Here is a 55,690-nt window from a genome sequence, read left to right as displayed (position 1 = left end):
AGTTCTGATTTTCAGGGCAGTTCGCCTGCTGGCATACAGGACTCTCGAACTGCAACGCTCACCTACTGGGGCGAAGCCGATCCGGCACGGCGAGAAAAGCCGTTCATCGAGGTATACCCAATCTACGACTCCACCGCTGGTCATGGGATGCCCACACCCAATGAAGGCGCGCGCGCCAACGGCACCGACAAGGATCTCCGGAATATTGATAACGCGCTGCGCGCGCTCAACGCGCATGTCGGAGAACTTCGCAGGTAACTGCGACCGGCGCGGGCAATTCCGCCCGCTAGGCAGAACGTCTCAGGTCACGGGACTGCTGCACGGGTAGGTGTCGGGGTCGCTGTCGGAGCGCGTGACCCCTCAGCGGTGGCTGACGGCCGAGGGTCTGTCCTGGGGCTGATCCGTCCGCGCTCGGGCGGCGTGGGCGCGGTCCGGCGGATGCCGGCCAGACGCTGAGGATGACTTCGTGCGAGCCTGGTCAGCCCCGAGGACCACAGCGGGACGCGCGGGAACGCGAAGGGCCACGTCGGTCGGCGAGCACTTCGGGGTGCCAGCGTGTCAGTGGGCCCGCGTAGCGTCGGTGTCCATTCCCCTGTCCTGATCGCCACAGCCAGGCCCTGGATCTCAACGAGCAGACGGCGACAGCCGTGTGTTCCGTCCCTAAGTCACGTTCTTGAGATCGGGACAGTAACGCTGTCGCGGGCGACAACTACTCCGTTCTTGATGATGTAGCACTCCACGAGATGTTCGCCACGAAACTGCGTACGCTCGCGCCGCTCACTCCCGACGCTCGGGTCGATGATCTGGCCGCGGATGTCGTCTCGACGCTCGGCTTCAGGTCCTCGGTTGAGGACCTTCCACTTCACGACATACGAGCCGGGCACGTCGGACTGGATGATCTGGAACCGCAGATCCTTCTGAGGTCGGAGGAGTCCATGCGAATCGAGAATCTTTCGGAGCCACTGGGGTCGGAACCCGTCCTGTACCACTGAACAGTCGATCGAGAGACTGAAGCGGATGTCGACGGGATACCGATCCTCGACGAACTGTTCGGTGTCACTGAAGGATCGCTGGGCCGAAGCGAGAACGGACTCGGTTGCGGCAGCGACGACCGGAACGGCCTTCCCGAAGACAGCGCGCCACTTCTTGTAGGCGTTCGCGTTACCGTCTGCGCTGATCGCGACGACGGCCAGGTCGTACGCTGCCTTCGCGCGACGCTGGAACTTCTTCTTCACGCGGACCCGCTGGCGGCTGCCGAGTGCGGCGTAGAACTCGTGATCGTCCTCCTGCGAGAGGTACCAGAAGAAGTCGCGCGCCATCTCGCCGTACTGATCCGACCTGGCCGTGCGGTAGGCGGTGTTCGACCGGAGGAAGTTGTAGGCGAGCGTGTCGATGAGCAATCCGCCCATGGCGACGCCATGCTTGTTCTTCCAAGCGCGGGCGAGCCTGGACAGCCGACGAAGGTTCCCCCGGGATCGTTCGTCTTCGGCGATCGTCTCTTTGATCTCAGCCCGTGGTTTGGTGATCTTCCACGAGTCCGAGTAGGTGTCAGGGTAGGAGAAGCTCTCGTCGGTGTTCGCGAAGACCGGCTGAACCTCAAACATGAAGTTGGCGAACTGGACGACGACAACGAGTCTGTCGACAGCGATCGACGTGCCGGGGTAGCGGTCCTGGATCGCGTTCCGGGTCCGCGAGAGCACCTTTGAGGGGCCTCCGTCCTGTTCGTAGGTCCCTCGGAGGGAACCAGGCAGGATGTAGAGAAGGTCCAGGTCAGAGATGCCGCGGATCGCGGTAGTCCGGCCGAACGAACCGACCATGAGCCGGTTTGCGGTTGATCCCTCGAGGTTGCGGAACTCGCGGTTGAGGGTCTTGGTGATCTCGTCACGTCTCGCTGTGATGGTGTCCGCGTTGTCGATACTCAGGTTTGCGAGCAAGCCCTCGAAGATCTCACTCGCCTGCGACATCGGTGCCCGCCTGTCCAGTGCGGATTGCCGGCGGCAGCAGTTGGTCGATCTCCGCGGAAGAGAACGTCAGGTCGCCATGCATCTGTAGAGCCTTCTGCGCGCGCTTGTACGCGGCGGCGGACGTCCGAGGTGCGTCTGCATAGATCGCGCCAGCGGTAACCTGCAGTTTGTCGCGCTCATCTCTCCCTACGTCCAGGGTGATGCTCTCGGAGGTGAGGTCGACCAGGAGAGACAGGTACGACTCCCGCACGTTCCAGAGCTTCGCCGCCGTCTCGCGATGCTGCTGCACCTCCTCGCCATGCTGGAACGTCTTGTCAGACAGGGCGCTGGCGGAGAGAAGCACGGCGATGAACGACGTGACGACGGCAGCCCACTGCTGGTCGAGCAGGAGACCCGCGAGCGAGGCGAGGAACGCGCCCGAGCTCACTGCGGTCAACGCGACTCGGACCCTGCGCTGCTTGCGGTGCTTCTCGTGGCAGATGTCGGCCTGCTTCTCCTGGGTCTTGTGCGTGTAGCAGATCCGGCCGTACGCCTCGCGAACCTGCGCGAGGAGAAGTGCTCGCGGCTCACCGCGAGACGAGGTCGTGCCAAGATCAGCCTCCACGCAGACTCCCTCGTGCTGTCAGGTGCGGATCGACCGCCGATCCGTAGGTCCGAGCAGAGCGCTGCGGTCCAAACCCGAGGCTAGACGGGCCCCCCGACAAGCATGTGTTGCACGAACGCCGGACGGGTGGGCGCCGCTGGCCGCATGGCTCGCGCTCATCGTCGCGCCAACTCCGCGCGCTTCGTCTGGCTCAGATTGGGTAGCCGGCGCGCCGCAGGGCCCCCACCCATCGACCGTGCTGGAGCCGGGCCCAGGCGGGGTCGATGCCAGTCGCGTAAGCGATGCATCCATCGACATGGGCGACCAGGCCGAAGACGGAACGAAATCCCCGAATCTCGGCGTGTGCTGCCAGACCGCGTGTTTCGACGCCGTGGATGTGGACCTCGACTTTGCGCCGGAACTCCGGAGGGAGTTGAACACGGTCGTCGCCGACGACAAGTCCCAGGACATCGTGTCGCGTCCTTGGCCCGAGAACGCGAGTCTTCTTTGAGTTAACTTGAAACCCCCGGGAGGCCGCAGTCCGGGAGACAGTGCGCACGACTTCCTGCGCGCGAGCGGGGCCTACGCGCTTAGCCGTCGAGAAGGTCAGGTCGTCTGAGTACCGGGTGTAGACGAATCCTGCCTTGGACGCGACCCTGTGCAGGTCGTGGTCTAGGGGCGTAGCGACAGCATTTGCCAGCGCCCCACTGGTGGGAGCCCCCTGGGGAAGCGTGCCCATCCAGTTCGAGGTGTAGGGGGTCACCCGGTAGCGGGTGGCGCTCTCCGGCACCGGCACGCGGCGACTCCCCGGCGCGGAAGATGCGCGGGTGCTGAGCCGGGTGAGTTCGAACGCGACGAGGCTGGAGTACCCCTGGCTCTTGAAGACGCGGTACACGTCCTTCTCGGTAATGGAGCCGAAGAAGTTCCGGAGATCCATCTTGATGACCCAGCGTGCCCCGACATGTGGTTCGGCGCATGTGATCGTCGATCGCCCGACACGGTAGGCGTGGCTGCGTGGATGCAAGTCGAGGCTGCAGAGTGCGCGCCTGAGGAGGAAGCGCTGTACTGCCATGATCGTGGGCTCCGGCATTGAGATCGGCCGCACGCCGCTCCTTTTTGGCAGGGTGAGGTCGAAGTAGGGATCAGCAGCCCGTGCTACTACTCGACGGAGCTCCCCGTAACTTGCACCAGTCAGGTGCGACAGGTGACGCAGACTAAGGATTGGCGCGACGCCGGCGAACTCTGAAGTCTCGATCTGCGTTGCAGCTCGCTCAAGAACCTCTGGGGGCACACCGCGCTTGAGCCCGTGAGCGAGATAGCGATGAGGCGGCAGGTCGGTCATCTACCTTTGATCCGTTCTGAGAACACGGACGGACAGCGCACAAGACGTCGCCAGTGAAGCGTCCGTCCGTGCTAGCAGAGAAGCGTGCGCTACTCCCATAAGGCCGCGGACGTGGCCGGGCCGGGGGTCGCCGAAGGCGACCCTCGCGTCAGCGCGAACGCGCTGACGACACTAGGTGACCGAACGCACCGCCGCCTCATCGCAGTTGCTGAGGGTAGTACGTGCCAGTGGGTTCCTCGAGTGGACGCGCCGGAGCCCATCTTCGAATCTGTTTGGCCGACCGGAGTTGACCGGATCCCGCGGGTGTGATGCGGAGACGCTCGTCGATGAACCCACTTGCCCGGAGGAACTTGAGGATCGCTTCGACTCGTGGCACCTCCATGTGTGTGCGATGCGCGACCTCTTGCGCGTTTTGAGGGGGCGCGCTGTAACAGTGCGCCAGGACGACCAGAGGCTCGCGACTGGATGCACGGTGCCTGAGGTCAAGGGCTCGCGCGAGGCGAGCTTGACCAGTGGTGCGGACAAGGGTCGCGAGATCGTCGGGTGGCTGGTAGCCGCCGAGCTCGTTCGTGAGTTCGGCAGGGATTCGCCGTCCCTCGATGAACGAATGCCAGTTCTTGCCGGTCCGCCGCAATACCCACGGCAGGTTGTTTGGTGCCGAGGACACCGTGGAAAGGAACAACCCTCCCGACCCGCCATAGCCGAGTGCCTGGCTCGTCCGGTCCTTCGCGTACTTGAGGCAGAGAGCCTTCACGGCCTCGACATCGCTCTCGTCCCAGCCGCGCGTGTAGATCGATGCCGCTGGCTCGACGAAGTGGCACTCGTCCGAGACCGATTCCAGCGTCGTTGATGCGATGTTGGCCTGTGCGAACGAGACGATCACGATTTCGATTAGGTGGTAGGAGCGCCAACTACGAATGGTGCGGTTACGGAGGTAGGCACTGATGTAGTCGTACACCTGCGTCCCGGACCCGATGTAGTCGGTCACGAATACCAGCGACCGACACCGACGGGATCGCAGGCCCTCGAGTGAGGCATGCTCCGGCGCGATCCAGTCGCCATCGTCTTTGGGGCGCATCCCAACGAGATCTCGAACCTGCGTGCCGACGAAACCCTCGCTTCCGGGAGTGGCGGAGATAGGAAGGTCTGGTGTGAAGCCGTCTTCGAAGGCGACGAGGTGCTCAGGCAACGGCCCCAACGTGCTCGTCGAACCTGCCGCCGCGCTCGCTCGTCGGTGTTCTAGCGCTTGGCGAACGTCATCGACTCCACGGATCGGGATCAGCGCGGCAGGACGTTGTACATCCTTCCGCCGAAGGAGGTCCGCGAGTCCGAACCGCACTTCGTCGCTTGAAGCGACGCGGAGGCTGTCGAGCAGCAACCGTGCGGTGTCCTGGTCTTCAGTGTCGAAGTTGGAGAGCCATGTGGCACCACGCTCCGTCTGGCTCGGGATGCTCATTCGCTGACTGTTTCATGTGCTCGCGACGGCGTCGACGAGACGCGCTGACTGCCTCTCGGGCTCGCGCGCATACTTTTCGTAACCCTCCCGACACGCCCGGGATCACGCAAGGTACAGCGGCGTGTCTGCGAAATCTGCGCCGCACGTCGACATGTCGGTCTGCGGGTAGGCAAGGCGTGGCGCGAGCGAGGACGGCCATGCCCGTGGTTCCGGGGAGCGTGATGCGGCTCGGGCCGCAGGCTCGACAGGTCGCGGGCGAAACCGATCACGACGGACTTTCGACGCTCCTCCTCCCGGCGCCCGGGGCATGATGCCCCCGTGGACTTCTCGCAGCCGCCGGTGGTCCGGGTCGTGCCGGACGCCGAGCACCCGCTGCCCGCGGGCGTGTGGCCGCGGACCGTCCCCGCCGTCGAGCAGTTGCTGCGCGACGGGCTGGAGCTCGCGCCGGGCGTGACGTTCCTGGTGGGGGAGAACGGCAGCGGCAAGTCCACGCTCGTGGAGGCGGTGGCGGTGGCCTACGGGCTGTCCCCCGAGGGCGGGACGGCGCACGGTCGGCACTCGACCCGCGAGACGGAGTCGCCGCTGCACCGCGCCGTCCGGCTGCAGCGGGGCGTCGGGTCGGGGCGGTGGGGCTTCTTCCTGCGCGCGGAGACGATGCACGGCTGGTACACGTTCCTCGAGGAGCACCCGGGGCCGAGGGACCCGGTGTTCCACGAGATGAGCCACGGCGAGTCGTTCCTCGCGGTCCTCGAGTCCCGCTTCGACGGGCCGGGCCTGTACTGCCTCGACGAGCCGGAGGCGGCGCTGAGCTTCTCCTCCACTCTCAGCCTCATGAGCGTGCTCGAGGACCTTGCCGGACGCGGCGGCCAGATCCTCTGCGCCACGCACTCGCCCGTGCTGGCGGCGCTGCCTGGCGCGACGATCCTGGAGGTCGGGCCGTGGGGCCTGCGCCCGACGACGTGGGACGACCTCGAGCTGGTGCAGCACTGGCGTGCCTTCCTCGACGCGCCGGGCCGCTACCTGCGCCACCTGCTCGGCTGAGCGTGGGGACGCCGCCCGGGGCCCCGGGCGGCGTCCGGGCGGGCGTCCGTCAGACGCGCGGGGCGTCGGACAGCGGCACGGGCGCGGGTCGCTCGCAGGTGCTGGCGACGGAGACGGACGTCCCCTTCTCGGCGGCGGTAAGCAGCGACGTCATGACGTCGAGCACGTGGTACGCCAGGTCGCCGTTCGCCCGGGCGGTGGCGCCGGGCGGGGTGGCGGCCAGGTCCGCGAGGCCGTAGCCGCGGCCGGCGTCGCGGTACCCGGCGCTCACGGGGAGCTCCTCCCACCCGCCGCCGAGCCGGTGCAGCTCGACGGTGCCGTCGAAGCCGTTGGGGTCCGGCACGACGAGCGATCCCCGGTCCCCGTGCACCTCGATGCACGACGCGTGCGTCGCGACGGCGTCGAAGCTCATGACGAGCGTCGACAGGGCGCCGGACTCGTGCCGCAGCACGCCCGTGACGTGGGTGTCGACGTCGACCGGCACCTGCTCGCCCGCGCGGGGCCCGGAGCCGATGGTGCGGGTGGCGCGCGCACGGCTGGCGCTGCCGACCACGGACTCCACCGGGCCGAGCAGCGTGACCAGCGCGGTCACGTAGTACGGGCCCATGTCCAGCAGCGGTCCGCCGCCGGGCTGGTAGTAGAAGTCCGGGTTCGGGTGCCAGCGCTCGTGGCCGGGGGTCACCATCGTCGCCGTCGCGGCGACGGGCGTGCCGACCAGGCCGTCGTCGACCGCCTTCCGCGCCGTCTGCACCCCCGTGCCCAACACGGTGTCCGGCGCACAGCCCACGCGCACGCCCGCGGCGCGGCCGGCCTCGACGATCGCGCGCGCGTCGTCGGTCGTGGCGGCGAGCGGCTTCTCGCCGTACACGTCCTTGCCCGCCGCGATCGCCTTGAGGGCGACGTCGGCGTGCGCGGCGGGGATCGTCAGGTTGAGCACGGCGTCGACCTCGGCGTCGGTGACGAGCTCGTCGACGGTGAGGGCGCGGACGCCCTGCTCGGCGGCGACGGCGGCCGCGCGCTCGGCGTCGAGGTCCGCGACGGCGACGAGCCGCACCGCACCGCTCTCCAGTGTCCCGAGCCGCTCGAACGTGCTCAGGTACTGGCCGGAGATCGCCCCGACCCCGACGATGCCGATCCTCAGCGGCTGGCCCACAGGATGCCCCTCTCGATGATGGTGCGGACGTTCGGGTCGTTCACGACGTCCAGGTTGTGCCCGGGCGTCGAGACGAAGACGCGGCCGTCGCCCCACTGGCGGGTCCACACGGCCGGGCAGGTCACGGGCCGGTGCCACGGGTGGTAGTCGGGCGCGGCGATCGTGGTGGTCGCCAGGACGTCGTTGTACTCGTCGGTGAGCACCCAGTACTGCTCGGTGGTGAGCTCGAAGTCGGAGATCCCCGCGACGATCGGGTGGTCGGCCTTCTCGGGCACGATGTCCACCGTGTAGCGCACGAAGCAGTCGGTGCCGTCGCCCGGCAGCTCCTCGCGCGGCGCCTTGGCCGGGTGGGTGGCGAACTGCCCGCCGATCAGGTGCAGGTAGTCCGAGTTGCTGCGGTACGAGTCGGCGATCCCGCCGTGCCAGCCCGCGAGGCCGGTGCCCGCCCGGACGGCGGTGGTGAGGCCGCGCAGCTCGTCGTCGGCGATGGTGCTCATCGTGACGGTCTGCACGACGACGTCCACACCGGCCATGTAGTCGGCGTCGGCGTACACGGTGGTCTCGTCCTCGACGTGCACCTCGTACCCGTGCTCGGTGAGGAACGGGACGAACGAGTCGGTGGTCTCCACCGGCTGGTGCCCGTCCCACCCGCCCCTCACGACCAACGCCCGTCGCTGTCTGCGGTCTGTCATCTGCAACTCCCATTGTTGCGCAACTGCATGATGCTTCTCGGATGTGCCCGACAAGTCTTCCACGGGCCAACTTCGGCCTTCAAGGGGCGAGGGGCGATCCGAGGCGGCCAAATAGTTGCGCAACTTTGAGGGGCGTCGCTAGGGTCCGGGTGTGCCCGCCGACCGTCCCACCACGCTCGCCGACGTCGCCGCCGCCGCCGGGACCACCGTCCCCACGGTCTCCAAGGTGCTGCGCGGCCGCTCCGACGTCTCCGCCGCGACGCGCGCCCGCGTGATGGCCGCGGTCGACGACCTCGGCTACCGGGGCCGGGCGGGCCGCGGCGTCGCCCCGCGGGGGGAGCGGCCGCCGCTGGTGGACCTCGTGCTCAGCGGCGTCGACGGCACGTGGGCCAACCGCGCCCTGAGCGGCGTGGAGCAGGCGGCCACCGCGGCCGGCCTCGACATCGTCGTCACGGTGGCCCGGCAGCCCGACGACGCGTGGCTCACGCGCCTGCTCGCGCGGCACTCCCGCGGGGCCGTCGTCGCGCTCGTCGACACGACCCGCGAGCAGCTCGCCACGCTCACTGCGGCGCGCGTCCCCGTCGTCCTGCTCGACCCGGTGACCCAGCCGCCGCGGACCGTCGCGAGCGTCGGCGCCACCAACTGGGCCGGGGGCCGGACGGCCGCCGAGCACCTGCTGGGCCTCGGCCACCGGCGGCTCGCGGTCCTGGCGGGCCGGCGCCGGCACCTGTACAGCCAGGCCCGCGTGGACGGCTTCCGCTCCGCGGCCGCCGAGGCGGGAGCCGACCTGCCCGACGACCGCGTCGCGCACGGCGACTGGACGCGGGCCGGCGGCGCCGCGCTCGCCGCCCGGCTGCTCGCCGGCCCGGACCGCCCGAGCGCCGTCTTCGCCTGCTCGGACACGATGGCGCTCGGGGTGTACGACGCCGCGGCTGCCGCCGGGCTCCGGGTGCCGGACGACCTCGCCGTCGTCGGCTTCGACGACCTGCCCGAGGGGGAGTGGGTCCACCCCGGCCTGACGACCGTGCGCCAGCCCATCGCCCAGATGGGCGCCGCCGCGCTCAGGATGCTGCTGCGTCTCGGCGACGATGCCGGGCCGGGGACGCGAGCCGATCCCCGTGCCGAGCTGCGCGCGGAGGCGCCCCGCGAGGAGCTCGCCACCACGCTCGTCGTGCGCGGCTCGACGGCGCCGTCGGGCCCCGCGGCCTAGAACAGGTCGCCGAACCCCATCGCCACGAGGTTGTCGTGGGAGGTGCGCAGGCACTCCAACGCGGTGCGGCCGTAGAACTCGTCCTGCTCCACGAGCAGGTACTCGGCCCCGACGTCCAGGCTGGTCTCGACGATCGACGGAAGTCGAGGTTCCCCTCGCCCACCTCGGCGAACTGCACGATCTGCTTCAGCGCGTCCTGCCACGGCGCCTGGTCGCCGGCGTCGAGCGCCTCGTACACGGCGGGGGAGAGGTGACCGATCCGGTAGTCCTTGAGGTGCACCATCGCGACGCGGCCCGCGTACCGGCGCAGCGTGCGCACGGGGTCCAGGCCGCCGCGCTGCACCCAGTGCACGTCGATCTCGAAGCCGACGAGCGGCGAGCGCTCGGCGACGACGTCGAGCAGGTGGCGCCCGTCGTACCTCGCGAAGTCGACGTGGCCGTGGGCGGATGTCGAGAACCCGCCCGCGGCTCCGTCCCCGGGGTGAGTGCCGACGGACGGCACCCGACGAGACCGACGGAGACACCATGACGCAGCAGACCAGGCGTACCGTGGCCGCGAACCTCAGCCTCAGCCTCGACGGCCGGTACCACGGCCCCGGCGGGCCGGCCGACTTCGGCGCGTTCCTGCCGTACGTCGCCACCGACACGGCTCGCGACCACCTGGTCCGCCTGTGCGCCGGCGCGACGACGGCCGTGCTCGGCCGGGGCAACGCCGAGGGCTTCCTGGGCTACTGGTCGCCCGTGGCGGGCGACGAGGCTGCCGACCCGCGCGACCGCGCGTACGCGCGGTGGCTGGTCGACACCCCGAAGGTGGTCCTCTCGCGCACGCTGGGGACGGCGCCGTGGCCCCGAGCCCGCGTGGTGGACGCGCCCGCGGCCGACGTCGTGCGGGGCCTGCGGGACGCCGGCCAGGGCGACGTCCTGGTCAACAGCAGCCCGAGCGTCATCAAGCCGGTGCTCGCCGCGGACCTGATCGACCGGCTGTACCTCCTGATCGCCCCGGTGATCGTGGGCGGCGGGGAGCGCCTGTTCGACGACGGGCTGCCCGGCACCACCTGGACCCTGTCGTCACAGGTCGTGGGAGCGCAGGGCGAAGTTGCCGCGGTCTACGACCGGGTCCGGTGACCGGCACGGCGCCCCGCGCCTCGAGCTGACGCGCGGACCCGCGCCCGCCGACGGTCCGTCCGCCACTACGCTGCCCCGGTGCTCGAACCCGCCCCGCTGATCGCCGGCCTGCCGTGGACCGGGTGGGCCGTCGTCGTCCTCGTCGCGCTGCTCGTCGGCTTCTCGAAGACGGCGCTGGGCGGCCTCGGCATGATCGCGGCGGCGCTGATGGCGCTCGTCGTCCCGGCCAAGGAGTCCACCGGCGCGGTGCTGCTCCTCCTGATCACGGGCGACCTGGTCGCGATCTGGGCGTACCGCAAGCACGCCGACTTCCGGGTGATCGGACGCCTGCTCGCGCCGGTGCTGGCGGGCGTGGCGCTCGGCGCGGCGTTCCTCACGTGGGTCAGCGACGACGTCATGCGCCGCACGATCGGCGGCATCCTGCTGGCGCTGCTGGTGCTCAACCTGTGGCGCGACCGGCTGCGCGTGGACACGCGCGCCGCGACTCTCGGGTACGGCGGCCTCGCCGGCTTCACGACGATGGTCGCGAACGCCGGCGGCCCGCCGATGAGCCTCTACCTGCTGGCCGCGCGCTACGAGAAGTGGCGCTTCCTCGGCACGACGGCGTGGTTCTTCTTCACGGTGAACATCATCAAGCTGCCGGTGGCCGTCGGCGTCGGGATCGTGGGTGCCGACACGGTGGGGCTGTGGGCCGTCCTGGCGCCCGTCGTGCTGGTCGGGACCTGGATCGGCCGGCGCGTCATCGGGCACGTGGACCAGCAGCTCTTCGAGCGGCTCGTCACCGTGCTCGTGGCGCTCGCGGCCCTCAACCTGCTGCTGCTCTGAGGCTGCACCGCGGCTGCGTCACGTGGCGCGCAGGCCCCACCGTGCGGGCGCCATCGTGTAGATCTGCCGGTACAGCGCCGTGCCGACGAGCACGCCGAGCGCGATGGCGACGATGGACCCCGCGATGGTCGGCAGGCTCGTGGAGCTGACGGCGTCGCCGCTAGCCGTCTGGGTGAGCCCGATCAGCCCGGTGGCGCCGGGCACGAGCAGCCAGAACGCGGGGAGGAAGCAGACGACGGCGGGCGGCGCGCCCCTGACGGTCTGCACGAGGTAGGCGCACAGCGTCAGCGCCGCCGCGCCGAGGAAGCCGCTGTAGACGCCGTTCGTGACGGTCGCGCCGACGACCTGCCCGCCGTACGCCACCAGCAGGACGACGGTGAGGAAGAAGAGCGACCGGGGCGGCCCGCAGTGGTACAGGAAGATGCCGAGCGAGAAGAGCAGCACCCCGATCCACGGCTGGAAGGCACCGAGCGTGGTGGCGGAGGAGGCGAGCGCGTCCGCGCTGGGCACGTCGGTGATCGCCAGGGCCGCGAGGATCCCGAACGCGAGGAACAGCAGCTGCGCCAGGCCCGAGACCAGCCGGCTGGACCCGGCGACCATGTCGCCGGCGGCGAGCTCCTGAACGCCGGTGGTGAGCGCGGCGCCGGGCAGCAGCGTGACCAGGGGAGGCACCAGCACCTGCAGCGGCTCGCTCACGACCGTGGTGTCCGCGAGCCCGAACACGAGCAGCGCCAGCGCGAACGCGGTGACGACGGGCAGCAGGGTCGCGGCGTACGTCCCGGGCCGCACGGTGAGCTTGACGGCCCCGACGAGCACGCCGAGCACCAGCGCGTACAGCAGGCTGACGGGGTTGCCGCCGAGCAGCACCAGCCCGAGACCCGCCGCGGCCAGCCCATGCCCGGCCGTGCGCACCCAGGCCGGGAACCGGGGGTGCGCATCCCGGACCTCTTGCAGCCGCTCGGCCCCCTCCGACGCGTCGATCCGGCCCGCGACCGCGTCGTCCACCACGGCGTAGACCTGCGCGGCACGGTCGAAGCGGACCTCGCCGCCGGCCGACTCCGCGACGTCGAACCGCGTCTCGGTGTCGCCGGGCATCTTGATGAGGATCAGCGTCGGGAAGACGAAGAGGGTGGTCTGCGGCGACCCGAGCGCGACGGCGACGCGCTTGAGCGTGTGCTGGATGTCCGTGGCGGCCGTCCCGACGGTGAGGAGCGCGCCGCCGAGCAGCACCAGGAACTCCTGCAGCCGCTCCGACGCGGCGTCGACCACCGGCTCGGCGTCCAGCGACCGGCGGTGCAGCGTGAACCGCGGCACCCTCAGGCGCAGCAGCCGATGCCGGGCGCTGGTGCTGTCGCTCTCGGTCACCGTCCACCGCCCTCCGCCGCGTGCACGCCGTGGATCGCTCGCCAGGCTAGGGCCGCCTCCCGGCGTCGGCGACCGCTGCGGGCGCCTTGACCCGAAATTTACAGCGCTGTATGTTCGCTGCGGCCCGTCGCGGAGACGGCGCCGATCGTGGTCGAAGGAGACGTCGCGTGAGATCGAAGTCGATGGCCGGCCCGCCGAGCGCGGTGAGCCGACGCTCGTTCCTGGCGGGAGCCGCCGGGATGCTGGCGGCCGTCCCGCTGGCGGCGTGCGCCGCACCCGGAGGCGGCGGGGGGCGTACCCAGATCACCTTCTACGAGCAGAAGCAGGAGGTCATCGCCTACTTCGACGAGCTCCTGCGGCAGTTCGAGGGCGAGCACCCCGGGATCCGCGTGGTGCACGACTCGACGACGGCCATCGCGCCGCAGTTCGTCCGGGGCGAGCCGGGCGACGTCGGGTGCTTCAACGACAACCTCGAGCTCGCCCGCTATGTCTCCCGCGGGCAGATGAGCGACCTGTCGGGGCTCCCGTCGGCGTCGACCGTCCGCACCGACATCAGCGAACTCACCGACCAGTACGCCACCTTCGCGGGGCGCACCAGCGTGCTGCCGTACTCGCTGGCCGCCGCGGGGGTGATCTACAACAAGGGGATCTTCGCCGAGCACGACCTGCCGGTGCCGACCACGTGGACCGAGTTCGTCGACGTCTGCACGGAGCTGCAGAAGGCCGGCGTCACGCCGATCTACGCCACCGACCGGGACACCTGGACCCTGTGGCAGGGGCTGTTCGACTACTCCGTCGGCAGCCTGGTGGACCCGGGCGAGTTCTTCGGCCGCATGAAGGAGCTCGGGACCGAGGTCGGGCCCGACTCGGACGTCTCCTTCGCGAAGACCCTCGCCGTCCCGATGGAACGCGCCAAGACCATCTCGTCTTTCTTCAACCCCGACCACGCCGTGCGCGGATACGCCGACGGGAACCTGGCGTTCGGCCAGGGCAGGGCGGCGATGTACCTCCAAGGCCCCTGGGCGCTGAGCCAGATCGCCCTCGTGGACCCGGACCTGGAGGTCGGCACGTTCGCGCTGCCGGTGAGCGACGACCCCGACGAGCGCCAGGCCCGGGTCAACATCGACCTCTGCCTGTACATCCCCGCCGCCACCGCGCACCGCGAGGAGGCCGTGGAGCTCGTCGAGTTCCTCATGCGCCCCGAGATCCTCAACGCGTACAACGCCGACAACCTGGCGTACTCGACGCTCAAGGACGGCCCGCCGCAGCAGGACGAGCGGCTTGCCGGCCTGCAGCGGTACGTCGACTCGGCGGCCTTCTACCAGGGCGCCGGCACCTTCGTCCCGACCTCGATCCCGCTGGGCAACTACCTCCAGGAAGCGATCCGGTCGGGCAACTTCGACGCGATGCTCGACCAGCTCGACGCCGACTGGCGTCGCCTGGCCGGCCGGGAGGCGACGGTATGACCGCCACGACGACCCCCTCGACGGCGACGCGCGTCCCGGCGCCGGCGCCGGACGGCACGACCGCACGTCGGCGCCGTCACGGCCGCCCGGAGCCGATCGCGTACGTGTTCCTGGTCCCGGCCCTGCTGGTGTTCACCGTGTTCGTGGTGATCCCGGCGCTGGTCGGGATCTTCTACAGCTTCACCGACTACGTCGGGTTCGGCGGCTGGAGCTTCCTGGGCCTGCGCAACTACGTCGCGCTCCTCGGCGACCCCGGCATCCGCGAGGCCTACGGGTTCACCCTCGGCTTCGCTGTCGTGACGGTGGTCGTGGCGCAGGTGATCGCGCTGACCCTCGCGATCGGCCTGTCGAAGCGGATCCGCTTCGCGGCGGGGCTGCGGGCGATCTTCGTGATCCCGATGGTGGTCTCCGGGATCGTCGTCGCCTACGTCTTCAACTTCCTCTTCTCCAACACGCTGCCGGCGTTCGCCTCGGCGGTGGGTCTCGACCCGTTGTCCCAGAGCATCCTCGGCAACCCGGACCTGGCATGGCTCGCCATCGTCGTCGTGTCCGCCTGGCAGACCATCCCGGGCGCCCTGCTCGTCTACACGGCCGGGCTCACGTCGATCCCGGGCGACCTGTACGAGGCGAGCTCGCTGGACGGTGCCGGGCCGTGGCGGCAGTTCCGCTCCATCACCCTGCCGCTCATCGCCGGCTTCGTGCTCATCAACACGATCCTGGGGATCAAGGGGTACCTCGGCGTCTACGACGTCATCGTCGGTCTGACCGGCGGAGGGCCGGGCAACGCGACCAGCAGCGTCGCGATGACGATCTTCGGCGGCTTCACGGGTGGCGACTACGCCTACCAGATGGCCAACGCGACGGTCTTCTTCGTGATCACGGTGCTCATCTCGGTGCTCCAGCTCGTCGTCTCCCGTGGAAGGAACATCCGCCTGTGACCGCCACCGCCCCCGCCCTCGCCGGGCGTGCTCCGGGCCGCGAACTCCGCCGGCCGTCCCGCGGCGGCCGCACGAGCTGGCCGCTCACCGTCGCGCTCGCGCTGTGCTCCCTCACGGTGCTCGCCCCCCTGTACGTCACCGTCACGATGGCGTTCAAGACCAGCGAGCAGTCCGTGGACGGCAACGCCTTCGCGCTGCCGGCGCCGTTCAACCCCGCGAGCTTCGCCGAGGCGTGGCAGCTGACCCGCTTCCCGGTGTCGTTCGGCATCTCGGTGGGCGTCGCGGCACTCACCGTGGCCCTGACGCTGCTGCTGAGCTCGCTCGCGTCGTACGCCATCGTGCGCTACTGGTCGCACCGGTTCTTCCGCTGGTCGTTCGTGTACCTGCTCGCGTCGATGTTCCTGCCGTTCCCGGTGATCGCGCTGACGGAGATCAAGCTCACCGCGCTCACGGGCCTCGACAACCCGCTGGGCGTCGCCATCCTGCACGCCATGTTCCAGCTCGCGTTCAGCGTGCTGCTGTTCTCGGCGTACCTGCGCTCGATCCCCGTCGAGCTCGAGGAGAGTGCCCGCATCGACGGCGCGACGACGTGGCAGGTGTTCTGGCGCATCATCCTGCCGCTGCTGGGCCCGATGATCGCCACGGTCGGCATCTTCGCCTTCCTCGCGTCGTGGAACGACTTCATGCTGCCGTCGATGATCGTGTCCGACCCGACGCTCCAGGTGCTGCCCGTCGTGCAGAACATCTTCCAGAGCCAGTTCGGCACCAACTACAACGTGGCGTTCGCGTCGTACCTCATGGCGATGGCGCCCACCATCGTCGTGTACCTCATCGCTCAGCGGTGGGTCATCAGCGGCATCACCCAGGGCGCCGTCAAGAGCTGAGCCGTCCCGCCCCGGCACCACGCACCACACGCACCACGCACCGCACGCACCACCCGAGGAGTCCCCGTGACCGACACCGTCGACACGACGCTGCCCGTCGTCCGCCCGCTGCCCGGCGCGGCGCCGCAGGCCCGCCCCGAGCAGGCGGTGCAGGGCGACGGCTGGCGCGTCACCGTGCTGACCGACTGCCTGTTCCGCGTCGAGTGGTCGCCGGACGGTGGGTTCGAGGATCGGGCGTCCACGTTCGCGGTGCGTCGCGACCTCGGCACGACCGAGTTCGCCGCCCGGTCGGTCGGCGGCGGGATCGAGATCGCGACGTCCCGGGCGCGGCTGCGGTACGACGGGCAGGAGCCGTCCGCGCACGGCCTGGTCGTCGAGCTGATCGGCGCCGACCCGGGACGCTGGCGCTACGGGGAGCCCACGCACGACCTCGGCGGCACCGCGCGCACGCTGGACGAGGTCGACGGCCGCGTGGAACTCGAGCCGGGCGTGGTGTCGCCCGACGGGATCGGCGTGGTCGACGACACCGACTCGTTCCTGTTCGCCGACGACGGCTGGATCGGCACGCGCGAGCAGGGCCGGCGCGACCTGTACGTCTTCGCCCACGGGCGGGACTACGCCCGGGCGATCCGGGAGCTGTACGCCGTGTCCGGGGCGCCCACGCGCCTGCCGCGCTGGGCGCTGGGCAACTGGTGGAGCCGGTACCACCCGTACTCCGCCGAGTCGTACCTGGAGCTCATGGACCGGTTCGACGAGGAGGGGCTGCCGTTCTCGGTGGCCGTCATCGACATGGACTGGCACCGCGTCGAGACCGTGCCGGCGCAGTACGGCAACGGCTGGACCGGGTACTCGTGGGAGCGGTCGCTGTTCCCCGACCCCGAGGCGTTCCTCGCCGCGCTGCACGAGCGCGGCATGCGCACCACCCTCAACCTGCACCCGGCCGACGGCGTGCGCGCGTTCGAGGACGCATACCCGCGGGTGGCTGCGGCGATGGGCGTCGACCCGGCATCCGAGACCCCGGTGTCGTTCGACCTCACCGACCCGGAGTTCGTGCGCGCCTACTTCGAGCTGCTGCACCACCCGCTCGAGGAGCAGGGCGTGGACTTCTGGTGGATCGACTGGCAGCAGGGCGGCACCTCCAACCTGCGCGGCGTCGACCCGCTGTGGCTGCTCAACCACTTCCACCATCTCGACGCCGCCCGCGACGGCGGCCCGGGGATGACGTTCTCGCGGTACGCGGGCCCCGGCAGCCACCGGTACGCCGTCGGCTTCTCCGGCGACTCCGTCGTCTCGTGGGACTCGTTGGCCTTCCAGCCCGAGTTCACCGCCACGGCGTCGAACATCGGCTACTGCTGGTGGAGCCACGATGTCGGCGGGCACACCACCGGCGTGCGCGACGACGAGCTCGCCACCCGGTGGGTCCAGCTCGGCGTCCTGTCCCCGATCAACCGCCTGCACTCGGCGGCGAACCCGTTCATCCGCAAGGAGCCGTGGCTGTTCCCGGCGGAGCACCGGCAGGCGATGGGCGACGCGCTGCGGTTCCGGCACCGCCTGGTGCCGTACCTGCACACGATGAACCACCTCGCCGCCGCCGGCACGCCGCTCGTGCGCCCGATGTACCACCTCGAGCCACGTCGCCGCGAGGCGTACGGCGTGCCGAACCAGTTCGCCTTCGGCACGGAGCTGCTGGTGGCGCCCGTCGTCACCCCCCGCAGCACCACGTCGCTGCACAGCCGCACCCGCGCCTGGCTCCCCGCCGGGCGGTGGACGGACGTGTTCACCGGCGCCGTGTACCGCGGCGACCGGCACGTCGAGCTGCACCGGCCGCTCGAGTTCGTGCCCGTGCTGCTGCGCGACGGCGGGATTCTGCCGCTCGCCGCGGAGTCCGAGCGCGACGCCACGCGCAACCCGGCGGCGTTCGACGTGCTGGTGGCACCGGGGGCGTCGGGCCGGTTCGACCTCGCGGAGGACGCCGAGGACGACCACGAGGCCGAGGCCGGACCCGCCGCGACGACCTCGCTGTGCTGGGACCGCGAGGACCGCGAGCTGCGCGTCGGCGCCGTCACCGGCCGGGCCGACGTCGTGCCCGCACGGCGCGAGTGGACGGTCACGTTCCTCGCCCAGCTGCCGGGCGGGGAGGTCACCGTGGACGGCGTCCCCACGGCCGTGACCGGCCGCGACGGCCGGTGGAGCGTCACGTTCACGGCCGCGTCCGACGTCGGCGCGACGGTGCGGGTCGAGGGGGCGCCGCTGCGCCTCGGCGGCGACCCGCGGCCGGCCGTGCTGCATCTGCTCGAGCGCGCGCAGATGCGCAACCCCCAGAAGCTCGCCGCCTGGGAGGTCCTGGACAGTGCGCGCGACGCGGTCGAGCGCCTCGCCGGCCTGGACAGCGTCGACCTGCCCGAGGACGTGCGCGGCGCGGTGGTCGAGCTCCTCGCGACCGTCGTCGACGAGCCGGCCTGACGGCCCGGACGCCTCGGCCGCTGGGGCGGTGCGTCTACCCCGCGGCCGAGGGCCGTGCTCACGGCTCGGGGGCGCTCTCGCGGACGAGCACGTCGTGCCCGACCGTCACGTGACGGCCGGGAGCGTCGAGACCGTCGATGCGCTCGAGGAGCAGGTCGAGCGCGCGGGAGGCGAGCTCGACCGTGTCCGGGGCGACGCTGGTGATGCTCGGGACGGTGCTCGCCGTGAGCACCGTGGCGTCCCACCCGACGACGGCGACGTCGCCGGGCACGTGCAGCCCGCGCACGAGCAGCGCGCGCAGCGCCCCGATCGCCGCGAGGTCGTCGCGACACAGCAGGCCGTCGATCTCGAGCCCGTCGTCGAGCGCGGCGCCCAGCGCGGCCTCCGCCCCGAGCGCGTCGCCCTCGGCCCGCGCGACGAGGAGCGACTCGTCGAACCGGTGCCCGGCGCGCTCGAGTCCCGCCCGGTAGCCGTCCAGCCGCAGCGTCGACGTGAACGACCAGGGCCCGGTCTCGTGGCCGAGGAACCCGATGCGACGCCGGCCGAGGCGCACCAGGTGGGTCACGGCCTGCTCCGCTGCGGCGACGTTGTCGATGGCGACCTGGTCGGCACCGGACGGTTGGGGGTCCTCGCCGAGGAAGACGAGCGGGGTGTCCTCGCGGTACGCCTCCAGGTCGGTCGCCCGCAGCGCCTGCGGGTGCAGGACGACGCCGTCGACGATCCCGGCCTCGCGGTCGCGCAGCACGGCACGCTCGCCGTCGGGCGTCCCACCGGTCTCCTCCAGCAGCAGGCGGTAGCCGCGCGCCGCGGAGACCCGGGCGAAGACGTGCGCCAGCTCGGCGAAGTACGGCCGGCGCAGGTCGGGGAACGCCAGGGCCAGCATGTTCGACCGGCCCGTCGCGAGGCTGCGGCCGCGCAGGTTGGGCCGGTAGCCGAGCTCCGTGACGGCGGCCTGCACGCGTTCGCGCATCGCCGGGCTGACGTGCGGGTAGTCCCGGACCACGTTGGACACCGTCTTCATCGACACGCCCGCGTGCGTCGCCACGTCCTGGAGCGTCACTCTCTTCACGGGGATCACCGTAGCGCCCGTAGATCTCAGATTTACAGCGCTGTATAGTCGCGCCGTGACCACGACGACCCGCGCCGCCGCCGAAGCCGGCCCCGCGCTCGACCGCCTCCCGCTCGCCTCCCGCCAGGACGGCACGTACCCACGGCCGCAGCGGCTGCGCGAGCGGTGGGCCTCCCTCGACGGGACGTGGGAGTTCCGGCACGACGACACCGACGCCGGGCTCGCCGCCGGCTGGACGACCGGGCTCGGGGAGAGTCGCCCGATCACCGTGCCGTTCCCTCCGGAGTCCCTGGCGTCCGGGATCGAAGAGCCCGGGTTCCACCCCGTCGTCTGGTACGCGCGCACGATCGGTCCGGCCGACCTCGCGGCCGCCGGCGTGTCCGAGGCCGCGCCCCGGGTGCTGCTGCACTTCGGCGCCGTCGACTACCGCGCCACCGTCTGGGTCGACGGCGTCCTCGCCGGCGAGCACGAGGGCGGCCACACCCCCTTCTCGGTCGACGTGACCGCGCACCTGGCCGCGGGCACCACCGGCGAGGACGCCGAGCACCTGCTGGTCGTCCGCGCCGAGGACGACCCCCACGACCTCACCCAGCCGCGCGGCAAGCAGGACTGGCACGAGGACGCGCACGCGATCTGGTACCGCCGGACCACCGGGATCTGGCAGACCGTGTGGCTCGAGGCCGTCCCCGTCACCAGCGTCGACCACCTGCGCTGGCTCCCCGCCGGACCGTCGGCCGTCGAGCTCACCGTGCGGTTCCGCGGCCCGTTGGCGCCCGGGTCCCGGGTGCGGGTCGCCCTGCGCTTCGACGAGCGCGACGAGGACCTCGGCACCGTCGAGGTCACGACCGTCCGCAGCACGCCGGCGGTTGATCTCACCGTGCCGATCGCCCGGCAGCGCAACGGGCAGGCCGAGGACGAGCTCACGTGGTCGCCCGAGAGGCCGCGCCTCGTGGACGCCGTCGTCTCGCTGCACGACGCCGACGGCGCGCTCGTCGACGCCGTCTCCTCCTACCTCGGTGTGCGCAGCCTCGGCGTGGGCGACGGCGCGTTCCTGCTCAACGGGTATCCCTACGACGTGCGGTCCGTGCTCAACCAGGGCTACTGGCCCGACAGCCACCTCACGGCCCCGACGGCCGACGCGCTGCGCCGCGAGGCCGAGCTCGTCAAGGAGCTCGGCTTCAACGCGTGCCGCATCCACCAGAAGATCGAGGACCCGCGCTTCCTGTACTGGGCCGACCGCCTCGGCATCCTCGTGTGGGGCGAGGCCCCGGGCGCCTACGAGTTCTCACCGGTGGCGGTGCAGCGCCTGACGCGCGAGTGGATCGACGCGGTCGACCGCGACGTCTCGCACCCGTCGATCGTCACGTGGGTGCCGTTCAACGAGTCGTGGGGGATCCAGCACGTCGTCGACGACCCGACCCATCAGGCGTACTCGCGCGCGCTCACCGACCTCACGCGCGCGCTCGACCCGTCGCGTCCCGTGATCTCCAACGACGGCTGGGAGCAGCAGAACACCGACATCATCACCGTGCACGACTACGAGGGTGACGGCGCAGTGCTCGCCCGGCGCTACGCCGACGACGCCGCGCGCGAGCGGGTGGTCGGCGGCATCGCGCCGTCCGGGCGCCGGCAGATGGTCGGCGGCTGGGCCGACTCCGGACAACCGGTGATGCTCACGGAGTTCGGCGGGGTGAACTATCAGCCGGGCGACGAGCGCGCCGACGGCTGGGGCTACACCGCCGCGCAGGACGGCGACGACTGGGTCGCGCGGATCACCGCGCTCTACGACGCCGTCCGCGCGAGCCGCTTCCTCGCCGGATCGTGCTGGACGCAGCTCACCGACACGATGCAGGAGACCAACGGTCTGCTCACCGCCGGCCGTGAGCCGAAGGTCCCGATCGAGCGCATCCGCCGTGCCGTGACGGGGCAGCGTTGACCGTCACCGACCTCGACCGCGAGATCTGCGCCGCGGCGTGGTCCGGGCCGGGGAACGAGACGGGGGCGGTCGCGCCGCCCGTGTTCCAGACGAGCCTTTTCACCAAGCCCACGTTCGCGGAGTTCGCCCGGCAGCAGGCGGCCGAGCACGAGAACTTCGTCTACAGCCGCGGCACGAACCCGACGGTCGCGTTCCTCGAGCGGCAGCTCGCGCTCCTGGAACGCGGCGAGGCGGCCAAGTGCTTCGCCTCAGGGATGGGCGCGATCGCGGCCGTGCTCGGTGGCCTCCTGCGCCGCGGCGACCACGTGCTCTTCGTGAACAACGTGTACGGCCCGACCCTGGAGCTGGCGCGTCACCTGGAGCGCTTCGGCGTGGAGCACACGGTCGTGACCGACCCGGGTGCGGACGTCGAGAGCCACCTGCGGGAGAACACGGCGCTCGTGTACGTGGAGAGCCCCGGCACGATGCTCATGCGCCTCGTGGACCTGCGGGCGCTGACGGCGGCCGCGCGGAGCCGGGGCGTGCTCACCGCGATCGACAACACGTGGGCCACGCCGCTGTTCCAGAAGCCGCTCGAGCTGGGCGTGGACCTCGTGATCCACTCGCTCACCAAGTACGTGGGCGGGCACAGCGACGTGATCGGCGGCGCGGTGATCGGCTCGGCCGAGCTGCTCCGCGAGGTCTTCTACCGCGGGCACCAGCTCTTCGGCGCGGTGATGTCCGCGATGGAGGCGTCGCTGGTCCTGCGCGGGCTGCGCACGCTGCCGGTGCGGATGGAGCAGCACCAGGCGAACGCGCTGCGGGTCGTCGACCATCTGCTGGCCCATCCCGCGGTCGCGGCGGTTCACCACCCGTACGCCGCCTCCGACCGGGACGCGGACCTCGTCCGGTCTCAGCTCAGCGGCTTCTCCGGGCTGCTGAGCCTCGAGCTGCGCGACGGATCCTTCGAGGCCGTGTCCCGGTTCGTCGACGCCCTGCGCGTGTTCCGGATCGGGGTGAGCTGGGGCGGCTACGAGAGCCTCGTGAGCTCCCCGGTCCGGGCGGACAACGCCGACACGCTGAGGGCGGACGGCATCCCGCCGGGCCTCGTCAGGCTGTCCGTCGGCCTCGAGGGTTCCCGTCTCCAGATCGACGACCTCGACCGCGCGCTCACCGGTGTCGGAGGCCGGTCGGCCGGGTGACCCTCACGGGCCGCTGACGGCGGCGCGTCAGTGCCCGAGGAGCGTCAGTGCCCGAGGAAGACGGCGACGACGGCCGACGCCGCCGTCAGCAGGGCCAGGCCGGTCCAGCCGACGACGTGTCGTGCGCGCCCGGTGTGCGGTGCCGGCTCGGTCATCCGGTCCGGTCCTCCAGGAAGTCGATCGTGGCGTCGAAGGACCGGGCGGCCTGCGGGCGGTCGAAGTGGAACTGGTACTCGTGGGGGAGGCCTTCGCCGTCGTCCCAGAACAGGGTCTCGGTCGGGACGCCTTGGTCCTGGAGCGCGGCCGCGAGCTCGCGCCCCTGGCTCTCGAACGGGTCCGCGTCGCCGACCGTGAGGTACGTGGGCGGGTAGTCCGCCGTCGCCTGCTTCGTGGTGGAGAGCTGGTCGGCGAACGGGGCGTCCGCCCAGTCGCGGTGCCCCGTGTACGCCCGGAGGAACGTGCGCAACCCCGGGAAGCCCGTGGCGCCCAGGGTGTCCAGGTCGTACGCGCCGCAGTACAGGACGACGGCGCGGAGGCGGTCGCGCGGCGCGCCCGGGGTGAGGTCGAGGTCGGCCGCGAGCCCGGGGTTGGTCTGGACGGCGGCCAGCTGGCTCGCGATCTGCGCGCCCGCGGAGTCGCCGCCCAGGACGACGCGCGCGGGGTCGCCGCCGAAGTCCGCGATCCGCTCCTGGACGACGTCGAGCGCGGCATTGCCCTGCCGCACCGGCACGGGGTACCGGGCCTCCGGCGCCAGGGTGTAGTCCAGGCTGACGACCGTGTAGCCGCGGCTCGCGAGCAGGACGGAGAAGTCCTCGACGGTGGCGGGCGAGCCCGAGACGAAGCCGCCGCCGTGCACCCACACCACCACCGGGTGCGGCCCCTCGGCGCGCGGCGCGTACACGACGGCGCTCGCGTCGGGGGCGTCCGGGGTCGGGATCGGCACGGTGCGCGGGTCCTCGACCTTCGCCCGCGCATCCTCGATGTCCAGGGGCGGCGTGACGCCGGGCCCTGAGTCGAACAGCGTCTGCAGCATCGTCGCTCCCGGCTGCACGGACACCTGGTACCAGCCCAGCGCGAGAAGCACCCCGAGCACGACGGCGATCATCGCCCGGAGCGTGCGCCGCAGCCACGGGCGGCCGGCGCGCGCCGACGTCCCGGGCGCCTCGTCGGTGGCCACGACGGGTCAGCGCCGCGTCAGGCGGAGCACGGGCGGTTCGCGGTCGGTGCGCTCCCCGTACCGCGCGTGCCCCGGGGGTGGGTGAAGGTCATCGGGTCCTCCGCCGTCGTCCACGTCGTCGCTGGTCAGGGTGGTCCGCGATCGACTGTACGCCCGGGTGGGCGACGCGGGCCGAAGCGCTCCGGGTGCGCGCGTCGTCGTCGGGTGGGAGCGTCGCGGGAGTCCCCGACGAGCACCCGGAGGTGTCTCCCGACGGCGTGGACGTGCTCGACGCGGTGCGCCGGCTCGCGGGTCCGGTCAGTAGCCGCCCATCTGCGTGACGCCCGCGGTGTACTCCCAGTGCCACGGCTCGTACTTGGAGCCGCCGGGCCGGGCCCAGTCGGGGTTGTCCCAGCCGTAGGCCGGGGCGTTCGCGGCGAGCCAGTTCCACCGGGAGCCGGAGTACGTCTCGGGGCAGATGTCGACGGCGAGGCCCCAGCCGTGGTTCGACGTGCCCGGCGCGGCCGCGAGATACCCCTTGGCGGCCTTCGTCGCGACCTGCTGCGCGTAGCTGCGGAAGCCGTCCGTGATGCACATCGACTCGCCCCACGCGGCCTTGTACGCCTCGTTCAGCTCGGCGAGCTTCACGGCGGCGTCGGCGCGGACCTGCGTGCGCCCGTCCCACAGCGTGCACAGCTCGCTGGAGGGGATCTGCCCGTTGGTCCCGGTCCCGGCGGCCACGCCCTCGCACCCCGGCAGCACCGGGGGCGGGCCCTCGATCTCGCCGCGGTCGAGCGTCTCGACCGACATCTTCGCCTTGTCCGACACCGTGACGGTCGCGCCGCCCGCGGTCTGCTTCACGGTCGAGGCCTGCGCGACACCCGCGCGGGCACCGCTGCGCGAGGCGGCGCCGTCACGGTCGTCGACGGCGGCGGCCGCCGCGGCGGTGATCGCCTCGAGCGAGCCGGTCGTCGGCTGGTCGTCGGGCTCCGGGGCCGCGGCCTGCGGTGCGATACCGGTGAGCGTCGCGGTGGTCGCGACGGCGACGGTCAGCCCGACGCCCAGGCCCGCGAGGCGGCCGGGGACGCGCTTGCGCGCCGACTTGCGCACCGGACGGTGCTCGGAGCGGGTCGTCTCGCCGCGGGAGGTCTCGACACGCGGGGTCTCGCGGCCCGCCGCCGGGCGGACGGGGTCGAACACGTGCGCGTGCACGACGGTGGGCGTGGCGGTCGCCGGAGCGTGGACGTGCACGGGCGGCGCGGGCGCGACGGGGGGTGCGGTGCGGACGGGGGCGGCAGGCGCGGCCGGGACAGCGGCTCGGGGCGGGGCGGTCTCGCGGACGGGCTCCGGGACGTGCCGGACGGCGGTGACGGGACGGCTGCGCCCGCCGCGTCCGGGGTCGCGTCGGCTCGGGTAGGTGCGGGTGGCGGGGGCCGGTGCGGGCTGCGTCTGCGTCATCGCGCGGCCTGCGCCGAGGCGTCGGACGGAGCGGGTGCGCCGCGGTGCGCGGTGCTCCTGTGAACGTGGGGTGTCATGCGACCTCTCCTGCTGCCTGAACCACCGGCCCGGAGGAACGTACCGCACCGGCGGGTGGAATGTCACGAAACGATCACGAGCTGGTCGGGGAGCGGTGACCCGGGCCGCCCGGGCCCGGGTCACCGGCGCGTCAGCGGGACGCCAGGAGGTCCCGCATCTGCTGGATCTCGGCCGTCTGGGTGTCGACGACCGACTGCGCCATCTCGACGGCGCCGGCGTGCTCGCCGCCGGACACCTCGGCCTGCGCCATCTCCACCGCGCCCTCGTGGTGGGCGACCATCTGCTCGAGGAACAGGCGCTCGGCGTCGGCCCCCGTCGCGTCCTCGAGGGCCTGCATGTCCTCGGTCGACATCATGCCGGCCATGCCGTGGTCGTCGTGGCCCGTGCCGGCGCCGGCCTCCGGGTCGGCGCCCCAGTCGCGCAGCCAGGCGGTGAGGGTGTCGATCTCGGGACCCTGGGCGGCCTTGATCTGCTCCGCCAGGTCGACGAGCTCGGGGCTGATGCCGTCCTTGGCGAGCAGGGCGTCGGACATCTCGATCGCCTGCTCGTGGTGCGGGAGCATCATCTGGGCGAACATCACGTCCGCGGCGTCGTACGGGGCGTCCGTCGCGGTGTCCGACGGCGCGTCGGGCGACGACGAGGCGCCGCCCGTGTCGGCCATGTCGTGGTCGGCGCCGTCGTCCGCGCCGCACGCGGCGAGCGTCAGGGCGACGGCGAGGGCGAGCGCGGGCACGCGGGCACGCGCCAGGAAGGTGTGCGTCATGAGGGGTGGGCCTTTCTCGGGGTCTCTCGTGGGATCCGCGGTGGGCCTCCGCCCCGGTCCGGGGGGCGGGCCCGGGCGGTCCTACGTCCGAGAGATCCCGAGGGCGTGCAGGCTGGGGCCGGCCGCCGGGCGGGCCTCGACCGGGAGCGGGACCCGTGCCACGAGGCGCGGGCCCTCGGCGCGCAGCAGGGCGCGCGGCACGGGGCCGACGAGCGTGAGCAGCACCGCCAGGATCATGAGGCACATGGCCGTGACCATCTCGTGCCCGCTGCAGCCGCCGGTACCGCAGCCGGAGGGGGCGCCGGCGTCCTGGACGACCGGCGCACCGGCGTGCGCACTGTCTGCGGGGGCGGCCGCCGTCGTGCCCGGCGTCGTGTGCGCCTGAACCACCACGGCGGCAGGGACGTGGTGGGCGGCGTGCCGGGTCGAAGAGCCGCTCATGGCGTGCATGAGGACGACGCCCACGACGAGGGCGAGCACCAGCAGCACCCCGGCCAGGCGCCCGCGACGGCTCGTCAGCAGGGGGCGCACGGTGCGGATCATGCGTCCTCCTTCGAGCGGGGCGTCGTGGCTGGTACCGGCGGGCGACCCTGGCACTGTAACCATCGCGCGGCCGGCGTCGGGCGGCGCCCCGTGCGGGACGGCCCGGCCCGGCCTAGCGTCGGGGGATGAGCGAGGACAACGACGTGGTCCGGACCGAGAAGTCGGGCAGCAAGGCGGCGAAGATCCTGTACCGGCCGGTGGGCATCGTGAGCTCGATCGTCGGCGGCATCGTGGCGGGGCAGGTCTTCAAGCAGGTCTACAAGCGGGTTGCGCCCGGGCACCCCGACGACGCGCCCACGCCGCTGCAGTCCGAGTACCGGATGCGGGAGATCCTGCTCGCGTCGCTGCTGCAGGGCGCGATCTTCTCCGTCGTGAAGGCGGCCATCGACCGCGGCGGCGCCCGCGCGTTCGAGCGTTGGACGGGGGAGTGGCCGGGCGACTGACCGGTGTCAGGCCCGCTCTCACCAGTCCGCGGGCCGCGAGTCCTTGCCGTCGAGCCACAGCCGCTCGCTCGCGTCGCGGTGCGAGCCGGCGGTCCCGACGTGCTTGGTGCCGATCCGGTCGCCCTTGACGATCACGTGCGCCATGGCCTGCGCGTGCCCGTGCCCGATCCCGTACGTCTCCTTGAGCCAGGCGACGACGGCCATGGTCTTGCTCTCGGGGCCGAGGCCCTGCGCGGCGGCGGCGTCCACGATCTGGCGCGGCGTGAGCCCGGTCTTCGTCTCGACGGTGTCGAGGTAGGCCTGGAACGACATCAGCGGTGCTCCTCGCTCTTGTTCTCCTGGATCATGGTGGCGGAGGCGTGGATGCACATCATGCGCAGCACGCCGGTGCCGGTGTTCGTGAAGCCGTGCCAGACGTCGGGCCCGACGACGGCGGTGTCCCCGGCGCGGGCGACGACGGTCTCGGCGCCGATGCGGATGGTCGCCTCGCCCTCCAGCACCGACCACGTCTCCGTGTAGGGGTGGCGGTGCAGGTCCGGGCCCTTGCCGGGGTCGTTCGTGACGAGGAAGAACGACACGCCGGAGCCGTGATCGCGGCCCTCGAAGCGCAGCGTGCGCGAGCCCGGGATGCGGATGGTGTCGGCGGGGACGACGGCGGCCATGGTGGCTCTCCCTCGAGGTGCGGTGTGCGCCCCGGGTGGCTGCCCGCGGCGTGTCCCCAGCCTCGGGCTCCCCGTGCCGGGCCACGAGCGTTTCGACCGACGTCGAAAGGAAGACCCGCCAGGTCGAGGGTCGTTCGTGTCCACGACGTCGAGCGCCATCGTGGCGACGGGGCAGCCGTCGGCGTCACCGGACGCCACGAGGTCGCGGGCCGCGGAGTCGAACGCGTGCACGACGGCGTCCACCGGGTCGTCGCGCTCCTCGAGGAGGGCGAGCACCAGCGCGGGAGTTTTCGGCATTTCATTGACACGGTGAAGGAATAGGCGTCAGGCTCGGGGCGTGCAGCGCCGCGCAGACGTTCCCCGCCTCGGCTCCCTGGAGCCCTCCGCCCGAGCGGTCGTGCGCGCCCTGCTCCTGGCCGGGCCACTCTCCCGGGCGGAGCTCGCGCGGCGCCTCGAGCGCTCCCCGGCGAGCATCACCAAGACCACGCAGCCGCTGCTGGCCGCCGGGCTGGTCGCTGAGGATGCGGGCCGGATCGCCGAGGAACCGGCGGTCCCGGGCGAGAGCCGGGGGCGCCCGGGCGTCCCGCTGGTCCTCCTGGCCGGGCGCCACCTGTTCATCGGCGTCAAGGTGACGTCGGACGAGGTGTTCGCGGTCCGCACGGACGCCGCCGGCCTCGTGCAGGCGTCCGGGCACCGCGACCTCGCCGACGTCGAGCAGGAGACCGTCGTCGCGCAGATCCTTGAACTGGTGAACGAACTGCGCGAGCCGGGGGAGATCCAGGCGCTCGGCGTCGGGCTGGCCGGCCGGATGTCCCGGTTCGACGACACCGTGCGCCACAACCCCTTCCTCGGCTGGGACGAGGTGCCCCTCGCGGGCATCCTCGAGCGGGCGACGGGGATCCCCACCGTGCTCAGCGAGGACGCCCGGGCCCTGACCGCCGGGGTCCAGTGGTCCGGCCCCGGCCGCGGCATGAGCGACCTCGCCGTGCTGACCGTCGGCGTCGGCGTCGGGCTGGGCATCGTCATCGAGGACCGGGTGCTCGCCGGTCCGTCGGGCAGGGTCGGCCGGATCGGGCACATGCGGGTCGCGGAATCCGGGCCGGTGTGCGAGCGCGGGCACCGCGGCTGCGCGTCGGCGTTCCTCACCACGGCGGCCATCACCCAGGGCATCGGGGTGCCGCGCGGGCGGGCCGACCTGGACCTGGACGCCGCCCTCGCGCTGGCGGACGACGGCGACGCGGTCGCGCTGCGCGTCTTCGCCGACGCCGGGCGCGCCCTGGGGGTGCTGATCGCCCAGCTCGCGAACACGCTCGGCCTGCCCGCCGTGATCCTCGCCGGCGACGGCCTCGGCATGCTCGCCCACGCCCGTCCGTCCCTCGACGCCGCGCTCGCCGACCACCTCGACCCCCACGCCACCCGCCCCACCGTGGTGACGTTCTCCTCCGGCTTCGACGAGTGGGCCCGCGGCGCGGCGGTCGTCGCGTGCCAGTGGATGCTCGTCGACCCGCCGCCCTACCGCACCGACCTGGCCTGACCCGACACACCAGCAGGAGGCACCGTTGTCCGCACTTCCCCTCGACCCGACCGCCCCGCTCGCCGAGGATGCCGGCTCGATCAGCATCGGCATCGTCGGCGCGGGCCAGTTCTCGCGCAGCTTCGCGACGCTCTGGGACCTGCACCCGAACGTCGACCGGCTCACGATCACCGACCTGGTGCCGGAGCGGGCCAAGTCGCTGGCCGACCGCTACGACCGCGCCACCGTCGTCGACAGCTTCGAGGAGATGCTCGACTCGGACGTCGACGCCGTCGCCATCTTCACCCAGCGCTGGACCCACGCGCCGCTGGTGCTGGCGGCGCTGGAGGCCGGCAAGCACGTCTACTCGGCCGTGCCGATGGCCACCGAGATCACCGACATCGAGGCGATCATCGCCGCCGTCGAGCGCACCGGGCTCACCTACATGATGGGCGAGACGAGCTACTACAACCCGGCCACCGTCTTCGTCCGGGAGAAGGTCCGCGAGGGCGCGCTCGGCCAGGTCTTCTACGCCGAGGGCGACTACGTGCACGACATGGACCTCGGCTTCTACGCCGCGTACCAGTACAGCGGCGGCGAGAACTGGAAGGCCACCGCGAGCTACCCGCCCATGCTCTACCCGACGCACGCGATCGGCGGCGTCCTCGGTGCGCTGCCCACCCGCGCGGTGAGCGTGAGCTGCATCGGCGTGGAGGACCGCCGGGGCGACGGCGTCTTCGACCGAGAGGTCAGCCAGTTCGGGAACAGCTTCTCCAACGCCACGGCGCTGTTCGAGCTGGCCGACGGCGGCGCGATGCGCACCAACGAGATGCGCCGGGTGGGCTACCCCTCGCACATCCGCGAGTCGCGGTTCCGCTTCTTCGGCACCGAGGCCAGCTTCGAGCAGCTCGCCCACCAGAGCGTGTGGAACGACAAGGAGACGTCCACGGACGTGTCCGCCGACTTCGTCCCGGTCCGGGGCGGGGGCGACGACGCGGACCTCGCCGACGTCGACCCGGCGCTGCGCGAGGCGTTCACCTCGGGCTCCGCGCCGGTGCACGACCGGACGCGGCTGCCCGCCACCTACGCCGACGCGCCGAACGGGCACGAGGGCTCGCACCACTTCCTCGCCGACGACTTCGTGCGCGCCGTGGTCACGGGCGAGCACGCGCCCGTGGACGCCTGGCTCTCCGCGAAGTTCACGGCCCCCGGCATCGTGGCGCACGCGTCGGCGCTGGCCGGTGGCGAGCGCCTGCCGATCCCGGACTTCGGGAGCCGCTCCGCGCGCGACTGAGCACCACCCGCGGCCCGGCGTCGTCCCCGACGCCGGGCCGCACCGCACTGTCCGAGCACTGCTTGCAACGACGCAAGGAGGAACCTGATGGCTGCACCGACCGCGCCACCCGTACCGACCGTCCGACGGTCGGGCCGCCGGGACGACACCCGGCTCGCCCTGCTCTTCATCCTGCCGGCCAGCATCGGCCTGCTGGTCTTCTACTTCTGGCCGCTGGTCCGCGGCATCTGGCTGAGCTTCACGTCGTGGGACCTGCTCAGCCCGGCCCAGTTCGTGGGCCTCGACAACTACCGCGAGATGGTCGCGGACCCGGTGTTCTGGAACGCCGTCCGCGTGACGCTGCTCTACGTGGTCATCAACATCGGGCTGCAGACGGTCGTGGCCCTGGTGATCGCCGTGCTGATGCAGCGGCTCAGCCGCTCCACGCTGCTGCGCTCGCTGGTGCTCGCCCCGTACCTCGTGTCCAACGTGGTCGCCGCCCTGGTGTTCCTGTGGATCCTCGACTACCAGCTCGGCATCGGGAACCAGCTGCTGGAGTGGGTCGGGCTCGACCGCATCGGGTTCTTCACCGACGAGACCTGGGCCATCCCGACCATCGCCGCGGTGAACGTCTGGCGGCACATGGGCTACACCGCGCTGCTGATCTTCGCCGGCCTGCAGACCATCCCGCCCACCATGTACGAGGCGGCCCGGGTCGACGGCGCGTCGGAGCTGCGGATGTTCTTCCGCATCACGGTGCCGCTGCTGCGTCCGATCCTCGGGCTGGTGCTGATCATCTCCGTGATCGGGTCGTTCCAGGTGTTCGACACCGTGGCGGTCACCACCAACGGCGGTCCGGTGGACGCCAGCCGGGTGCTGCAGCTCTACATCTACGACAAGGCGTTCGCCCAGTTCGACTTCGGGTACGCGTCCGCACTGAGCGTGGCCATGCTGCTGATCCTGGTGGTGGTCACCTTCTTCCAGTACCGCGTGACGCGGGCCGGCCAGACGGACCTGAACTAGGAGGGCGGAGACCATGACCGGGACCACGACGGCGCCAGCCGAACCGACGACCACCGGGGTGTCCGCCCCGCCGCCCGCGGCGGCCGTGCGCCGCCGACGCCGCCCACCCAGCGTCGGCCGCGTGCTGGCCTGGGTGGTGATGATCCTGCTGCTGCTCATCACGCTGTTCCCCTTCTACTGGATCCTGCGCACGGCGCTGTCCAGCAACGGGGCCCTGTACGCCAACTCCACGTCCCTGCTGCCCGCCGACTTCAGCTGGGGCGGGTTCGAGCGGGTCTTCGGCCTCCAGACCACCGAGGAGGCCATCGCGCAGGGCGGCTCGGGCGCGTCCATCGACTTCTGGCTCTACCTGCGCAACTCGGTGATCGTGGCCACGGTGGTCACCGTCTGCCAGGTGTTCTTCTCCGCGATGGCCGCGTACGCGTTCTCCCGGCTGCGCTGGCGGGGCCGCAACGTCGTCTTCGGCGTCTTCCTGCTGTCGCTGATGGTGCCGGTGATCTTCACCCTGCTGCCGAACTTCATCCTGATCCGGGACCTGGGCCTGATCGACACGCTGCTCGGCATCATGCTCCCCGGGCTGTTCATGACGCCGTTCGCGATCTTCTTCCTGCGGCAGTTCTTCATGAACGTCTCCACCGAGGTGGAGGAGGCCGCGCTCATCGACGGCGCCAGCAAGGTGCGGGTGTTCTTCGCGCTCATCATCCCGATGTCGGTGGGGCCCATCGCGACGATCTCGATCCTGACCTACATCGGGTCGTGGAACGACTACTTCTGGCCGCTGATGGTCTCGTACACCGACGAGTCCCGGGTGCTCACCGTGGCGCTGGGCAACTTCACCGCGCAGACCCCGCAGACGGGGCCGGACTGGGCCGGGCTGATGGCCGCGACCCTGGTGGCGGCGCTGCCGATGATCCTGCTCTTCCTCGCGTTCGCGAAGCGGATCGTCAACTCCATCGGCTTCAGCGGGATCAAGTGAGGGGCAGACCATGAATCACGCACGTCGGACGACGGCCACCCTGACCGCGGCGCTCACCGCCGGCACCCTCGTCCTGGCCGGGTGCGCGAGCCCCGCCGAACCGGGCGCCGCCGAGGGCTCGGTCACCCTGGACTACTGGCTGTGGGACGCGAACCAGCTGCCCGCCTACCAGCGCTGCGCGGACGCCTTCGAGGAGGAGAACCCCGACCTGCAGGTGCGGATCAGCCAGTACGGGTACGACGACTACTGGCGCAAGCTCACCGCGGCGTTCGTGGCCGGGGCGGGTCCGGACGTCTTCACCGACCACCTCACCCAGTACCCGGGCTTCGCCCAGAAGGGCCTGCTCCGCGACCTGAACACCCTGGACGCCACGGCCGACGTCGACTACGGCGAGTTCCAGGAGGGGCTCCCGGACCTGTGGGTGGGGCAGGACGGCGGGCAGTACGGCATGCCGAAGGACTTCGACACCGTCGCGCTGTTCTACGACACGAACGTGATCGAGGAGGCCGGGTTGGGCCCGGAGGACCTGGAGGGCCTCGACTGGGACCCCCAGGACGGCGGCAGCTTCGAGAAGCTGCTCGCCCACCTCACCGTCGACGAGAACGGGGTCCGCGGCGACGAGGAGGGCTTCGACCCCGACAACGTCGCCGTCTACGGTCTGGCCTCGAACGGAGCGGGCGGCACCGCCGGGCAGACCACCTGGTCCTGGCTGGCGGGCGCGACCGGCTGGAAGTTCACCGACAAGGACGTGTGGGGCACGGAGTACCACTTCGACGACCCGCGGGTGCAGGACTCCCTGGAGTGGCTGTTCGGCCTGGTGGAGAAGGGGTACATGGCGCCGTTCGAGGAGGTCGGCACGGAGCCCAACCCGCAGCAGGCGCTCGGCTCGGGCCGGGCGGCGATCTCCGCGAACGGGTCCTGGATGCTCGGCACCTACGCCAACCTGGAGGGCGTGGACCTGGGGATCGCCTCCCTGCCGAGCGGCCCGGTGGGCCACCCGGTGTCGATGTACAACGGCCTCGCGGACTCGATCAGCGCCCAGTCCGAGGACCCCGAGGAGGCCGCCCGGTGGGTGGAGTTCCTCGGGTCCGACGACTGCCAGCGCATCGTGGGGGAGGCGGGCGTGGTCTTCCCGGCGCGGCCCGCCGGCACCGAGGCCGCGGTCGAGGCGTTCGCCGAGCGAGGCCTCGACGTCTCCGTGTTCACGGACCTCGTGGAGGACGGCAACACCCTGTACTTCCCGGTGACGGACTCGTTCGGCTCCATCGAGGCGATCGTCCAGCCGATCATGGACGAGATCTACATCGGCGACCGCGACGTCTCCACGCTCACGGAGGTGAACGACCGGATCAACGGGCTGCTGAGATGAGTCCGCCCGGGTGGTACGACGTCGTCGCGGCAGGGTCGTGGGGCACGACGACGATCTGCTCCGCGTCCTCGTAGATCACGCGCCCGGGGTCGGCGGCGTCGACGCGGACGCAGTCGATCCCGTGCGCGTGCAGGATCGCCAGGTACGGCGGGACCCGTTCGAGGAGGTGGTGGGCTGTCTCCTTGAACCACGCCGTCGCGTGCGGGTGGACGCCGACGTCGTAGACCGTCGGGTCGACGTCGGTGGGGTTCGTGTAGGCCGCGTCGTACCAGTCGTTGCCGGAGCGCCAGACGGCGTGCTCCTCCGGGGTGAGGAGGCCGCCACGGCCCAGTACGTTCGTGAGGCCGAACACGCCCGTGTGCACGCCGCGCTTGCCGGGGGCCGGGGACTGGAACCGGATGACCATCGGGCCATCCCACCACGGTCCGCCGACGCTACGGTGTGGCCGTGGACAGCCGCTCGCGCAGGAACGTCGTGGAGTTCCGCCTCGCGCCCGACGACGTCTCGGCGATCCGGTTCGGCGTCTCGCCCGGCCACGAGCTGGCGCACGCGGTGCGCGTGCTGGCCCAGCCCGCGTACCACCCGCTGCAGTGGGGGTGGCTCCGCACGGCGCGGGGCCGCGCCCCGGCGCGCCCCCTCGCGCTGCTGACCCTGCTGGTCGGCGCCGACGGGTACCTGCCGGACTTCCTCACCTCCACGCCCGGCTGGGACCTCGGCCCCGACGAGGAGCTCGAACGCCTCCGGGAGGCCGACCTCGGCCCGCTGCGGGTCGACCTGCTCAAGCGCGTCGACCGCACCGACGGCGCGGACCGGCGGCTGCTGCAGGCCCTCGCCGACGACCCGGCGCACGCCCGCGGCCTCGCCGTCGACGCCTGGCGGCAGGTGTGGGACGCGGTGCTCGCGCCGTCGTGGCGGCAGCTCGAGCGGATCCTGCGCGCGGACATCGGCGCCCGCTCCCGCCGTGTGACGACGCACGGGCTGGGCACGATGGTCGAGACCCTGCACGAGGCCGTGGCCTGGGCCCCCGACGCGGTGCACGTGCGACTGCGGCTGCACGGCGAGGTGCTCGACTGCGCGGGCAGCGGCCTGGTGCTGGTGCCGTCCGTGATGGCGCCGCGCTGCTCGGTGGTCACCGAGCCGCCCGCGCAGCCGACGCTCTTCTACCCGGCGCTGGGGATCTCCGAGCGGTGGTCCGACGGCGCCCCGGACCAGTCCGGGGCGCTCGCGGACCTGCTCGGGGCGGGACGGGCGGGCGTGCTGCTCGCGCTGCGCGGCCCGCTGTCCACGAGCGAGGTCGCCGCTGCCGGCGGGCTCGCCGTGTCGACGGCGTCGCACCACCTGGGGCTGCTGCGCGCCGCGCGGCTGGTCGACTCGCGCCGCGACGGCCCGCGGGTCCTGCACGAGCGCACGCCGCTGGGGGAGGCGCTGGTCGGGGGCTGACCGCCCGGCGGCGCGGCGTGGACCGCGCGATAGGTTCGCCCGATGCGTCGTCCCGCCCCTCAGCCCTCGTCGTCCGTCGCGCGCGTGCCGGGGTTCCGGCCGTTGCTCGCGATGTCGGCACTGGGCTTCTCGGGGTACGCGCTGCTGCTGCCGGCGGCGCCGCTGTGGGCGGTGCACGGCGGCGCGGGCGAGGGCGGCGCCGGGCTCGTCAACGCGGTGCTCATGCTCGCCACCGTGCTCACGCAGACCACGGTGCCGTGGCTGCTGCGCCGGGTGGGCTGGCGGCTCACGATGACGGCCGGCGTGGTGCTGCTCGGCGCGCCGTCGTTGCTGTTCATGGCCACGGACCAGCTCGGGTGGCTGCTCGGGCTCTCGGCGGTGCGCGGCATGGGGTTCGCCGTGCTGACCGTCTGCGGGTCGAGCGCCGTGGCCGCCCTGGTGGACGGGCCGCGGCACGGCCGCGCGATCGGGCTGTACGGGCTGTCGATCGCGTTCCCGCAGCTGGTGCTGGTCCCCAGCGCCGCGTGGATCGCCGAGACGCTCGACTTCCGCGTGGTCTTCGCGCTCGGCGCGCTGCCCGTGCTCGCCGTGCCGTTCGCCGTCCTGCTCGGCCGGTGCCTCGACGGCGACGCCGCGCGCGCCGGGCGGCCCGTCGACGACGGCGGGCCGGGGCGCGGTCGCGTCCTTCTCGCGCTGGTCATGCCGTCGCTCGTGCTGCTCGCGGTGACGACGCCCGGCGGCGCGCTGCTGACGTTCGCGCCGCAGTTCGCCGGGGGAGCGGGCGCGGCGGTGGCGGGGCTGCTCGGCTTCACTGCCGCGACGGCGCTGTCCCGCTGGGGCGTGGGCGGCCTCGCCGACCGGTTCGGCCCGCGCGTCTTCCTCGCGCCGCTGCTCGCGTTCTGCGCCGCCGGGCTGGGGGTGTGCGCGGGGGCGATCGCCGACGGCGGCCCCCGCCCGGTGCTCCTCGTGCTGGGGATGACCATGGTCGGCGTCTCCTACGGCAGCCTGCAGAACCTCACCCTCGTCGCCGCGTTCGCGGCCGTGCCCGCGCGCCAGCACAGCACCGCCAGCGCCGTGTGGAACATCGGGTTCGACGCCGGCACCGGGCTCGGCTCCCTGGTCGTCGGCTTCATCGCCGCGGGGACGTCGTTCTCCGTCGGGCTGCTCACCACCGCCGTGGTGTGCGTCGTGGCCGCCGTCGCCGTGGTGCTCACCCGACCCTCGCGCTGACGACGTCCGCCTGGTGCACGATGGGTGAGGACACCGACACGCGACGAGCGGAGGCCGAGATGGGCACGAAGCAGGAGATCCAGCACGGGAAGGCGGGCCGCGGCCGGAAGCGGGGGCCGGGGCTGTTCCAGCTGATCATGGTCGGCCTGGTCGTCGCGGCCGTCACCAAGGAGCTCCAGAAGGACAAGGAGGACCGCACCTGGCACGGCACCGTCGCCGGGTTCGTCCCCTACGAGTTCCGCATCCCGACCATCGAGCGCATCCGCGAGCGCGTCTGGGACCCGGAGGGCGAGCACCTCCTCAGCCCGCACGTCTTCGGCGTGGGCTGGACGGTCAATGTCGGGCGCATCGTCGAGCTCGTGCGCCGCAGGGTCGACGACGCCCGCGAGGACAGCCCGGCCTGACGGCCCGCGGTCACCGGTCGCCGACGTCGTCCCTCGCCGTACGACACGCGTACCGCCCGCCCGGTGGACGCGCTGCCGCGACGCGTCGGCCCGTCAGGCCGGGGCGTCCAGCCACGACCGGCCGACGAGCGCGGTGGACGATCGGGGGAGACGAGGGGCGCCGCCGTCGGCGAGCGTGCGGCACGCTCGCATCACGGCGCTGAAGTCCGACGGCGCTCTCGTGTCCCCCTCCATGCTGCCGCCGTCGGGGTACCAGGTGGCCTTCCAGCCCTTGCCCACCAGCAGGACGAACGGGCCGGTGACGATGCTGAGGACGTCGTCGTCGATCGCCTCCAGGAGGCCCGCCGACCCGAAGTCGCAGGCGTCGCAGCCGCAGTCGGGAACGCCGTGGTCGATCCGGTGGTCGGGGTCCTGCACTGCGAGGTGGAGGAAGTCCGGCGCGTCCCCGTGCTCCGTGGAGCCGGCGTCCTGCTCCAGCAGCACGAGCGGCAGCGTGCCGGGCACGGGGGAGACGATGCGCACGCCGCGCGCGAACCCGTGCCGCTCCGTGGTGACGGGGCCGAGGCGCTCGACGACGACGCCCGGCAGCGCGCCGAGCACCTCGGTCCACGCATGGGCGCGGCCGTGCACCACCCGGTACTTGTGCAGGTCGGAGACCCGGGAGTACTCCTCGTCGCGCGGCTCCACGCCCTCGGCCCGGGGCGGCGCCCAGGACGGCAGGCCGAGGCGGTCGTAGGCGTCCGCCACCCGGGCCCGCAGGACGTCGGGGCTCACGGCGCGTCGAGGGCGCGGACGACGAGCCCCTGCGCGAGCGTGCCGAACGCGCCGCGTTCGTCGTGCAGCACGCTGGACGTGAGGCCGGCACCGGTCGCGCCGAAGACGACGCTCGTGTCGAGGCCCAGCCACCCGCCCTCGGGCGCGCGGTGCAGGTGCGCCGAGAGGTCGACGTTGGGAAAGGCGACGCGGCGCGGGTCGGCGCGCACCGTCATGCCGTTCGCGAGGTCGAACAGCCCGACGGTGCGGGCGAGCGGGCTCACGTCCTCGTCCTCGACGAGCGCGTGCCCGGTGCGGACCCAGACGTGCCCGCGGCCCGGCCCGGCGAGGGCGCGGCGCACGTCGATCGACTCGACGAAGCCGCCCGGCCAGTCCGCCGCGGGGTCCCAGGCGGGGGTCGCGTCGGGGCCGGGCAGCGGCGCGGGCGCGCCCCCGGCGAGCGGCGTCGTGTCGCCGACGGCGGCGAGCCACGCGCGCAGCGTCACCACCGTGCGGCCGGCGCAGGCCACCGACGCCTCGACCAGCTCGACGCCGCGCCCGGGGCGCAGCACGCGGACGTCGGCGGCCATCTCCTCGAGGCGGTAGGGGCCCCAGATGTCGAACGTCAGCCGCGTGGCGGCCAGGTCCTCGCGGCCCCGCTTCTCGCGGTCCGCCTCCACCAGGTGGGTGAGCAGCCCGAGCGTGGGAGCCACGTGCTGCTCGTCGGTCTTCCAGGCGCCGCCGACGTGCTCGGTGGGCTGGAACGTCGTCGCGCCGGTGCGGCGGAAGTAGGCCATGGGTCGTCCGTCCTTCGTGGGGAGTGCCGGCCATCCTGCCAGGCCGTCACGGCGGTGCCCGGCTCAGCGCGCGGGCGCGGACCCCACGAGGACCAGGGGCCGGCTGGGCAGCGGCTCGAGGCCGAAGCGTCGGTAGACCGCGGCGTGCCGGGTCGTGGCGGCGACGGTCCCCACCGTCTCGTGCGGAGCGACGACATCGCCGACGTGTCGGGCGACGAGCGCGAGCGCGCCGTCGCGCCCCCGCGACGCGACGGAGTCGACCGTCCAGTCCGCCGCGCGGAACCGCGCTACGTCGGCGCGACGCTGCTCCCGCGACGCCGCCCTCAGGGCGGCGCGCTGGGCGCGGGCCACGGCGGTCCAGGTGCGGGCCGCGGCGAACGCGAGGATCAGGACCGCCGCGGCGAACCAGCCGAGGACCACCACGGCGACGCCGACCGATGCGACGGTCGGCGCGAACGACGCCTGGCCCGCGGCTGTGCCGAGCGCGGCGCCGACGAGGACCGCGACCCCCACCCCGCGGGCGAACATCCCCACCGACGGCCACGGGTTCCGGCGCGTGAGGCGCGCCACGACCGTGCGCTCGTGGTGCACGAAACCGCCGAGGACCACGACGACCGCGACCCACAGCGGCCAGGTCACCGCCGCCACGGTCCTCCGGGCCCGGGCGGGAGCGTTCGTCCAGGCCAGCGTCCATGCGACGGGGGCCACCGCACGCCCCCGCACGGGTTCCATCGCCGGCGCCCAGACGGCGTTCATCCGCATGGCGGGACGGTATCCCGCGCTGTCGCCGTCGCCACCGCCGGGGCCGGGTGAACTCAGCCCGCCCGGCCCGTCGCGACGCCCGGGGCGTCCTCGCCGGCGCCCCACGACGCCAGCAGCCGCAGTCGCTCGGCGGACGGCGACCCGGGCTCCGCGGTGTACACGAGCAGCACCTGGCCGGGCTCGGCGGTGATGGCGAGCTCCTCGAACGCGAGGGTCAGCTCGCCGACCACGGGGTGGCGGAACCGCTTGGTCCCGGTGCCGTGGATGCGGACGTCGTGCGCGGCCCAGAGCGTGCGGAACGTCTCGCTGCGCGTGGACAGCTCGCCCACCAGGTCCTGGAAGGCCTTGTCGTGGGGGTTGCGTCCCGCCTCCGCGCGCATCACGCCCACGCACATCTGCGCGAACAGGTCCCAGTCGGGGTAGAAGTCGCGGGCCGCCGGGTCGAGGAACTGGAAGCGCGCGAGGTTGGGCGTGCGACCGCCGTCGCCGATGACGGGGGCGTAGAACGCGCGGCCCAGGGCGTTGGTCGCGAGCAGGTTCTGCCGCGGGTCGCGGACGAACGCGACGCCGTCGGTGATCGCCTCCAGCGCCCACTGCAGGCTCGGGCGAGGGCCCGCCGGCCGGGTGGCACGGCCGCGCGAGCGCCCCGACGTCGGGATGCCGTCGGCCGCCCGCGCGAGGTCGAGGAGGTGCGCCCGCTCGGCGTCGTCCAGGTTGAGGGCCCGCGACACGGCGTCGAGCACCGACGCGCTCGCGCCCGCGATCGCGCCGCGCTCGAGCTTCGCGTAGTACTCGACGCTGACCCCGGCCAGCATCGCCACCTCGCTGCGCCGGAGGCCGGGCACCCGGCGGTTCGAGCCCCCGGGCAGACCCGCCTCGTCGGGGGTGACCTTGGCGCGGCGCGACATGAGGAACTCGCGCACCTCCGCTCGGTTGTCCATACCGTCAGGCTAGGCACGGACACCGCGCCGCGGCGGCCGTGATGGGTGTACTGCCGGTACACGGTTCGTCAGGGACTCCCGCCGGGCGGGCGGGGGACGGACGCTGGGTGCCATGCCCGCGCCCGCCCTGCTGCTCCTCTTCACGGTCTTCGGCCCGATCTCGATGGACCTGTACCTCCCCGCGCTGCCCGCCCTCACCGCGGACCTCGGGGCGGCGACGTCGGTCGCCCAGCTCACGGTGACCGCCTGCCTCGTGGGGCTCGCCCTCGGGCAGCTGGTCGCGGGCCCGCTGTCCGACCGGTACGGGCGGCGCGGCGTCCTGCTGGTCGGCGTCGTCGCGTACGTCGGGACGTCGGCGCTGTGCGCGGTCAGCCCCACCGTGGAGCTGCTGATCGGCGCCCGCTTCGTGCAGGGCCTCGCGGGCGGCGTCGGCATCGTCATCGCGCAGGCCGCGGGGCGTGACGTCTACGACGGCGACGCCCTGATCCGCTTCTACGGCCGCCTCACCGTGGTCGGCGGGCTCGCCGCGATCGTCGGCCCGCTGCTGGGCGGGCAGCTGAACACCGTCACCGACTGGCGCGGGCTGTTCGTCTTCCTCGCGGCCGCGGGCGCGGCCATCCTCGTCGCCGCGCTCGTCGCGTTTCCCGAGACGCTGCCCGCCGAGCGCCGCACGGCCGGCGGCTTCGTCCAGATCGGTCGGGACTTCCGCGTGCTGCTGTCCGACCGGGTCTTCGTCGGCGCCGTCCTGCACCAGGGGTTCATGTACGCGGCCCTGTTCGCGTACCTGTCCGGCGCGACGTTCGTGCTGCAGGGCATCTACGGCCTGTCCCCGCAGGGGTACGCGCTCGCGTTCGGCCTCAACTCCGCCGGCTTCATGGCCTGCGGGTTCCTCGCGGGCCGGGCCGCGGAGCGCTGGAGCGTGCCCGGCACCCTCGCCGTCGGCACCGGGCTCGCTGGCCTCGGCGCGCTCGGGCTGCTGGTGTCGGGCCTGACGACGACGCCGCTGTGGGTCGTCGTCGTGTCGCTGCTGGCCCTCGCGAGCGGCGTGGCCACGACCTCCCCGCCCGCGACGACGCTCGCTCTCGTCGGCTACCCGCGGCTCGCGGGCACGGCGTCGTCCCTGCTCGGCATGGTCCGCTTCGGCTTCGGCGGCATGGCCGCCCCGCTGGTCGGGCTCGCCGGCGCCGCGACGATCCTGCCCCTGGGCCTCGTCACCGTCGTCGCCGTGGCGCTCGCCGCGGCCGTCGCCACCTCCGCCGCCACCTCCGCCGCCCGCCGGCGTACCCCGATCCGCTACTGAGTCACACCAACGAACGGAGCACCACCATGCGTGGAGTCGTCCTGCACGCCCCCGGCGACGTGCGCGTCATCGAGCGCGAGGACCCCCGGATCATCGAGCCCACCGACGCGATCATCCGCGTCACCGCCACCTGCATCTGCGGGTCCGACCTGTGGCCCTACCGCGGCGTCGAGGACGTCCACGACGCCGTCATGGGCCACGAGTACGTGGGCGTCGTCGAGGAGATCGGCGCCGACGTGAAGACCATCAAGGTCGGCGACTTCGTCGTCGGCTCCTTCTGGGCGTCGGACAACACCTGCGAGATCTGCGAGTCCGGCTACCAGGCCTACTGCGTGCACCGGGTGCTCATGGGCACCCTCGGCACCCAGTCCGAGCGGGCCCGCATCCCCCTCGCGGACGGCACGCTCGTCGCGACGCCCGGCATGCCCGACGCCGACCTCGTGCCGTCGCTGCTCGCCGCCTCCGACGTCCTGGGCACGGGCTGGTTCGCGGCCGTCGCCGCCGAGGCGGGCCCCGGCAAGACGGTCGCCGTCGTGGGCGACGGAGCGGTCGGGCTGCTCGGCATCCTCGCCGCGAAGCAGCTCGGCGCCGAGCGCATCATCGCGATGTCCCGGCACGCCGACCGGCAGGCGCTGGCCCGCCGCTTCGGCGCCACCGACATCGTGGAGGAGCGCGGCGACGCGGGCGTGGCCCGCATCAAGGAGCTGACCGGCGGGCTCGGCGCGCACTCCGTGATCGAGGCCGTCGGCACGCAGGAGTCGATGATGCAGGCCGTGCACTCGACCCGCCCGGGCGGCCACATGGGCTTCGTGGGCGTCTCCCACGACGTCGCGCTGCCCGGCGACGACATGTTCATGGCCGGCATCCACCTGCACGGCGGGCCCGCGCCCGTGCGCCGCTTCCTGCCCGAGCTGATCCGCCTGATCTGGGACCGCGAGATCGACCCGGGCCAGGTCTTCGACCTCACGCTGCCCCTCGAGAGGGCGGCGGAGGGCTACGCGGCCATGGACGAGCGCCGCGCCACCAAGGTGCTGCTCACCGTCTGAGCCGGCCGGCGCTCAGGCCTTCGCGGGCGTGAGCACCAGCGTGCCGGCGAGGCCGAGCATCATCCCGCCGCCGGTGGCGCGGACGGCGGACAGCCGGCGCGGCGACCGCGCGAACCAAGCGCGCGCCGTGCCGGCCAGCACCGCCCAGGTGCCGTCGAGCACCAGCGCGATGAGCGTGAACACCAGGCCCAGCACGAGCATCTGCAACGGCACGGCGCCGGCGTGGAAGTCGACGAACTGGGGGAGCGCGGCGACGAAGAACACGATCGTCTTGGGGTTGGTCGCGCCGACGACGAAGCCCTGCCGCAGGGTGGTCCACGACGACGCGGGACGCACCCGCGGGTCGACCGCGACGTCGGCGCCCTCGCGGCGGTGCCGGATCGCCTGGACCCCGAGGTACCCCAGGTAGGCGGCGCCGAGCAGCTTGACCACCGTGAACACGGCGACCGACTGCGCCACGACCGAGCCGACGCCGAGCGCCACCAGGGTGATCGGCACCAGCGACCCGAGCTCGTTGCCGACCACGCTCAGCAGCCCGCCCCGTCGACCGAGCGACAGCGACCTGCCGATCACGAACAGCACGCTCGGCCCCGGGATCGCGACGAGCACGACCGAGGCGAGCGCGAAGGCGAGGAGCGACTCGACGGGCGGCACGGGCTCAACCTAGCCCCGCACCGGGCCCGGAGGAACCCGGGCGCCGCGGTGCGGGGCGGGGGGTCGGCAGGACGGTGGGCTGGATGCCAGGAACGAGGCGGTCCATCATCCGCAGCAGGCTCGGGGCCTGGTAGACCTCCGAGCGCCGGAACCGGCCGCCGGACGGTTCCAGGATCTGGGCGTCGAGCAGGTTGTCGATCACCTTCCGGGCCGTGACCCCGGATGTTCCGAGGGCCCGCTGGAGGTAGCGGGCGGTGACGACCGGTTGTTCGGCAAGGATGCGCAGGGCGTCGTGCACCTTCGAGTCGGAGCGGAATCGGGACACCTGCCCGGCCCAGTCGTGCTGCACCTCGGCAGCCTCGGTCAGGATGCGCTCGGTCTCGTCGCAGGCATCGGCCAGGATGTCGGCGAAGTAGGCGACGAACTGGCTCACCGCCTCGGACCTGTCGGCAGGGTCTCCGTGCCGGAAGTCCGTGAGGCGGCGGACGTACTCGTCGGTGTCCCGGCGCAGCACGACGGACAGAGGGAGCACGCCCCGCTCGAGCACGGCGGCGCGGGCGAGGTAGCCGTGCACGAGCACGCGCCCGGTGCGTCCGTTGCCGTCCTCGTACGGGTGGATCGTCTCGAACTGGGCATGGATCAGCGCTGCCTTGACCAGCGGACTGTCCGGGCTGCGGTTGGCGTAGTCCAGCAGGTCGCCCATGAGCGGCGGCACGCGCTCGGCCGGCGGCGCGACGTAGGAAGCGGTCAGCTTCGACGAACCGCCGATCTGGACGTCGACCTCGCGGTACCCACCCTTGTGCACGTGCGGCGCGATGGCACGGTGGATGTCGTGCACCGACACGTCGTCCCACGGGTCGCGGAGAGATTCCACGCCGTCGCGCACGGAGTTCAGGTTGCCGAGGATGGCGTGGGCGGTGTCGAGCCGGTCGAACTGATGGCCCTCCAGGCCGGGATCCAGGTCCTTGAGCTGGGCGACCATGACGTTCCGAGGAGTCTCGCGCAGCCCTTCCACCCACGAGGAGGAGATGGACTCGGAGCGCACCAGCGTCGCGTAGAGGATCGGCTGAGGTCGAGCGCGGAGCCGCTCGGCGGTGCGGGCGATGCCGGCGGAGACGTCGGTGATGGCCTCCAGAGCGTCGGCGTCCAGCAACGGCGCCATCCGCAGGTCCAACCCGACCGGGAAGTAGCGCCGGTACGCGCCGCCACGCCGGTCGGCCGACCGCATGGCACCGAGGTCAGGTTCCTGAACCTCTCGCACCCACAACGTGCGTTCGTCGGCGGACACGTCAACCCTTCCCTTCACCAAGCCACAGTTAAGCCTAGCGCGCTAGCCTTAACTGTGGCTTGGTGACAGGGTGAAGATCGGGGAACGACCCGTGCCCGAAGAGGATCCGCCGGGCGGCGGCGCGACCGGGCGGGGTGCGCAGCGCGGCGACGCCCGCGGCGGCGACGGCGGGCGTACGCACCAGCGACAGCCCGCGGCGCATCGTGAGCCGCCCGCGGAACCGGGCGCGCAGCGCCGCGCCGTCGTACCGCGAGAGCTCGCGCCTGTCGCCGGTGCGCAGGGCACGGTCGAGGACGTCGGCCGCGTGCGCGGACAGCCGCAGGCACGGGTCGAGGCCGCCCGCCGTGAGGGGCGAGACGGCGCCCGCGGCGTCGCCCACGAGCAGGCCGCGCGGCCCGGCGATCCGGCGCAGCAGCCCGCCCACGGGGATAGGGCCGGCGCGCCGCTCGACGGCGTCGGGCACCGGCGCGCCCGCGAGGCCGGGCGCCGTGGCGGCGAAGCGGCGCAGCGCGTCGCGCAGGCCGTGCGGGTACCGGTCGGGATACCCGGCGACACCCACGTGCGCGTGCTGGCCGTCGTCGAGCACCCACGCGAGGTACCCGGGCGCGAGGCGGGGGTCGAGCACGCAGTGGAAGGCGGGCACGACGCCGGCCCGGTGCGGAACGGAGAAGACCTCCTCCGCCCCGACCAGCAGCTCGCGGTTGCGGTCGAGGCCCAGCTCCCGCGCGACGGCGGACCGGGCGCCGTCGGCCCCGACGACGAACGTCGCGCGCGCCTCGACCGGGCCGCCAGGACCGTGCAGCAGGTGCACGTCGCCGCGCGAGCCGAGGTAGCGGGTGCCGAGCTCGATCCGCACGCCCGCGACGGCGGCCCGCGCGGCCAGCTCCAGGTACAGCGCGGCCATGTCGCCCACGCGGAACTCGTCGTGCCTGCTGTCGAGGGTGACGGGGTCCCGGTGCGACGGCGGGTAGAGCACCATCCGCCGGACCGGCGGCCCGAGGTGCTCGGGCGGCAGGTCGAAGTCCTCCAGCGTGCGGCGCACGAAGATGCCGGTGGTGCGCACGGTGGTGTCGAGGCGGGTACGCCGGTCCGCGAGGACGACGTCGTGCCCGTGCCGCGCGAGCTCCGTCGCCGTCCACAGCCCGGCGAGCCCTGCCCCGACCACGAGCACGTCAGCCCGCATCGTGCGCACCCCCGTCGGGCTCGTCGTCGACCCACTCCAGCAGGTCTCCCGGCTGGCAGCCGAGCACGCGGCACATGGCCTCGAGGGTGGCGAAGCGGACGGCCTTGGCCCGCCCGTTCTTGAGGACGGCGACGTTGGCGGGCGTGAGCCCCACGCGTTCGGCGAACTCGCCCACGCTCAGCTTGCGCCGGGCGAGCTCCACGTCGAGGCGGACGACGATCGGCATCAGATCACCCCGTCGAGGTCGGTGCGCAGCTCGGTGGCCTGGCGCAGGAGCGCGCGCAGCACCACCATCAGCAGCCCGACGGCGGCGCCCACGAGCAGCACCCCGAGCAGCAGCGCTGCCAGCCCCGCCAGCCCTTCCGCGGCGACGAGCAGCGCGAAGGCCACCAGCACGAGCAGCCACGCCCCGGCCACGGCGGCCACGATGCCGTTGACCCAGACCATCGCGTGGTCGGAGAAGATCCGGTCGTCGCGCACCATCGTCAGCAGCCGCCACGTGCACACGATGACCGCCTCGACGCAGGCGAGGCCGACGACGGCGAGCACGAGGAGCGGCCAGCGTAGGGGAGCGAGGTCGGGGGACTCGTCGGCCATCCGCGCGAACGCGGCGGGCAGCACGGCGAACTGGGTGGCGACGAGGGCGGCGAAGACGGCGACGAGCAGGCCGCGGAGCGGTCCGACGAGGCGCTGGGTGCGGGACATGGCGACGAGAGTGCCGCCCTTACCTATCGAAAGTCAATAGGTATCGATCGCTTCGCAGTGTCTCCGCAGGATCTCCCCGCGGTCAGTCGTCGCCCTCGAACAGCCCGCCGTCGAGCAGCCAGTGGTAGCGCAGGCGCAGCGCGCGCTCGGTGCTCGCCAGGATCGTCGCGACCAGGAGCGCGACGTTGAGGCCCGCGGGCAGCCGGACCGGCGAGGTGAACGCGCCGAACCGCTCGGCGACGGGCGGGACCTGCGAGATCTGCTCGACGATCTGCGGGACGCCGAGCACCAGCGCGACCGCGAGGACGACCCAGGCGACCGCCCCGATGCCGCGGCTCAGGCCGGGGCGGTCGCGCTCCAGGCGGGCGCGGCGCCCCTCGGCGGAGGCGGGGTCGGGCGCGAGCTGGCGCTCGCGGCCGTCGGGGGTCACGTAGTGGCAGCGGCGGAGCCCGTAGCTGCTGGTGGCCACCTGGACGACGCCGCCGGTGACGGGGAGCTCGGCGGGGAGCCGCGACGTGGCGGCGTGCACGCCGTCGCGGTAGAGCCGGGCCCGCACGTCGCCGTCGTCGGAGTCGCCCCAGAGCCGCACGTCGACCGACCACCGCTCGGGCACGCCGCCGTCGCCCACGAGGTCCAGGTGGAAGAGGGCGCGGGACAGCGGCTGCCACCACCGGAAGCGCTGCAGGGCGTGCCCGTCCCCGGGCCTGATCCGGCGCGCGGCGCGCCGACGTCTGCGGTCCGAGAACATCCCCGGCAGCGTAGCCGGGCCCGCGACCCGTGGCCCGTCGGGCACGACGGGTGCACGATGGCTCGCGTGAGCACGCCCGAGACGCCGCCGCGGTCCCGCCTGGTACGCATGGCCGCCCGCGACCCGCACGAGCCGGGCCGCACCGCGAGCCCGCTGGAGCTGTTCTTCGACCTGGTCTTCGTGGTCGCGGTGAGCGTCGCGTCCGTCCAGCTGCACCACGCCCTCACGGAGGGGCACGTCGGGAGCGGGCTGCTGTCGTACGGGATGGTGTTCTTCGCGATCTGGTGGGCGTGGATGAACTTCACCTGGTTCGCCACGTCGTTCGACACCGACGACTGGCTCTACCGCGTGCTGACGATCGTGCAGATGTCGGGCGTGCTCGTGCTCGCCGCGGGGATCGAGAGCGTGTTCGTCGACGGCGACTTCACCGTCGTCGTCGCCGGGTACGTCCTCATGCGCGTGGCGATGATCGCGCAGTGGCTGCGCGCGTCCGGCACGGACGGACCCACCCGCGCCGCGACGCGCGCCTATGCCGCGGGCATCGCCGTCGTCCAGCTCTGCTGGCTGGCCTTCCTCGCGCTGCCCCCGGGCTGGCAGGGCGCGGCGTGGGTCGTGCTCGCCGCGGCCGAGCTGGCCGTCCCGGTGGTCGCCGAGCGCCGCGGCCGCACCCCTTGGCACCCGCACCACATCACGGAGCGGTACGGCCTGTTCACCCTGATCCTGCTCGGCGAGAGCCTGCTCGCGTCGTCCAACGCGATCATCGAGGCGCTGCACGACGAGCAGGACCTCGGGTCCCTGATCTCGATCGCCGTGCTGACCGTCGTCGTGACGGCCGCGCTGTGGTGGATCTACTTCTGGCCCCCGCACCACCGCGCGCTGGGGGAGGACGCCCGCCTGTCGCGGTCGCTGCGCTACGGCTACGTGCACTACTTCGTCTTCGCCGCCGCGGGCGCGTTCTCCGCCGGCATCGAGGTGGAGATCGACGCGCTCACCGGGCACACCGCGCTGTCCGACGTCGGGGCGTCGTTCACGGTCACGATCCCCATCGCCGTGTTCGTGCTGGGCGTCTGGTGGCTCGCCATCCGTGACAACGCCGACCGTGTCGTCAACACGGTGGTCCCGGTGGGCGCGCTGCTGGTGCTGTGCGACCCCGTGATCCCGGTGCCCGTCACCCTCACCGCCCTGATCATGGTGGTGATCGTCGTGGTGCTGGTGCTGCACCCGCCGCTCAGCGCGACGCGACCTCCGCGAGCAGGTCGGCGGCAGGGGCCGGGTGCACCAGCCATCCCAGGTGGCTCGAGCTGAGGTCGCGCACGTCGTACGGGTTGTCGGGGGTCAGCGCGTCGCCCTCGCGGATCATCCGGTCCTGCATGGCGAGCGGCATGCTCGCGTCGTGGGTGAGCCGCACGAAGGTGCGCGGCAGGGTGCCCCACGTGGCGGCCTGCGCCCGGTCGTCCGAGGTGCCGACGTCGAGGTTCTCGTCAGGCTGGAAGCTGTTGAGGAAGGTGCGGAACTCGTCGTCGGTGCCGTCGGCGAGGAACGCGGCCTTGAGGCCGGCGAGCACGTCCGGGTCGGCGGTGCGGAAGTTGCAGCGCAGCAGGCCGACGTCGGCGGGGTTCGCCGCCGCGGCGCCGGCGACCGCCGCCGGGTCGAAGGACGCCATCTCCGGCTCGGCGTAGTAGTCGCCCACGTCGAGGTCCACCGGTGCCCACGCCGACACGTACACGAGCCGGTCGACGAGGTCGGGGCGGGCGTTCGCGACCGCGGTCACGGTGACGCCGCCACGGCTGTGCCCGACGAGGACCACGGGCCCGTGCTCGCGCACCCGCTCGAGCACCCCGATCACGTGCGCGGCGTTGTCCGCGAGGGTCACGCCCTTGATCGCGCCGGGCGCCGTCGCGAGCCCGGCGAGATCCTGCGGCGCCTGGTACTCCACCGGGAACGTGGCCGCGAACCCGTGGCCGGGGAGGTCGACGGCGAGCGAGCGGAGGCCCCGCAGGGCGAGCTCCGCCTGCAGCGGCGCGAACGAGAAGGAGTTGGCGAAGGCGCCGTGGACCAGCACGAGAGTCGGATTCACGAAAGGGACGATAGCGACTTCCCGGTCGGCTGCCACCGGTGTCGGGCGGGCCGGGAGCACTGTGTACGATCGTACGCATGACGACCGACCACTTCGCCGGTGACTCGCGCACGAACCACGAGCGCATGATCGCCGGTGACCTGTACATCGCGGACGACCCGGAGATCGAACGACGCGCCCAGCGCGCCGCCCGGCTCCAGGACGAGTACGCCCGGACCGCGCCGGGCGACCCGGCGGCCGCCGGGTCGATCCTCGCCGACCTGCTCGGCACACTGGGGGAGGGCGCGGTGGTCCGGCCGCCGCTGTTCGTGGACTACGGGGAGAACCTCCACGTCGGCGCGCGCACGTTCGTCAACTACCACCTCACCGCGCTGGACGTGGCGCCGATCGTCATCGGCGAGGACTGCCAGATCGGCCCCAACGTGCAGCTCCTGACCCCGACGCACCCCGTCGAGCCCACGCCGCGCCGCGACAAGCTGGAGGCCGCGAAGCCCATCACGCTGGGCGACAACGTGTGGCTCGGTGGTGGTGTCATCGTCTGCCCGGGCGTCACCATCGGCGACAACTCGGTGATCGGAGCGGGCTCCGTCGTCACGCGTGACGTCCCGGCGAACGTGGTCGCGGTGGGCAACCCTGCGCGCGTGGTCCGCAGCATCGAGGAGGACGCCCCGCGTGGCTGAGCGCCGCGCACGCCGGACCGACCCTGGGCGGCGCGACCGGATCATCGACGCCTGCCTCGACGTCGTCGTCGCCGCGGGCGTAAGCGGGACGTCGCACCGCCGGGTCGCCCAGGCGGCGGACGTGCCGCTCGGCTCCATGACCTACCACTTCACCGGCATGGACGAGCTGTTGCGCGAGGCGTTCACCCGGTTCGCGCACGCGGGGAGCGACGAGTTCGAGCGACGACTCGCGGGCGCCACCAGCCCCGACGAGGCGCGGGCGGCGGTGGTCGGCCTCGTCACCGACCTGTCCACCACCCGCCGCGACCTCGTGCTCACCCACGAGCTGTACACGCTCGCGGCGCGCGAGCCGTCGTTCCGCGACATCACGAACGCATGGATGGCGCGGTCGCGCCGTGCGCTCGAACGACACTTCGACCCGACGACGGCCCGCCTGCTCGATGCACTCGTCGAGGGCCTCGTCCTGCACCGCGCCCTCGACCGTCCAGACGAGCGGGGCGACGGGGGGCCGCACGACGCCGGCCTGGTGGCCGACGCCGTCGAGAGGATCACCCGTGCCTGACCCGAACCGCCGCCGCCTGTCGCTGTTCTCGCTGACGCTGCTCGTCGGGCTCGGCATGTCGTCCTGGATCACGCGCACGCCCGACGTCCGGGACGCGCTCGGCGCCTCCACGGCGGGGATGGGGCTGGTCCTCTTCGGGCTGTCCGTCGGCTCGATGACGGGCGTGCTGTCGGCGGGGCCCGTCGTGCGCCGCCGGGGCGCCCGCCCGGTGATCCTCGTCGGCTCCCTCCTGGTGGTGGCCGGCGTCGTGGTCATCGGCCTGGCCGCCGCCGCGGGCCTCGCGGCGGGGGCGTTCGCCGGCCTGCTGCTCGTGGGCCTGGGCGGCGGGCTCGGCGAGATCGGCCTCAACATCGAGGGCGCGGCCCTCGAGGTCGAGTCCGGGCGGCCGGTGCTGCCCGCCCTGCACGGCAGCTTCAGCCTCGGCACCGTGGTCGGCGCCCTCGTGGGCATCGCGCTCACGGCGCTGGACTTCCCCGTGGTGTGGCACCTGCTCGCGATGGCGGCGGTCATGGCCGCGCTCGTGGCCTGGGCGATGCCGGGCATCCCGGCGGGCACGGGGCGCGAGGAGGTCCGGGAGGCGGGGGAGAGCGCCCCACGCGAGCGCCGCCCCAGCGTGTGGCGCGACGGGCGCCTGGTGCTCATCGGCGTCGTCGTGCTCGCGATGGCGTTCGCGGAGGGTGCCGCCAACGACTGGCTGCCCCTGCTCATGGTCGACGGCCACGGGATGTCGGCCACGCACGGGTCGCTGGTCTATGCCGGCTTCGCCGCGGCGATGACGGTGGGCCGGTTCGCGGGCGGGCCGGTGGTCGAGCGGTTCGGCCGCGCCGCGGTGCTGTCCGTGAGCGCCGTGTGCGCGATCGCCGGCATCCTCGCCGTGGTGTTCGCGCCGAGCCCGGTGGTGGCGGGCGTCGCGGTGGCGCTGTGGGGCCTCGGGGCCTCGCTCGGGTTCCCGGTCGCGATCTCCGCGGCGGGCGACGACCCGGAGCGCGGCGCCGAGCGCGTCAGCGCCGTCGCCACCAGCGGCTACCTCGCGTTCCTCGTGGGCCCGCCGCTGCTCGGCTTCCTCGGCGAGCACCTGGGGCTGCGGCTCGCGATGCTCGCCGTCGTCGTGCTGCTCGTCGTGGCGGCCTTCGCCGCCCGCGCCGCCGCGCCGCGCCCCCGGGTCACGCCTCCCGGGCCGCCAGCACCGCGGCCCGCTCGGGCTCGCTGAGCAGGATGCAGAACTCGTTGCCCTCCGGGTCGGCGAGCACCACCCAGCCGCCCTGGCCCTCGGGGCTGCGACGGTCCGCCACCTGCGTGGCGCCGAGGGCGAGCAGGCGCTCCACCTCCTCGGCCTGCGTGCGGTCGGTGGGACGCAGGTCGAGGTGGCCGCGGTTCTTCACCGTCTTGGGCTCCGGCACCTCGATGAACAGCAGGTGCCCGTGGCTCTCGGCGGGCGCGTCGTGGCCGGCGGGCGGCACGATCATGCACTCCTCGTGGCCGGGCAGGTTGGGGTCGCCCGGCACGTCGACGTAGCCGAGCACCTGCTTCCACCACTCGGACTGGGCGTAGGCGTCGCGGCAGTCGAACGTCGTGTGCGAGATGCGTGAGGTCATCCCCGCATCCGACCACGACGCGCCACGCGCACCCAGGCTTTATCGCGGCCGGTCCGCCCTATCCTGCGGACGTGAGTGCCGAGGTCAACGCCACCGTCTGGTCCGTCGTCGTCTCGGCGGTGATCTGCGGCCTGTGGGTCGCCTGGCTGGTGCACTCGCTGCGGGTGGACCGGCGCCGCCTGCGCAACGGGTTCCTCGCCCTCGCCGTCGTCTACACGGGCGTGGGGCTGCTGGGGCAGCTCGTCGCGCTGGTGCCCGGCGGCACCACGGCCATGGGATGGCTCAGCCTCCTCCTGTTCGGCGTCCTCGGCCTGGGGCTGCTGGTGCTGCCCGTCTTCCTGGTGGCCAACGGGCTGACGATGGTGCGCCGCGAGCGCCGCAGCCTCGGCAACCTCCTGTCGCTGCTGGTCGGGGTGGCCATGCTGGCCGCGCCGTTCGTCGCCGCCGCGCCGTTCCTGCTGCGGGTGCCCTGGACCATCGGGCTGGTCGTGGGGCTGGCGATGGGTACGGCGTGGCTCGGGTTCGTGTTCCTGGGGTTCGTGACCCAGACGCTGCTGTACCGCCGGTACGCGGCCCGTGTGCCCGCCCGCGGCGTCATCGTGCTGGGCTCCAAGGTGGTGGGCGGCCGGGTGCCGCCGCTGCTCGCGGCCCGCCTCACGGCCGGTCGGGACGCCGCGGACCGGCTGGGGTCCGACGGCGTCCCGGTGCCGATCGTCCCCTCCGGCGGGCAGGGCGCGGACGAGGACCGGCCGGAGGGCGTCGCGATGGGGGAGTGGCTCGTCGACCACGGTGTGCCCGCCGACCGCGTGCTCGTGGAGGACCGGGCGCGGACCACCCGCGAGAACCTCACCCTGGGCGTCGCCGTGCTGCGGGAGCACGGCACCGACGGACCGTACCTCGTCGCGACGAACAACTATCACGCGCCGCGGGCGGCCATGGAGGCGATGGACCTCGGCCTCGACGTGCACGCGGTGGGGGCGCCGACGGCGGGCTACTTCTTCCCCAGCGCCTACCTGCGCGAGTTCGTCGCGGTGCTGCGCCGCCGCCCCGCGGTGCACGTCGTGGCGGCGGCGGGCATCGCCGTCGTGGTGGTCCTGGTGACCGTCGTGGCGGTCGCCGGGGCCTAGGGCCCGTCTCCCCGAGGGGTGGTGCGGCGGGCGTCAGGGGTTCAGGAGCTGCCGGGTGCGGTCGTCGGCAGGCAGGAAGGTCTCAAGGTGGAGACCGTGGAGGGTGACGTCGGAGGCGCCCTCGATCTGGCTGGCCACGCTGAACATCCGGAGCACCTCCCCACCGGCCTCGATCTCCAGCGGGACGACCGGGTCGCCCGACGGTCGGGTGGGGGGCTCGCCGTCGTCGCAGGGGTAGCCGATGACGTCTTCTCGGAGCGCGACCAGGTCGTGGTCGCCGCCGGTGCGGGCGATGCGCTGCTCGAGCTGGTGAAGCAGGTGCTCGCGCCAGGTGGGCAGGTTGCGGATGCGTGGAGCGAGCCCCTGCGGATGCAGGCAGAGTCGGATCACGTTCAGCGGGGGCTCGAGCAGCCTCGGGTCACAGCCGGCGACCAGCGCATCGACGGGTCGATTGGCATCGACCACGTCCCAACGGTCGTCGAGGAGCAACGCCGGGTACGGCGCGTGGGCGTCCAGCAAGGACCGCAACCCGGCCATCACCGGCGCGAGCGCCTCGTCGTCGGTCGCACGGTGCGGGTAACGGGGAGCAAAGCCCCCCGCGAGCAGAAGGCGGTTCTGCTCGCCCATGGGTACCCGCATCACCTCGGCCAGCCGGACGATCATCTCCGGGGTCGGCCGGGATCTTCCGTTCTCGATGAAGCTCACGTGCCGGGTGCTCACCTGCGCCTGGTTGGCGAGCGCGAGCTGGCTCAAGGATCGCAGCTCACGCCAGCGGCGCAGCTCGTTGCCGACCGAGGGAGCCATCACCGTCGAGGTCATGAGAGGAGCGTAGGCAGCACCCGTCGAAGGGCACCATGACCTCAGAGGTCATCGACCGGACGTCCGACGAGCGGCGAACCTTCGGGTGCAACGTCATTCGAGAAGGGAAGACGCCATGAACGAGATCGTGACCCGCTACCTCGACACCTGGAACGCCACCGACACGTCGGCCCGCGCCGAGCTCCTCACCAGCCACTGGGCCGAGGACTGCGCCTACGTCGACCCGCTCGCCGAGGCGCAGGGCCGCGAAGCGGTCGAGACGACCATCCAGGCCGTCCAGGCTCAGTTCCCCGGGTTCGTGTTCACCCCCGTGGGCGACATCGATGCTCACCATCAGCAGGTCCGCTTCCGGTGGGGCCTCGGACCGGCCGGCGAAGAGCCGGTCGTGATCGGCTTCGACGTGCTCGTGGTCGACGCGGACCGGCGCATCCGCGACGTTCGCGGCTTCCTCGACAAGGTTCCCGCCTGACCCCTCGCCCGACCGATGCCGACAAGGTCCGGTCCCCGGCGCGAGGTCGAGGACCGGACACCTCGGTCGGGTGGCACGGCCGGGGCGTGCGTGGCGCCCTCGCGGCTCAGCCCACCAGGGCGGGCTCGTCGTCGGCGTCGGGGACGGCGGCCAGGTGCCGACCCTCCTCCTGCCCGCTGCGCTGCCGCGGGATGCACAGCACGATCGCCGCGCCGACGGCCGCCGCGACGGCGCCGATGACGAAGCAGAGCTGGAACGCGCCGCCGGTGGGGATGGGTGGCGTGCCCGGCGCCAGCACCGTGGTCCGGCTCGTGAGCACGATCGCCATGACGGCGCCCGCCACGGTGGTGCCGATGGAGCGCATGAGGCTGTTCAGCCCCACGCTCGCGGCCGACTCGGCGGCCGGCACGTTGGTGAGGATGAGCGTGGGCATCGCCGCGTACCCGATGCCGACGCCCGCGGACGCCACGCACGAGGCGAGCATGAGCTGCCACGGCGCGTCCATGAGGAAGACGGCGACGACGTAGCCAAGCGCGAGCACGCCCGCGCCGATCGCCATGGTGCTGCGGCCGCCGAGCCGGGTGAGCAGCCGGGACGAGACCGGCGTGAAGAGCATCATCATGAGGCCCGCCGGGGCCATCCACAGGCCCGCCTCGAGGATCGTCTGACCCAGGCCGTAGCCGGTGGCCTCCGGCATCTCGAGGAGCTGCGGCACGACGATGGACTGCGCCATCATGCCGAACCCGATGAGGACGGCGGCGAGGTTGGTCAGCAGCACGGGACGGCGGGCGGTGGTGCGCAGGTCGACCAGCGGGTCGTCGTGGCGCAGCTCGTACCAGCCCCACAGCAGCAGGACGGCGACGCCGCCCACGACCATGCCGAGGGTGCTCGCGGCGCCCCAGCCCCAGTCGTTCCCCTTGGAGACGCCGACGAGGACCCCCACGAGGCCGATCGCCAGCCCGATCGCGCCGACCACGTCGAGGCGGCCGGGGTGGGCGTCGCGCACGTGCGGCACGACCGTCGCGGTGAGGGCCGTCATGACGACGGCGAGGACGACGGAGACCCAGAACAGCATGTGCCAGTCGAAGTCCTGGGCGATCCACGCGGCCAGGGGCAGACCGAGCGCGCCGCCGACGCCGAGCGTGGCGCTGACGCCCGCG

The 55,690-nt window shown here is 72.7% G+C and carries 57 protein-coding genes (2 of these 57 only partly in view); 28 read left to right on the top strand and 29 right to left on the bottom strand.

Annotated features, from left to right (window positions below; translation table 11 throughout):
* Positions 1-258, top strand: the 3' end of a protein-coding gene (locus ACH443_RS08730; protein WP_430590072.1) for a hypothetical protein. Its footprint begins 399 nt before the window's first position; the window shows 258 of its 657 coding nt (coding positions 400-657); the start codon falls outside the window, past its left edge; its stop codon occupies positions 256-258.
* Positions 259-665: 407 nt separating this feature from the next.
* Here ACH443_RS08730 and ACH443_RS08725 read toward each other — a convergent pair whose 3' ends face one another.
* The 4 genes from ACH443_RS08725 to ACH443_RS08710 all read right to left on the bottom strand — a co-directional run bounded on the left by ACH443_RS08725 (position 666) and on the right by ACH443_RS08710 (position 5,345).
* On the bottom strand, positions 666-1,964 hold the full coding sequence (locus tag ACH443_RS08725) for a nucleotidyltransferase (RefSeq protein ID WP_430590071.1): 1,299 nt from the start codon (positions 1,962-1,964) through the stop codon (positions 666-668).
* The gene (locus tag ACH443_RS08720; protein WP_430590070.1) at positions 1,948-2,568 is read right to left on the bottom strand and encodes an SLATT domain-containing protein; all 621 of its coding nucleotides are present in this window, start codon (positions 2,566-2,568) and stop codon (positions 1,948-1,950) included. Before ACH443_RS08720 ends, ACH443_RS08725 begins: the two co-directional genes overlap by 17 nt.
* A 190-nt stretch (positions 2,569-2,758) precedes the next feature.
* Positions 2,759-3,889: a reverse transcriptase family protein gene (locus ACH443_RS08715; RefSeq protein WP_430590069.1), complete on the bottom strand. Its 1,131-nt coding sequence runs from the start codon at positions 3,887-3,889 to the stop codon at positions 2,759-2,761.
* A 196-nt stretch (positions 3,890-4,085) separates the two neighbouring features.
* Complete coding sequence (locus ACH443_RS08710; protein ID WP_430590068.1) at positions 4,086-5,345, bottom strand: hypothetical protein; 1,260 nt, start codon at positions 5,343-5,345, stop codon at positions 4,086-4,088.
* Between the two features lie 318 nt (positions 5,346-5,663).
* On the opposite strand from ACH443_RS08710, the gene ACH443_RS08705 reads away from it, so the two are divergent.
* Entirely contained in the window at positions 5,664-6,386 is a 723-nt protein-coding gene (locus tag ACH443_RS08705; protein ID WP_429762853.1) for an AAA family ATPase, read from the top strand.
* Positions 6,387-6,435: 49 nt separating this feature from the next.
* On the opposite strand, the gene ACH443_RS08700 is transcribed toward ACH443_RS08705, so the two are convergent.
* Positions 6,436-7,539 carry a Gfo/Idh/MocA family protein gene (locus ACH443_RS08700; protein WP_430590067.1) on the bottom strand — a complete coding sequence of 368 codons (1,104 nt, stop codon included), beginning with the start codon at positions 7,537-7,539 and terminating at the stop codon, positions 6,436-6,438.
* Complete coding sequence (locus tag ACH443_RS08695; protein ID WP_430590066.1) at positions 7,524-8,231, bottom strand: ThuA domain-containing protein; 708 nt, start codon at positions 8,229-8,231, stop codon at positions 7,524-7,526. The genes ACH443_RS08700 and ACH443_RS08695 overlap by 16 nt, the downstream gene beginning before the upstream one ends.
* A 151-nt stretch (positions 8,232-8,382) precedes the next feature.
* On the opposite strand from ACH443_RS08695, the gene ACH443_RS08690 reads away from it, so the two are divergent.
* The 3 genes from ACH443_RS08690 to ACH443_RS08680 all read left to right on the top strand — a co-directional run bounded on the left by ACH443_RS08690 (position 8,383) and on the right by ACH443_RS08680 (position 11,391).
* The gene (locus tag ACH443_RS08690) at positions 8,383-9,441 is read left to right on the top strand and encodes a LacI family DNA-binding transcriptional regulator (RefSeq protein ID WP_430590065.1); all 1,059 of its coding nucleotides are present in this window, start codon (positions 8,383-8,385) and stop codon (positions 9,439-9,441) included.
* Between the two features lie 525 nt (positions 9,442-9,966).
* Entirely contained in the window at positions 9,967-10,566 is a 600-nt protein-coding gene (locus ACH443_RS08685) for a dihydrofolate reductase family protein (protein ID WP_430590064.1), read from the top strand.
* Between the two features lie 78 nt (positions 10,567-10,644).
* Entirely contained in the window at positions 10,645-11,391 is a 747-nt protein-coding gene (locus ACH443_RS08680) for a sulfite exporter TauE/SafE family protein (protein WP_429762859.1), read from the top strand.
* Between the two features lie 18 nt (positions 11,392-11,409).
* Here the strand turns inward: ACH443_RS08680 and ACH443_RS08675 are convergent, their stop codons facing one another.
* Positions 11,410-12,756 (bottom strand): threonine/serine exporter ThrE family protein, encoded by a 1,347-nt coding sequence (locus tag ACH443_RS08675; RefSeq protein ID WP_430590063.1) that lies wholly within the window; start codon positions 12,754-12,756, stop codon positions 11,410-11,412.
* Between the two features lie 167 nt (positions 12,757-12,923).
* On the opposite strand from ACH443_RS08675, the gene ACH443_RS08670 reads away from it, so the two are divergent.
* The 4 genes from ACH443_RS08670 to ACH443_RS08655 all read left to right on the top strand — a co-directional run bounded on the left by ACH443_RS08670 (position 12,924) and on the right by ACH443_RS08655 (position 18,507).
* Entirely contained in the window at positions 12,924-14,222 is a 1,299-nt protein-coding gene (locus ACH443_RS08670; protein WP_430590062.1) for an ABC transporter substrate-binding protein, read from the top strand.
* A complete protein-coding gene (locus tag ACH443_RS08665) occupies positions 14,219-15,160 on the top strand; it encodes a carbohydrate ABC transporter permease (RefSeq protein ID WP_430590061.1) in 942 nt (313 codons plus the stop codon). Before ACH443_RS08670 ends, ACH443_RS08665 begins: the two co-directional genes overlap by 4 nt.
* Complete coding sequence (locus ACH443_RS08660; protein WP_430555586.1) at positions 15,157-16,044, top strand: carbohydrate ABC transporter permease; 888 nt, start codon at positions 15,157-15,159, stop codon at positions 16,042-16,044. Before ACH443_RS08665 ends, ACH443_RS08660 begins: the two co-directional genes overlap by 4 nt.
* Before the next feature lie 66 nt (positions 16,045-16,110).
* Positions 16,111-18,507 carry a TIM-barrel domain-containing protein gene (locus ACH443_RS08655; RefSeq protein WP_430590060.1) on the top strand — a complete coding sequence of 799 codons (2,397 nt, stop codon included), beginning with the start codon at positions 16,111-16,113 and terminating at the stop codon, positions 18,505-18,507.
* A 58-nt stretch (positions 18,508-18,565) separates the two neighbouring features.
* On the opposite strand, the gene ACH443_RS08650 is transcribed toward ACH443_RS08655, so the two are convergent.
* Positions 18,566-19,576, bottom strand: a complete 1,011-nt coding sequence (locus ACH443_RS08650; RefSeq protein ID WP_430590059.1) for a LacI family DNA-binding transcriptional regulator — start codon at positions 19,574-19,576, stop codon at positions 18,566-18,568.
* Positions 19,577-19,631: 55 nt separating this feature from the next.
* Here ACH443_RS08650 and ACH443_RS08645 point away from each other — a divergent pair, with 55 nt between their 5' ends.
* Positions 19,632-21,512: a glycoside hydrolase family 2 protein gene (locus ACH443_RS08645; protein ID WP_430590058.1), complete on the top strand. Its 1,881-nt coding sequence runs from the start codon at positions 19,632-19,634 to the stop codon at positions 21,510-21,512.
* Entirely contained in the window at positions 21,509-22,693 is a 1,185-nt protein-coding gene (locus tag ACH443_RS08640; protein ID WP_429762867.1) for a trans-sulfuration enzyme family protein, read from the top strand. The genes ACH443_RS08645 and ACH443_RS08640 overlap by 4 nt, the downstream gene beginning before the upstream one ends.
* A gap of 151 nt (positions 22,694-22,844) precedes the next feature.
* Here the strand turns inward: ACH443_RS08640 and ACH443_RS08635 are convergent, their stop codons facing one another.
* From ACH443_RS08635 to ACH443_RS08620, 4 genes are all read right to left on the bottom strand, one after another.
* Positions 22,845-23,870 carry an alpha/beta hydrolase gene (locus ACH443_RS08635; RefSeq protein WP_430590057.1) on the bottom strand — a complete coding sequence of 342 codons (1,026 nt, stop codon included), beginning with the start codon at positions 23,868-23,870 and terminating at the stop codon, positions 22,845-22,847.
* Positions 23,871-24,167: 297 nt separating this feature from the next.
* Complete coding sequence (locus ACH443_RS08630) at positions 24,168-25,307, bottom strand: M15 family metallopeptidase (RefSeq protein WP_429762870.1); 1,140 nt, start codon at positions 25,305-25,307, stop codon at positions 24,168-24,170.
* Positions 25,308-25,515: 208 nt separating this feature from the next.
* Positions 25,516-26,148, bottom strand: a complete 633-nt coding sequence (locus ACH443_RS08625; RefSeq protein WP_429762871.1) for a DUF305 domain-containing protein — start codon at positions 26,146-26,148, stop codon at positions 25,516-25,518.
* An 81-nt stretch (positions 26,149-26,229) separates the two neighbouring features.
* The gene (locus ACH443_RS08620; protein WP_430590056.1) at positions 26,230-26,691 is read right to left on the bottom strand and encodes a hypothetical protein; all 462 of its coding nucleotides are present in this window, start codon (positions 26,689-26,691) and stop codon (positions 26,230-26,232) included.
* Between the two features lie 125 nt (positions 26,692-26,816).
* On the opposite strand from ACH443_RS08620, the gene ACH443_RS08615 reads away from it, so the two are divergent.
* Complete coding sequence (locus ACH443_RS08615; protein ID WP_430590055.1) at positions 26,817-27,134, top strand: DUF4235 domain-containing protein; 318 nt, start codon at positions 26,817-26,819, stop codon at positions 27,132-27,134.
* A gap of 18 nt (positions 27,135-27,152) precedes the next feature.
* Here ACH443_RS08615 and ACH443_RS08610 read toward each other — a convergent pair whose 3' ends face one another.
* Positions 27,153-27,446, bottom strand: coding sequence for a DUF4287 domain-containing protein (locus ACH443_RS08610; RefSeq protein WP_430590054.1), 294 nt, complete (start codon positions 27,444-27,446; stop codon positions 27,153-27,155).
* Positions 27,446-28,093: a cupin domain-containing protein gene (locus ACH443_RS08605; RefSeq protein ID WP_430590053.1), complete on the bottom strand. Its 648-nt coding sequence runs from the start codon at positions 28,091-28,093 to the stop codon at positions 27,446-27,448. Before ACH443_RS08605 ends, ACH443_RS08610 begins: the two co-directional genes overlap by 1 nt.
* 40 nt (positions 28,094-28,133) lie before the next feature.
* Here ACH443_RS08605 and ACH443_RS08600 point away from each other — a divergent pair, with 40 nt between their 5' ends.
* The 5 genes from ACH443_RS08600 (at position 28,134) to ACH443_RS08580 (ending at position 33,950) form a co-directional block, all read left to right on the top strand.
* Positions 28,134-29,330, top strand: coding sequence for an ROK family protein (locus ACH443_RS08600; RefSeq protein WP_430590052.1), 1,197 nt, complete (start codon positions 28,134-28,136; stop codon positions 29,328-29,330).
* Positions 29,331-29,355: 25 nt separating this feature from the next.
* Complete coding sequence (locus ACH443_RS08595) at positions 29,356-30,603, top strand: Gfo/Idh/MocA family protein (protein WP_430555579.1); 1,248 nt, start codon at positions 29,356-29,358, stop codon at positions 30,601-30,603.
* Positions 30,604-30,690: 87 nt separating this feature from the next.
* Positions 30,691-31,605, top strand: coding sequence for a carbohydrate ABC transporter permease (locus ACH443_RS08590; RefSeq protein ID WP_429762880.1), 915 nt, complete (start codon positions 30,691-30,693; stop codon positions 31,603-31,605).
* Positions 31,606-31,618: 13 nt separating this feature from the next.
* The gene (locus tag ACH443_RS08585) at positions 31,619-32,581 is read left to right on the top strand and encodes a carbohydrate ABC transporter permease (protein ID WP_430590051.1); all 963 of its coding nucleotides are present in this window, start codon (positions 31,619-31,621) and stop codon (positions 32,579-32,581) included.
* A gap of 10 nt (positions 32,582-32,591) precedes the next feature.
* Positions 32,592-33,950 (top strand): ABC transporter substrate-binding protein, encoded by a 1,359-nt coding sequence (locus ACH443_RS08580; RefSeq protein ID WP_430590050.1) that lies wholly within the window; start codon positions 32,592-32,594, stop codon positions 33,948-33,950.
* Here the strand turns inward: ACH443_RS08580 and ACH443_RS08575 are convergent.
* Complete coding sequence (locus ACH443_RS08575) at positions 33,931-34,356, bottom strand: hypothetical protein (protein ID WP_430590049.1); 426 nt, start codon at positions 34,354-34,356, stop codon at positions 33,931-33,933. The two genes, ACH443_RS08580 and ACH443_RS08575, sit on opposite strands and share 20 nt — an antisense overlap.
* 41 nt (positions 34,357-34,397) lie before the next feature.
* Between ACH443_RS08575 and ACH443_RS08570 the strand changes: the two genes are divergently transcribed.
* From ACH443_RS08570 to ACH443_RS08560, 3 genes are read left to right on the top strand one after another with little or no spacing between them, the layout of a single operon-like run.
* Positions 34,398-35,390, top strand: a complete 993-nt coding sequence (locus ACH443_RS08570; protein WP_430555576.1) for a DUF5937 family protein — start codon at positions 34,398-34,400, stop codon at positions 35,388-35,390.
* Between the two features lie 42 nt (positions 35,391-35,432).
* Positions 35,433-36,620, top strand: coding sequence for an MFS transporter (locus ACH443_RS08565; protein WP_430590048.1), 1,188 nt, complete (start codon positions 35,433-35,435; stop codon positions 36,618-36,620).
* Between the two features lie 59 nt (positions 36,621-36,679).
* A complete protein-coding gene (locus ACH443_RS08560; protein WP_430555574.1) occupies positions 36,680-37,024 on the top strand; it encodes a DUF5808 domain-containing protein in 345 nt (114 codons plus the stop codon).
* Between the two features lie 93 nt (positions 37,025-37,117).
* On the opposite strand, the gene ACH443_RS08555 is transcribed toward ACH443_RS08560, so the two are convergent.
* The 4 genes from ACH443_RS08555 to ACH443_RS08540 form a co-directional block, all read right to left on the bottom strand.
* Complete coding sequence (locus ACH443_RS08555; protein WP_430590047.1) at positions 37,118-37,798, bottom strand: DUF6226 family protein; 681 nt, start codon at positions 37,796-37,798, stop codon at positions 37,118-37,120.
* Positions 37,795-38,574, bottom strand: coding sequence for a thioesterase family protein (locus tag ACH443_RS08550; protein WP_430590046.1), 780 nt, complete (start codon positions 38,572-38,574; stop codon positions 37,795-37,797). The genes ACH443_RS08555 and ACH443_RS08550 overlap by 4 nt, the downstream gene beginning before the upstream one ends.
* Positions 38,575-38,637: 63 nt before the next feature.
* The gene (locus ACH443_RS08545) at positions 38,638-39,336 is read right to left on the bottom strand and encodes a hypothetical protein (protein ID WP_430590045.1); all 699 of its coding nucleotides are present in this window, start codon (positions 39,334-39,336) and stop codon (positions 38,638-38,640) included.
* A 53-nt stretch (positions 39,337-39,389) separates the two neighbouring features.
* The gene (locus ACH443_RS08540) at positions 39,390-40,277 is read right to left on the bottom strand and encodes a helix-turn-helix domain-containing protein (protein WP_430590044.1); all 888 of its coding nucleotides are present in this window, start codon (positions 40,275-40,277) and stop codon (positions 39,390-39,392) included.
* Between the two features lie 112 nt (positions 40,278-40,389).
* Here ACH443_RS08540 and ACH443_RS08535 point away from each other — a divergent pair, with 112 nt between their 5' ends.
* Both ACH443_RS08535 and ACH443_RS08530 read left to right on the top strand, forming a co-directional pair.
* Positions 40,390-41,577: a multidrug effflux MFS transporter gene (locus ACH443_RS08535; RefSeq protein ID WP_430590043.1), complete on the top strand. Its 1,188-nt coding sequence runs from the start codon at positions 40,390-40,392 to the stop codon at positions 41,575-41,577.
* A 26-nt stretch (positions 41,578-41,603) separates the two neighbouring features.
* On the top strand, positions 41,604-42,623 hold the full coding sequence (locus ACH443_RS08530) for a zinc-dependent alcohol dehydrogenase family protein (RefSeq protein WP_430590042.1): 1,020 nt from the start codon (positions 41,604-41,606) through the stop codon (positions 42,621-42,623).
* Between the two features lie 12 nt (positions 42,624-42,635).
* Here the strand turns inward: ACH443_RS08530 and ACH443_RS08525 are convergent, their stop codons facing one another.
* From ACH443_RS08525 to ACH443_RS08500, 6 genes are all read right to left on the bottom strand, one after another.
* Positions 42,636-43,277: a LysE family translocator gene (locus ACH443_RS08525; protein ID WP_429762891.1), complete on the bottom strand. Its 642-nt coding sequence runs from the start codon at positions 43,275-43,277 to the stop codon at positions 42,636-42,638.
* Between the two features lie 4 nt (positions 43,278-43,281).
* On the bottom strand, positions 43,282-44,505 hold the full coding sequence (locus tag ACH443_RS08520; protein ID WP_430590041.1) for a Fic family protein: 1,224 nt from the start codon (positions 44,503-44,505) through the stop codon (positions 43,282-43,284).
* A 94-nt stretch (positions 44,506-44,599) separates the two neighbouring features.
* The gene (locus tag ACH443_RS08515; protein ID WP_429762893.1) at positions 44,600-45,748 is read right to left on the bottom strand and encodes an FAD-dependent oxidoreductase; all 1,149 of its coding nucleotides are present in this window, start codon (positions 45,746-45,748) and stop codon (positions 44,600-44,602) included.
* Positions 45,738-45,974: a helix-turn-helix domain-containing protein gene (locus ACH443_RS08510; protein ID WP_429762894.1), complete on the bottom strand. Its 237-nt coding sequence runs from the start codon at positions 45,972-45,974 to the stop codon at positions 45,738-45,740. Before ACH443_RS08510 ends, ACH443_RS08515 begins: the two co-directional genes overlap by 11 nt.
* The gene (locus tag ACH443_RS08505) at positions 45,974-46,453 is read right to left on the bottom strand and encodes a DUF2975 domain-containing protein (protein WP_430590040.1); all 480 of its coding nucleotides are present in this window, start codon (positions 46,451-46,453) and stop codon (positions 45,974-45,976) included. Before ACH443_RS08505 ends, ACH443_RS08510 begins: the two co-directional genes overlap by 1 nt.
* Before the next feature lie 82 nt (positions 46,454-46,535).
* Positions 46,536-47,201: a hypothetical protein gene (locus ACH443_RS08500; RefSeq protein ID WP_429762896.1), complete on the bottom strand. Its 666-nt coding sequence runs from the start codon at positions 47,199-47,201 to the stop codon at positions 46,536-46,538.
* A 57-nt stretch (positions 47,202-47,258) separates the two neighbouring features.
* Here ACH443_RS08500 and ACH443_RS08495 point away from each other — a divergent pair, with 57 nt between their 5' ends.
* The gene (locus ACH443_RS08495; RefSeq protein ID WP_430590039.1) at positions 47,259-48,506 is read left to right on the top strand and encodes a low temperature requirement protein A; all 1,248 of its coding nucleotides are present in this window, start codon (positions 47,259-47,261) and stop codon (positions 48,504-48,506) included.
* Here the strand turns inward: ACH443_RS08495 and ACH443_RS08490 are convergent.
* Positions 48,430-49,278: an alpha/beta hydrolase gene (locus ACH443_RS08490; protein WP_430590038.1), complete on the bottom strand. Its 849-nt coding sequence runs from the start codon at positions 49,276-49,278 to the stop codon at positions 48,430-48,432. The two genes, ACH443_RS08495 and ACH443_RS08490, sit on opposite strands and share 77 nt — an antisense overlap.
* 77 nt (positions 49,279-49,355) lie before the next feature.
* Between ACH443_RS08490 and ACH443_RS08485 the strand changes: the two genes are divergently transcribed.
* Genes ACH443_RS08485 through ACH443_RS08475 form a run of 3 tightly spaced genes read left to right on the top strand, consistent with a single transcriptional unit; the run spans position 49,356 to position 51,730 of the window.
* Positions 49,356-49,958 carry a sugar O-acetyltransferase gene (locus tag ACH443_RS08485; protein WP_429762899.1) on the top strand — a complete coding sequence of 201 codons (603 nt, stop codon included), beginning with the start codon at positions 49,356-49,358 and terminating at the stop codon, positions 49,956-49,958.
* Positions 49,951-50,520, top strand: coding sequence for a TetR/AcrR family transcriptional regulator (locus ACH443_RS08480; protein WP_429762900.1), 570 nt, complete (start codon positions 49,951-49,953; stop codon positions 50,518-50,520). The genes ACH443_RS08485 and ACH443_RS08480 overlap by 8 nt, the downstream gene beginning before the upstream one ends.
* On the top strand, positions 50,513-51,730 hold the full coding sequence (locus tag ACH443_RS08475; RefSeq protein ID WP_430590037.1) for an MFS transporter: 1,218 nt from the start codon (positions 50,513-50,515) through the stop codon (positions 51,728-51,730). Before ACH443_RS08480 ends, ACH443_RS08475 begins: the two co-directional genes overlap by 8 nt.
* Here the strand turns inward: ACH443_RS08475 and ACH443_RS08470 are convergent.
* Positions 51,684-52,115, bottom strand: a complete 432-nt coding sequence (locus tag ACH443_RS08470) for a VOC family protein (protein ID WP_430555560.1) — start codon at positions 52,113-52,115, stop codon at positions 51,684-51,686. The two genes, ACH443_RS08475 and ACH443_RS08470, sit on opposite strands and share 47 nt — an antisense overlap.
* Positions 52,116-52,186: 71 nt before the next feature.
* Between ACH443_RS08470 and ACH443_RS08465 the strand changes: the two genes are divergently transcribed.
* The gene (locus tag ACH443_RS08465) at positions 52,187-53,242 is read left to right on the top strand and encodes a YdcF family protein (RefSeq protein WP_430590036.1); all 1,056 of its coding nucleotides are present in this window, start codon (positions 52,187-52,189) and stop codon (positions 53,240-53,242) included.
* A 33-nt stretch (positions 53,243-53,275) separates the two neighbouring features.
* Here the strand turns inward: ACH443_RS08465 and ACH443_RS08460 are convergent, their stop codons facing one another.
* The gene (locus ACH443_RS08460) at positions 53,276-54,061 is read right to left on the bottom strand and encodes a helix-turn-helix domain-containing protein (protein WP_429762903.1); all 786 of its coding nucleotides are present in this window, start codon (positions 54,059-54,061) and stop codon (positions 53,276-53,278) included.
* A gap of 115 nt (positions 54,062-54,176) precedes the next feature.
* On the opposite strand from ACH443_RS08460, the gene ACH443_RS08455 reads away from it, so the two are divergent.
* Positions 54,177-54,530 (top strand): nuclear transport factor 2 family protein, encoded by a 354-nt coding sequence (locus ACH443_RS08455; RefSeq protein WP_429762904.1) that lies wholly within the window; start codon positions 54,177-54,179, stop codon positions 54,528-54,530.
* Between the two features lie 106 nt (positions 54,531-54,636).
* On the opposite strand, the gene ACH443_RS08450 is transcribed toward ACH443_RS08455, so the two are convergent.
* On the bottom strand, positions 54,637-55,690 hold the 3' portion of the coding sequence (locus ACH443_RS08450; protein ID WP_429762905.1) for an MFS transporter. The gene runs 437 nt beyond the window's last position; only the last 1,054 of its 1,491 coding nucleotides appear in the window; the start codon falls outside the window, past its right edge; the stop codon is at positions 54,637-54,639.

It is taken from the genome of Isoptericola sp. NPDC019571 (assembly GCF_044389385.1).
In the GTDB taxonomy this organism is placed as follows: Bacteria; Actinomycetota; Actinomycetes; order Actinomycetales; family Cellulomonadaceae; genus Isoptericola; species Isoptericola nanjingensis.
This window is presented reverse-complemented; position numbering and strand designations above follow the sequence as displayed.

Bases quoted from the DNA above. Each gene is read 5' to 3' on its own strand.
- ACH443_RS08725 (WP_430590071.1), bottom strand. From the start codon at position 1,964: ATGTCGCAGGCGAGTGAGATCTTCGAGGGCTTGCTCGCAAACCTGAGT.
- ACH443_RS08715 (WP_430590069.1), bottom strand. From the start codon at position 3,889: ATGACCGACCTGCCGCCTCATCGCTATCTCGCTCACGGGCTCAAGCGC.
- ACH443_RS08710 (WP_430590068.1), bottom strand. From the start codon at position 5,345: ATGAGCATCCCGAGCCAGACGGAGCGTGGTGCCACATGGCTCTCCAAC.
- ACH443_RS08695 (WP_430590066.1), bottom strand. From the start codon at position 8,231: ATGACAGACCGCAGACAGCGACGGGCGTTGGTCGTGAGGGGCGGGTGG.
- ACH443_RS08685 (WP_430590064.1), top strand. From the start codon at position 9,967: ATGACGCAGCAGACCAGGCGTACCGTGGCCGCGAACCTCAGCCTCAGC.
- ACH443_RS08665 (WP_430590061.1), top strand. From the start codon at position 14,219: ATGACCGCCACGACGACCCCCTCGACGGCGACGCGCGTCCCGGCGCCG.
- ACH443_RS08630 (WP_429762870.1), bottom strand. From the start codon at position 25,307: ATGACGCAGACGCAGCCCGCACCGGCCCCCGCCACCCGCACCTACCCG.
- ACH443_RS08625 (WP_429762871.1), bottom strand. From the start codon at position 26,148: ATGACGCACACCTTCCTGGCGCGTGCCCGCGTGCCCGCGCTCGCCCTC.
- ACH443_RS08620 (WP_430590056.1), bottom strand. From the start codon at position 26,691: ATGATCCGCACCGTGCGCCCCCTGCTGACGAGCCGTCGCGGGCGCCTG.
- ACH443_RS08615 (WP_430590055.1), top strand. From the start codon at position 26,817: ATGAGCGAGGACAACGACGTGGTCCGGACCGAGAAGTCGGGCAGCAAG.
- ACH443_RS08610 (WP_430590054.1), bottom strand. From the start codon at position 27,446: ATGTCGTTCCAGGCCTACCTCGACACCGTCGAGACGAAGACCGGGCTC.
- ACH443_RS08605 (WP_430590053.1), bottom strand. From the start codon at position 28,093: ATGCCGAAAACTCCCGCGCTGGTGCTCGCCCTCCTCGAGGAGCGCGAC.
- ACH443_RS08590 (WP_429762880.1), top strand. From the start codon at position 30,691: ATGGCTGCACCGACCGCGCCACCCGTACCGACCGTCCGACGGTCGGGC.
- ACH443_RS08585 (WP_430590051.1), top strand. From the start codon at position 31,619: ATGACCGGGACCACGACGGCGCCAGCCGAACCGACGACCACCGGGGTG.
- ACH443_RS08580 (WP_430590050.1), top strand. From the start codon at position 32,592: ATGAATCACGCACGTCGGACGACGGCCACCCTGACCGCGGCGCTCACC.
- ACH443_RS08575 (WP_430590049.1), bottom strand. From the start codon at position 34,356: ATGGTCATCCGGTTCCAGTCCCCGGCCCCCGGCAAGCGCGGCGTGCAC.
- ACH443_RS08565 (WP_430590048.1), top strand. From the start codon at position 35,433: ATGCGTCGTCCCGCCCCTCAGCCCTCGTCGTCCGTCGCGCGCGTGCCG.
- ACH443_RS08560 (WP_430555574.1), top strand. From the start codon at position 36,680: ATGGGCACGAAGCAGGAGATCCAGCACGGGAAGGCGGGCCGCGGCCGG.
- ACH443_RS08550 (WP_430590046.1), bottom strand. From the start codon at position 38,574: ATGGCCTACTTCCGCCGCACCGGCGCGACGACGTTCCAGCCCACCGAG.
- ACH443_RS08545 (WP_430590045.1), bottom strand. From the start codon at position 39,336: ATGCGGATGAACGCCGTCTGGGCGCCGGCGATGGAACCCGTGCGGGGG.
- ACH443_RS08540 (WP_430590044.1), bottom strand. From the start codon at position 40,277: ATGGACAACCGAGCGGAGGTGCGCGAGTTCCTCATGTCGCGCCGCGCC.
- ACH443_RS08535 (WP_430590043.1), top strand. From the start codon at position 40,390: ATGCCCGCGCCCGCCCTGCTGCTCCTCTTCACGGTCTTCGGCCCGATC.
- ACH443_RS08530 (WP_430590042.1), top strand. From the start codon at position 41,604: ATGCGTGGAGTCGTCCTGCACGCCCCCGGCGACGTGCGCGTCATCGAG.
- ACH443_RS08520 (WP_430590041.1), bottom strand. From the start codon at position 44,505: ATGCGGTCGGCCGACCGGCGTGGCGGCGCGTACCGGCGCTACTTCCCG.
- ACH443_RS08515 (WP_429762893.1), bottom strand. From the start codon at position 45,748: ATGCGGGCTGACGTGCTCGTGGTCGGGGCAGGGCTCGCCGGGCTGTGG.
- ACH443_RS08510 (WP_429762894.1), bottom strand. From the start codon at position 45,974: ATGCCGATCGTCGTCCGCCTCGACGTGGAGCTCGCCCGGCGCAAGCTG.
- ACH443_RS08505 (WP_430590040.1), bottom strand. From the start codon at position 46,453: ATGTCCCGCACCCAGCGCCTCGTCGGACCGCTCCGCGGCCTGCTCGTC.
- ACH443_RS08500 (WP_429762896.1), bottom strand. From the start codon at position 47,201: ATGTTCTCGGACCGCAGACGTCGGCGCGCCGCGCGCCGGATCAGGCCC.
- ACH443_RS08495 (WP_430590039.1), top strand. From the start codon at position 47,259: ATGGCTCGCGTGAGCACGCCCGAGACGCCGCCGCGGTCCCGCCTGGTA.
- ACH443_RS08485 (WP_429762899.1), top strand. From the start codon at position 49,356: ATGACGACCGACCACTTCGCCGGTGACTCGCGCACGAACCACGAGCGC.
- ACH443_RS08470 (WP_430555560.1), bottom strand. From the start codon at position 52,115: ATGACCTCACGCATCTCGCACACGACGTTCGACTGCCGCGACGCCTAC.
- ACH443_RS08460 (WP_429762903.1), bottom strand. From the start codon at position 54,061: ATGACCTCGACGGTGATGGCTCCCTCGGTCGGCAACGAGCTGCGCCGC.
- ACH443_RS08455 (WP_429762904.1), top strand. From the start codon at position 54,177: ATGAACGAGATCGTGACCCGCTACCTCGACACCTGGAACGCCACCGAC.